The sequence below is a fragment of the Nocardia amikacinitolerans NBRC 108937 genome, assembly GCF_001612615.1.
In the GTDB taxonomy this organism is placed as follows: Bacteria; Actinomycetota; Actinomycetes; order Mycobacteriales; family Mycobacteriaceae; genus Nocardia; species Nocardia amikacinitolerans.
In genome coordinates, this window is record NZ_BDAU01000014.1 from 57,672 (window position 1) to 115,342 (window position 57,671).

Annotated in this window: 47 protein-coding genes (2 of these 47 cut by a window edge); 22 read left to right on the forward strand and 25 right to left on the reverse strand. The window is 68.7% G+C overall.

Translation table 11 applies throughout. The annotated features are described in order from the left end of the window. A protein-coding gene (locus tag NAM01S_RS14150) for an FHA domain-containing protein (RefSeq protein ID WP_084482931.1) crosses the window boundary here: on the reverse strand, positions 1 to 1,057 show its 5' end (the start). The gene continues 1,508 nt to the left of window position 1, outside the view; 1,057 of the gene's 2,565 nt are visible here — the first part of the coding sequence; the start codon lies at positions 1,055 to 1,057; its stop codon lies beyond the left edge, outside the window. 155 nt (positions 1,058 to 1,212) lie between these two features. On the opposite strand from NAM01S_RS14150, the gene NAM01S_RS14155 reads away from it, so the two are divergent. After that, a complete protein-coding gene (locus NAM01S_RS14155; protein WP_067785150.1) occupies positions 1,213 to 2,604 on the forward strand; it encodes a neutral zinc metallopeptidase in 1,392 nt (463 codons plus the stop codon). A 75-nt stretch (positions 2,605 to 2,679) separates the two neighbouring features. On the opposite strand, the gene NAM01S_RS14160 is transcribed toward NAM01S_RS14155, so the two are convergent. Next, positions 2,680 to 3,978 (reverse strand): FHA domain-containing protein, encoded by a 1,299-nt coding sequence (locus NAM01S_RS14160; protein WP_067784981.1) that lies wholly within the window; start codon positions 3,976 to 3,978, stop codon positions 2,680 to 2,682. 142 nt (positions 3,979 to 4,120) lie between these two features. On the opposite strand from NAM01S_RS14160, the gene NAM01S_RS14165 reads away from it, so the two are divergent. The 9 genes from NAM01S_RS14165 to NAM01S_RS14205 all read left to right on the forward strand — a co-directional run bounded on the left by NAM01S_RS14165 (position 4,121) and on the right by NAM01S_RS14205 (position 14,316). Then, positions 4,121 to 5,326 (forward strand): DUF7373 family lipoprotein, encoded by a 1,206-nt coding sequence (locus NAM01S_RS14165; protein WP_067784983.1) that lies wholly within the window; start codon positions 4,121 to 4,123, stop codon positions 5,324 to 5,326. Next, entirely contained in the window at positions 5,323 to 6,573 is a 1,251-nt protein-coding gene (locus NAM01S_RS14170; protein ID WP_067784985.1) for a DUF7373 family lipoprotein, read from the forward strand. The genes NAM01S_RS14165 and NAM01S_RS14170 overlap by 4 nt, the downstream gene beginning before the upstream one ends. Then, complete coding sequence (locus NAM01S_RS14175) at positions 6,573 to 7,763, forward strand: DUF7373 family lipoprotein (RefSeq protein WP_067784987.1); 1,191 nt, start codon at positions 6,573 to 6,575, stop codon at positions 7,761 to 7,763. Before NAM01S_RS14170 ends, NAM01S_RS14175 begins: the two co-directional genes overlap by 1 nt. A 61-nt stretch (positions 7,764 to 7,824) precedes the next feature. Beyond that, complete coding sequence (locus NAM01S_RS14180; protein WP_067784990.1) at positions 7,825 to 9,030, forward strand: DUF7373 family lipoprotein; 1,206 nt, start codon at positions 7,825 to 7,827, stop codon at positions 9,028 to 9,030. Positions 9,031 to 9,035: 5 nt separating this feature from the next. After that, the gene (locus NAM01S_RS14185) at positions 9,036 to 10,226 is read left to right on the forward strand and encodes a DUF7373 family lipoprotein (protein ID WP_157107740.1); all 1,191 of its coding nucleotides are present in this window, start codon (positions 9,036 to 9,038) and stop codon (positions 10,224 to 10,226) included. A 13-nt stretch (positions 10,227 to 10,239) separates the two neighbouring features. Beyond that, on the forward strand, positions 10,240 to 11,478 hold the full coding sequence (locus tag NAM01S_RS14190; RefSeq protein WP_067784996.1) for a DUF7373 family lipoprotein: 1,239 nt from the start codon (positions 10,240 to 10,242) through the stop codon (positions 11,476 to 11,478). A 208-nt stretch (positions 11,479 to 11,686) separates the two neighbouring features. After that, positions 11,687 to 13,240: a serine/threonine-protein kinase gene (locus tag NAM01S_RS14195; RefSeq protein WP_372511646.1), complete on the forward strand. Its 1,554-nt coding sequence runs from the start codon at positions 11,687 to 11,689 to the stop codon at positions 13,238 to 13,240. Positions 13,241 to 13,655: 415 nt separating this feature from the next. Beyond that, positions 13,656 to 13,985 (forward strand): WXG100 family type VII secretion target, encoded by a 330-nt coding sequence (locus NAM01S_RS14200; RefSeq protein ID WP_067785002.1) that lies wholly within the window; start codon positions 13,656 to 13,658, stop codon positions 13,983 to 13,985. 40 nt (positions 13,986 to 14,025) lie between these two features. Then, complete coding sequence (locus tag NAM01S_RS14205) at positions 14,026 to 14,316, forward strand: WXG100 family type VII secretion target (protein ID WP_067785005.1); 291 nt, start codon at positions 14,026 to 14,028, stop codon at positions 14,314 to 14,316. Between the two features lie 84 nt (positions 14,317 to 14,400). Here NAM01S_RS14205 and NAM01S_RS14210 read toward each other — a convergent pair whose 3' ends face one another. Both NAM01S_RS14210 and eccCa (NAM01S_RS14215) read right to left on the reverse strand, forming a co-directional pair. Further along, positions 14,401 to 15,861 carry a type VII secretion-associated protein gene (locus tag NAM01S_RS14210; RefSeq protein ID WP_067785008.1) on the reverse strand — a complete coding sequence of 487 codons (1,461 nt, stop codon included), beginning with the start codon at positions 15,859 to 15,861 and terminating at the stop codon, positions 14,401 to 14,403. After that, entirely contained in the window at positions 15,840 to 19,883 is a 4,044-nt protein-coding gene (gene eccCa, locus NAM01S_RS14215) for a type VII secretion protein EccCa (protein ID WP_067785010.1), read from the reverse strand. Before eccCa (NAM01S_RS14215) ends, NAM01S_RS14210 begins: the two co-directional genes overlap by 22 nt. Positions 19,884 to 20,132: 249 nt before the next feature. On the opposite strand from eccCa (NAM01S_RS14215), the gene eccD reads away from it, so the two are divergent. Both eccD and mycP (NAM01S_RS14225) read left to right on the forward strand, forming a co-directional pair. After that, positions 20,133 to 21,599, forward strand: a complete 1,467-nt coding sequence (gene eccD, locus NAM01S_RS14220; RefSeq protein WP_067785012.1) for a type VII secretion integral membrane protein EccD — start codon at positions 20,133 to 20,135, stop codon at positions 21,597 to 21,599. Then, positions 21,596 to 23,005, forward strand: coding sequence for a type VII secretion-associated serine protease mycosin (mycP, locus tag NAM01S_RS14225; RefSeq protein ID WP_253798677.1), 1,410 nt, complete (start codon positions 21,596 to 21,598; stop codon positions 23,003 to 23,005). Before eccD ends, mycP (NAM01S_RS14225) begins: the two co-directional genes overlap by 4 nt. 35 nt (positions 23,006 to 23,040) lie before the next feature. Here mycP (NAM01S_RS14225) and NAM01S_RS14230 read toward each other — a convergent pair whose 3' ends face one another. Continuing rightward, the gene (locus NAM01S_RS14230) at positions 23,041 to 24,693 is read right to left on the reverse strand and encodes an enoyl-CoA hydratase-related protein (RefSeq protein ID WP_067785156.1); all 1,653 of its coding nucleotides are present in this window, start codon (positions 24,691 to 24,693) and stop codon (positions 23,041 to 23,043) included. 360 nt (positions 24,694 to 25,053) lie between these two features. Between NAM01S_RS14230 and NAM01S_RS14235 the strand changes: the two genes are divergently transcribed. Continuing rightward, a complete protein-coding gene (locus tag NAM01S_RS14235) occupies positions 25,054 to 25,821 on the forward strand; it encodes a potassium channel family protein (protein WP_067785014.1) in 768 nt (255 codons plus the stop codon). 12 nt (positions 25,822 to 25,833) lie between these two features. On the opposite strand, the gene eccB is transcribed toward NAM01S_RS14235, so the two are convergent. Beyond that, positions 25,834 to 27,315 (reverse strand): type VII secretion protein EccB, encoded by a 1,482-nt coding sequence (gene eccB, locus NAM01S_RS14240; RefSeq protein WP_067785017.1) that lies wholly within the window; start codon positions 27,313 to 27,315, stop codon positions 25,834 to 25,836. 113 nt (positions 27,316 to 27,428) lie between these two features. Here eccB and eccE point away from each other — a divergent pair, with 113 nt between their 5' ends. Further along, a complete protein-coding gene (gene eccE, locus NAM01S_RS14245) occupies positions 27,429 to 29,072 on the forward strand; it encodes a type VII secretion protein EccE (RefSeq protein WP_067785020.1) in 1,644 nt (547 codons plus the stop codon). A gap of 7 nt (positions 29,073 to 29,079) precedes the next feature. Here eccE and NAM01S_RS14250 read toward each other — a convergent pair whose 3' ends face one another. Beyond that, positions 29,080 to 29,640: an NADPH-dependent FMN reductase gene (locus NAM01S_RS14250; protein ID WP_067785023.1), complete on the reverse strand. Its 561-nt coding sequence runs from the start codon at positions 29,638 to 29,640 to the stop codon at positions 29,080 to 29,082. Between the two features lie 367 nt (positions 29,641 to 30,007). Between NAM01S_RS14250 and NAM01S_RS14255 the strand changes: the two genes are divergently transcribed. Then, positions 30,008 to 30,850 (forward strand): NAD(P)H-binding protein, encoded by an 843-nt coding sequence (locus NAM01S_RS14255; RefSeq protein WP_067785026.1) that lies wholly within the window; start codon positions 30,008 to 30,010, stop codon positions 30,848 to 30,850. Positions 30,851 to 31,148: 298 nt separating this feature from the next. Here NAM01S_RS14255 and NAM01S_RS14260 read toward each other — a convergent pair whose 3' ends face one another. Then, positions 31,149 to 32,180, reverse strand: a complete 1,032-nt coding sequence (locus NAM01S_RS14260; protein WP_067785029.1) for an NAD-dependent epimerase/dehydratase family protein — start codon at positions 32,178 to 32,180, stop codon at positions 31,149 to 31,151. A gap of 73 nt (positions 32,181 to 32,253) precedes the next feature. Continuing rightward, positions 32,254 to 33,063, reverse strand: a complete 810-nt coding sequence (locus NAM01S_RS14265) for an S-methyl-5'-thioadenosine phosphorylase (RefSeq protein ID WP_067785033.1) — start codon at positions 33,061 to 33,063, stop codon at positions 32,254 to 32,256. 129 nt (positions 33,064 to 33,192) lie between these two features. Here NAM01S_RS14265 and NAM01S_RS14270 point away from each other — a divergent pair, with 129 nt between their 5' ends. Next, entirely contained in the window at positions 33,193 to 34,134 is a 942-nt protein-coding gene (locus NAM01S_RS14270; RefSeq protein WP_067785036.1) for an EamA family transporter, read from the forward strand. Positions 34,135 to 34,206: 72 nt separating this feature from the next. After that, positions 34,207 to 34,542, forward strand: coding sequence for a metal-sensitive transcriptional regulator (locus tag NAM01S_RS14275; protein ID WP_067785038.1), 336 nt, complete (start codon positions 34,207 to 34,209; stop codon positions 34,540 to 34,542). A 4-nt stretch (positions 34,543 to 34,546) separates the two neighbouring features. Here NAM01S_RS14275 and NAM01S_RS14280 read toward each other — a convergent pair whose 3' ends face one another. The 5 genes from NAM01S_RS14280 to NAM01S_RS14300 form a co-directional block, all read right to left on the reverse strand. Further along, positions 34,547 to 35,464 (reverse strand): TAXI family TRAP transporter solute-binding subunit, encoded by a 918-nt coding sequence (locus NAM01S_RS14280; RefSeq protein ID WP_067785046.1) that lies wholly within the window; start codon positions 35,462 to 35,464, stop codon positions 34,547 to 34,549. After that, complete coding sequence (locus NAM01S_RS14285) at positions 35,461 to 36,894, reverse strand: sensor histidine kinase (RefSeq protein ID WP_067785048.1); 1,434 nt, start codon at positions 36,892 to 36,894, stop codon at positions 35,461 to 35,463. The genes NAM01S_RS14280 and NAM01S_RS14285 overlap by 4 nt, the downstream gene beginning before the upstream one ends. A gap of 19 nt (positions 36,895 to 36,913) precedes the next feature. Beyond that, a complete protein-coding gene (locus NAM01S_RS14290; protein ID WP_067785158.1) occupies positions 36,914 to 37,573 on the reverse strand; it encodes a response regulator transcription factor in 660 nt (219 codons plus the stop codon). Between the two features lie 46 nt (positions 37,574 to 37,619). Further along, the gene (locus tag NAM01S_RS14295) at positions 37,620 to 38,993 is read right to left on the reverse strand and encodes an MFS transporter (RefSeq protein ID WP_067785051.1); all 1,374 of its coding nucleotides are present in this window, start codon (positions 38,991 to 38,993) and stop codon (positions 37,620 to 37,622) included. A gap of 132 nt (positions 38,994 to 39,125) precedes the next feature. Next, positions 39,126 to 39,953 (reverse strand): LLM class F420-dependent oxidoreductase, encoded by an 828-nt coding sequence (locus NAM01S_RS14300; protein WP_067785053.1) that lies wholly within the window; start codon positions 39,951 to 39,953, stop codon positions 39,126 to 39,128. 150 nt (positions 39,954 to 40,103) lie between these two features. Here NAM01S_RS14300 and NAM01S_RS14305 point away from each other — a divergent pair, with 150 nt between their 5' ends. Then, on the forward strand, positions 40,104 to 40,547 hold the full coding sequence (locus NAM01S_RS14305; RefSeq protein ID WP_067785056.1) for an Hsp20/alpha crystallin family protein: 444 nt from the start codon (positions 40,104 to 40,106) through the stop codon (positions 40,545 to 40,547). A gap of 48 nt (positions 40,548 to 40,595) precedes the next feature. Here NAM01S_RS14305 and truA read toward each other — a convergent pair whose 3' ends face one another. The 8 genes from truA to infA form a co-directional block, all read right to left on the reverse strand. Continuing rightward, positions 40,596 to 41,501, reverse strand: coding sequence for a tRNA pseudouridine(38-40) synthase TruA (truA, locus tag NAM01S_RS14310; RefSeq protein WP_067785160.1), 906 nt, complete (start codon positions 41,499 to 41,501; stop codon positions 40,596 to 40,598). A gap of 245 nt (positions 41,502 to 41,746) precedes the next feature. Further along, positions 41,747 to 42,271, reverse strand: a complete 525-nt coding sequence (rplQ, locus tag NAM01S_RS14315) for a 50S ribosomal protein L17 (protein ID WP_067785058.1) — start codon at positions 42,269 to 42,271, stop codon at positions 41,747 to 41,749. 49 nt (positions 42,272 to 42,320) lie between these two features. Further along, the gene (locus NAM01S_RS14320; RefSeq protein ID WP_067785162.1) at positions 42,321 to 43,379 is read right to left on the reverse strand and encodes a DNA-directed RNA polymerase subunit alpha; all 1,059 of its coding nucleotides are present in this window, start codon (positions 43,377 to 43,379) and stop codon (positions 42,321 to 42,323) included. Between the two features lie 101 nt (positions 43,380 to 43,480). Next, positions 43,481 to 44,086 (reverse strand): 30S ribosomal protein S4, encoded by a 606-nt coding sequence (gene rpsD, locus NAM01S_RS14325; RefSeq protein ID WP_067785061.1) that lies wholly within the window; start codon positions 44,084 to 44,086, stop codon positions 43,481 to 43,483. Positions 44,087 to 44,108: 22 nt separating this feature from the next. After that, positions 44,109 to 44,522 (reverse strand): 30S ribosomal protein S11, encoded by a 414-nt coding sequence (gene rpsK, locus NAM01S_RS14330; protein ID WP_011207365.1) that lies wholly within the window; start codon positions 44,520 to 44,522, stop codon positions 44,109 to 44,111. Positions 44,523 to 44,531: 9 nt separating this feature from the next. Next, positions 44,532 to 44,903: a 30S ribosomal protein S13 gene (gene rpsM, locus NAM01S_RS14335; RefSeq protein WP_039795645.1), complete on the reverse strand. Its 372-nt coding sequence runs from the start codon at positions 44,901 to 44,903 to the stop codon at positions 44,532 to 44,534. Between the two features lie 205 nt (positions 44,904 to 45,108). After that, a complete protein-coding gene (gene rpmJ / locus NAM01S_RS14340) occupies positions 45,109 to 45,222 on the reverse strand; it encodes a 50S ribosomal protein L36 (RefSeq protein WP_011207363.1) in 114 nt (37 codons plus the stop codon). 252 nt (positions 45,223 to 45,474) lie between these two features. Continuing rightward, on the reverse strand, positions 45,475 to 45,696 hold the full coding sequence (gene infA / locus NAM01S_RS14345) for a translation initiation factor IF-1 (RefSeq protein WP_003418601.1): 222 nt from the start codon (positions 45,694 to 45,696) through the stop codon (positions 45,475 to 45,477). Between the two features lie 284 nt (positions 45,697 to 45,980). Between infA and NAM01S_RS36575 the strand changes: the two genes are divergently transcribed. Further along, complete coding sequence (locus tag NAM01S_RS36575) at positions 45,981 to 46,106, forward strand: hypothetical protein (RefSeq protein WP_255284310.1); 126 nt, start codon at positions 45,981 to 45,983, stop codon at positions 46,104 to 46,106. Positions 46,107 to 48,496: 2,390 nt separating this feature from the next. Beyond that, the gene (locus NAM01S_RS37515; RefSeq protein WP_443678276.1) at positions 48,497 to 50,095 is read left to right on the forward strand and encodes a MinD/ParA family ATP-binding protein; all 1,599 of its coding nucleotides are present in this window, start codon (positions 48,497 to 48,499) and stop codon (positions 50,093 to 50,095) included. Between the two features lie 268 nt (positions 50,096 to 50,363). Here the strand turns inward: NAM01S_RS37515 and NAM01S_RS14355 are convergent, their stop codons facing one another. Further along, positions 50,364 to 50,714: a DUF4254 domain-containing protein gene (locus tag NAM01S_RS14355; protein ID WP_253798707.1), complete on the reverse strand. Its 351-nt coding sequence runs from the start codon at positions 50,712 to 50,714 to the stop codon at positions 50,364 to 50,366. A 324-nt stretch (positions 50,715 to 51,038) separates the two neighbouring features. Here NAM01S_RS14355 and NAM01S_RS14360 point away from each other — a divergent pair, with 324 nt between their 5' ends. Both NAM01S_RS14360 and NAM01S_RS14365 read left to right on the forward strand, forming a co-directional pair. Next, a complete protein-coding gene (locus NAM01S_RS14360; protein ID WP_067785067.1) occupies positions 51,039 to 51,848 on the forward strand; it encodes a GntR family transcriptional regulator in 810 nt (269 codons plus the stop codon). Next, positions 51,845 to 52,474 (forward strand): GNAT family N-acetyltransferase, encoded by a 630-nt coding sequence (locus tag NAM01S_RS14365; protein ID WP_084482933.1) that lies wholly within the window; start codon positions 51,845 to 51,847, stop codon positions 52,472 to 52,474. Before NAM01S_RS14360 ends, NAM01S_RS14365 begins: the two co-directional genes overlap by 4 nt. Positions 52,475 to 52,643: 169 nt before the next feature. On the opposite strand, the gene eccCa (NAM01S_RS14370) is transcribed toward NAM01S_RS14365, so the two are convergent. Together eccCa (NAM01S_RS14370) and mycP (NAM01S_RS14375) are read right to left on the reverse strand one after the other, a co-directional pair. Next, on the reverse strand, positions 52,644 to 56,759 hold the full coding sequence (eccCa, locus tag NAM01S_RS14370) for a type VII secretion protein EccCa (RefSeq protein WP_067785070.1): 4,116 nt from the start codon (positions 56,757 to 56,759) through the stop codon (positions 52,644 to 52,646). 3 nt (positions 56,760 to 56,762) lie between these two features. Further along, positions 56,763 to 57,671, reverse strand: the 3' portion of a protein-coding gene (gene mycP / locus NAM01S_RS14375; protein ID WP_067785073.1) for a type VII secretion-associated serine protease mycosin. The gene runs 516 nt beyond the window's last position; 909 of the gene's 1,425 nt are visible here — the last part of the coding sequence; its start codon lies beyond the right edge, outside the window; it ends in the stop codon at positions 56,763 to 56,765.

The following is a 57,671-nucleotide window of genomic DNA, read 5'->3' on the forward strand; positions in this document are numbered from 1 at the left end:
GTTGAGTGGTGCCGGCGATCAGCTTCGACAGTGTCGACTTGCCCGCGCCCGACGGACCGATGAGCGCGGTCAGCGTGCCGCGGCCCGCCTGCATGTTCACGTCGACGAGCAGTTGCTTGTTGCCCTCGACGGTGAATCCAACGCCGTGCACGTGCAAACCCTGTTCGGCGACCGGCTTCTGCCGGTGCACCAGGGTGCCCTGCTGGACGACGAAGTCGACGTTGCCGATGGTGACGATGTCGCGCTCGCGCAGCACCGTTCGCTGCTGCCGGGTGCCGTTGACGAAGGTGCCGTTCGCCGAGCCGAGATCCTCGATGGTGAGGCCCTCTTGCGCCGCGATCAGGCGAGCGTGCTTGCGGGAGGCCAGCGGATCGTTGACGACGATCTGGTTGTCGGTGGTGCGGCCGATGGCGAGACCGGCGGACGGAATCCGGTCGGCCCTGGCGATCGGCGAGGTCGACGCCCTGGCGCGCAGCGGAGGCAGCGCCGAGGTGTCGGCCTTGGTCGTCATGTTGAAGTTGGGCTGCTGCGGCGTCGGCTGTGACGGCGGATGATGCGCACCGACGGGTTGGTGCGAGGGCGTCGGTTGGTGCGAGGGTGTCGGTTGATGCGGCGGCGCGGGCTGATGCGCTTGCTGCCCGACCGGCGGACGGTTCGGATGCTGATAACTCGGCCGTTGCCGAACCGCCTGCTGCGGCTGCGAAGACGGTGGCGGCGCCGGTGTCCGCGCGGGCCGGACCGGCGCCGCGGCCGGCAGCAGATGCAGCAGCGGACCGCTGATCGCGTCGCCCAGCCTGACCTGCGTCGGGCGGTCGATCGACACCGGCTGACTCAGCCTGCGCGCGTCGACGAAAACGCCATTGGTACTGCCGTTGTCGGTGAGAACCCAGCCGCTCCCCTGCCAGGTCAGCGTCGCGTGTACTCGCGACACCAGCGGGCTGTCGACGAACAGCGTCACTTCGGGCGCACGGCCCATGGTGACTTGCTGATTCGAATCGAAGACCCGTTCAGTTCCATCATGGCGCACGGTGATGGTCTGCGCCCCCGGTAAAGACATGCAGCGGATACTATGCCATCAACCGGACATCGGCGGTGCCCCCGACGCGCCTATTGTCCCGATCCGGCGACCGATGTGAACGATATACCGGCCGACTAGGGGGAGCTTTGCCGAAACTCCAAGCGACCGCTGTCATTACGGCTGTGCTGTGCGCGATGGCCCTGCTCGCGGGCTGTACGCGCGAAGTGGACGGCCGTGCGGTCTCGGTCTACGACGACCCGTTCAAGGTGGCCGGACTGCCAACGACGAGCGGCCCGAGCGGACCGCGTCCCGGCATCCCCGACACCGACCTCACGGCGTCCGGCGGCGACGGCGGCGAGATCGACACCCTTGCGCTCAACGCCATCGACGACATCCAGACCTACTGGGGCGCCGAGTACGGCAAGGAGTTCGACGGCGAGTTCGCGCCCGTCGATCGGCTCATCTCCTGGAGCGCCAAGGCGCCGCGCAGCGACGCCCCCGAGTTCTGCAAGGAGACGACCTACCGTCTGGTGAACGCCGCCTTCTGCCGCTTGGACAACTCCATCGGCTGGGACCGCTCGGTTCTCTTGCCCACCATGGCGGAAACCTTCGGCAAGATGGCCGTCGTGATGGTGCTCGCCCACGAGTACGGGCATGCCGTCCAATCACAGGCCAAGATCGTCGACCCGAAGGATCCGGTGATCGTCAAGGAGCAGCAGGCCGACTGCTTCGCGGGCGCGTTCATCCGTCATGTGGCGGAGGGCAAGTCGAAGCACTTCACCATCAATACTTCCGACGGTCTCAACACGGTGCTCGCCGCGACCGTCGCGATCCGCGATTCCGATCCCGACGATCCGGAGAGCGTGCACGGCTCGGCGTTCGAGCGGGTCACCGCGGTGCAGATCGGCTTCACCGACGGCCCGAAGGCGTGCAAGGGCATCGACATCGACGAGATCAACCAGCGCCGCGGCGGCTTGCCGCAGACGCTGGGCGGCAGCACCGGCGAGTACCCGATCGACAAGGAAAGCCTGATCGAGCTCACCAAGGCGCTCGCCGCGATCCTGCCCATCGAGGACAGTCCGACCTACAACTACAACGGCGCGCGGATCGACTGCCGCGACGGCACCACCACCGCGCCCGTCTCCTACTGTCCCGCCGAGAATCTCATCGCCACCGACATTCCCGAGCTGGCCAAACGCGGCACGGCCGATGTCGACGCGGACGACCCGCTGCCGCTGAAGGTCACCGGCGACTACAACGGCTACGTCGTCTTCATCGCGCGCTACACCCTCGCGGTCCAGCAGAGCCACGGCCAGTCGCTGGTCGGCGCCAAGACCGGGCTGCGCGCCGCGTGCCTGGCCGGCGTGGTCACCGGCAAGCTCGCCGACCCGAATCGCCAACGCACCCAGGGCGATATCTCCCTCGCCGCTGGCGACCTGGACGAGGCGGTGTCGGGCCTGCTCACCGACGGTCTCGCGGCAAGCGACGCGCAGGGCAAGACCGTGCCGAGCGGGTTCGCCAGGGTCGACGCCTTCCGCGCGGGTGTGCTCAACGGCGAGAACACCTGCATGTCGCGGTACTCGTAGGGCGTACCTCCGCGGCCGTGCGCGGGCGGACGGTGGACTGCATCGACAGCACCTTGTCGGCAAACCCGCCGAGCGTCAGCCGCCGAACGGCGGCGGCGCGGCGGGTTCGAAACGCAGCACGCGATTGCCAATCATCACCTCGGTGCCGGGCACCAGGATCATCGGCTGATTGGGATTGAGCCGGACCCAGTCGCGGTAACCGGGCAACCGCGTGCGGGTGCCATTGGTCGAGCCGCGGTCCACCACGGTCACGTCCCAGTTGATCAGGCGAATCTCCGCGTGCGCGCGAGACATTCCGCCGGAGTTGTCCTCCACCTTCAGCGGGATGAGCCCGCGCTGCGCGGCCTCGGAGTGTTCGGGGTCGCGGCCGAGCACCGCGTCGGCGGCCAGCATGTAGGTCATGCCGTCGTCGAGGATCAGCATGCCCAGCGGCGGACGGACCACCTCGATCAGCGCCTGGGTCTGGTCCACCGGCATGCCGCAGACGGTGCAGAACGCCGCGCGCGGATCGCTGGGATGGGCTCGCGCGCACTTGAATCCCATCACCTTCACGGTCAGCGCGGTCGCCTTCGCGGTGGCTTCGAGGCGGCGTTGCAGATCGGGATCGGGTTGTGGGGCCGGGTTGGTGCCGCCGATCTGGGTGTCGGCCTCGTGCGGGTCGGCCACCGAGTCCAGCATGGAGGTAGACGCCTGCGTCGCCGTGGGTTGCGGCTCGGGCCGGGGTTGCCGACGCGGCTCGGGGTCGATGCGCGCCGTCGGCAGCGGCGCGACGGGCGTGCGGTGCTGCGGCTCTCGGTGTTCGGTGGGCTCCGGCCGGGCGACCGCGCGCGAACGAGCGCCGTCCGACCAGACGACCGCGCCTCCGGCCTGGGCGATTCCCTCGACGAGCCAGCCGATTCCGCGCTGCCGCGGCATTTCCGGGATCCGGCCATCGGCGTCATCGATGAACAACGCGACACCGCGCGCCGGAACGGACGCGACCCGGTCGACGGTGAACGCGGCGTCACTGCCCCGGTACCGCTCGTCCCTGCCGTCCCCGGCGAGCACCGCGGTCACCGCGCCGTGCAGGAAGATCGCGACGCCGCCGTTCTCCGCCGCGGAGAGGATGCCGAAATCGATCGGCACACCCGGGCTGATCTGCTCGGCGTGCTTCATGAGCCAACGCGTCGCCTGCCGCGCGACCAGCGCGCCGGGACCGTCCGGCTGTTGTTCGACGGCGGCCCTCACCAGTTCCGCGAGCGATTCGAGCGCGATGACGGCGGGCGAGTCCTCGGTCGGTTCGCCCCGTCCCCGATGCGCGACCACCAGCACCGCGCCCGCGACCCGGGCGACGGCGTGGTTCCCCGCGACGACCTCGACCTGCCGATCCTTCACCGGTATCGGCCTCCACCGGTGCTCTGGTCCAAGGTCGTCGCCATGGCACCCAGCGTATTGCAATCGGTGTCTGATCGGTCGCTCTGCCCGGCGTTCGTCGGTTATCTTCAAGGGCACGTACGGGAGGAACGAGGGGCCTGTCATGGTTCGGACTTCGCGCATCGCGATCTTGGCGGCGTGTGTTGCGGTAGCCGGTGCGTTGACCGGGTGCGGCAGCGTGGCGGGCACCGCGCTACCCGGTGAGCTCGACGTCCGGAATCTGGCGGTCGGCACCTATCCGGTGGACAAGCATGCGTACGACCAGGATTCGAACGGCGACGGCGCGCTGCTGGAGGGCATGCGCATGTCCGAAGCCGTGGTGCCCACCGTGCGGATCGATCCGTCGCTCACCTTCGGCCGCGGTAGCACCGTGCTCACCGACACCGAGGCGGCGCTCGACTTCGTCGCCAACGTCTCAAAGCCGGTGCTGGACAACCGCAAGATGGTGACCGGCTTCGCCGCAAGCGGTTCCGACAAGGCCGATCCGCCCGGCCAGACCCGACCCGCCGCCGACGCCACCGCGATCACCAACGTCGTGTTCCGCTTCCCGGACGAGGCCACCGCCAAGCTCGCGGCCCGCGAACTCGAGGACGCCGACATCGGCGTCTCCGATCAAAACCGCAGGCTCGGCTCCACCAAGTACCCCGACGCCTATCTCCATTGGCGCCCAGGCGTTCCGAGCATCGGCGCCTTCCTCGCCCACCGCGAATTCGTCATCTCGCTGTACGTGCAGCGGCCCCGCGCCGACAGCACCGATCTGGTGAACTGGGCGGACAAGACGTTCGCCGCCCAGGTGCCCGCGCTGGACAGGTTCCAACCGACCCCGGTCGACAAGCTCGACACCCTGAAGGTGGACCCGGAGGGCCTGCTCGCCCGCGTCGCCGTCGCCGACCGCTCCGGGCACTCCCCCGATCCGGTCTCCTTCGCCATCTACAGCGGCAACCACGGCGTCCACTCCTCCGACGACCAAGCCGCCACCCAGCGCCTCATCGAGGAGACCGGCGTCGACAAGATCGCCATCGTGGACGCCAGCTCGGTGACCCGCACCCGCGACAGCGACGCCGCCCAGAAACTCCTCACCGGCCTGATCGACACCGCGGGCGACCAGTTCGACCCCGCCAACGCCCCCAACGACGTCCCCGGCGCGAAATGCTTGCAGCTCAACAGCAAAGGCGACCCCGAGCGGGAGTACAAGTACCGCTGCTACGTGCCGTACAAGCGCTACGTCGGCGTGGTGACCAGCGACAAGGAGCCCGACGTCCGTCAGAAGGTCGCGGCGCAGTACGCGTTGCTGGCCAACAGCTTGTGAGCATCGCGGACCGCAACCGCCGGAAAGAGATTCGAGCGCGGCTGTCCGTCGCCGCTGCGCTCGTCGTTCTCGCCGGTGCGGCCTCCGGCTGCGGCGCCCAGCTCGAGGGACGTGGCGTGCCAGGCATGACTCCGGTCGATCTGGCGAGTCTCACCGTCGGCCCGTTCCCTTCGGCTCCCGTCGACTACGAACCGAAACTGGAGACCAAGGGCGACGTCTTCGCGATCGAGTCGCGGCGGTTGTTCGGCTATCTTGTCGCGCCCTACGAAGTCGACAGCGAGATGGCCGCCCTCGATACGACGCGGATCGTCGCCGCTCCTGGTTCGGCGTTCAGCGACTCGCTCGGCGTGCTGCCCGCCCAATTCGAGCCGATCGCCGAAAGCAACCGGCTGATCGCGGGCGTCGTCACCGTCCGCTCGAATCAGAAACTTCGGGCCATACGCAACATGTCGATCGCGCTGCTGAGATTTCCTTCCGACGACGCGGCCCGCTCCGCCGCAACGGAATTCGACCGCGTCATGGGCGAACTCCTACCGAACCGGCATGCCCTCGCGATTCCGGGTCATCCGGATGCCGTGGCCTCCACCGCGAACGACCAGAAGGGTTACGTGTTCGCCACCCGCGGCCCGATGGTGGTCATGGCGATGACCACGGTCCCCCAGCCCGACCCGAACGCCCTTGTGACACAACTGCGAACGATGCTCGATCTACAGCTCGACCGCTTGACCCGGTTCGAGCCAACACCGGTCGACCAGATCCTCGATCTGCCCGCCAACCCGGACGGGATCATGCGACTCGCGCTACCGCCGCTACCGGTGAGCGGCGACGACACCGCCCGCCGCGTCCAGCCGGCCGGAATCTACGACGCCGCCGGGCAGCTGCATTTCGAGCCGCGCGCCGCCGAGTTGAAGACCGTGCTGGCGAGCGCGGGCGTCGATGTCGTCGCGCGCAGCGACGCGACGGTATACCGCACGCGCGATCTCGACTCCGCGTTCCGCCTCCAGCGTGCCCTCACCGAGCCACGCGAAGACGAGCAATCACGCGACAGTCCACCCGGCATCGCCGACGCCCAGTGCTTGCAGCGCGACACGGACGCCTTCGACCAGTACTACGAGTACATCTGCGTCCTCGTCCACGGACGCTACGTCGCTGTGGTCGGCGGCGACGGCCTGCCCGGCGGACTGTTCGACCCGAGCCTGTATCAGCGTGCGGCCGCCCAATATTCGATCCTGGCGCGGGGTGCCTGATGGTCGCACGTTCCAGCGTCGCACTCGCCTTTCTCACCGTCCTGCTCGCGCTTTCCGCGGGATGCGGGTCAGAGCCCGCCGCGAGCGTCGACACGGCCGCCTTGAATCCGGGCAACTACCCGACGACGCCCCGTGACCTGTCCACGCTGCGCACCGCCGACAGCGGAGCCGTCCGCGAATCCATCCGACTCGGCAGCATCGTCCCGCTGCCCATGGATCTCGACAGTCGACTCGTCCACGGCCGCACCAACTTCGCAGGCCACCACTACACCGCCCGCAACCCACCGTTCCGCGGCAGCGGGATCAGCAACCTGGAGAACTTCGGCGAGCAGGCGCCCGGGCTGATCGCCGGATGGCACACCGGCGGCTCCCGCCGCGCCAATCGCAACTTCGGACTCGACGTGGCCATCGCGCTCCTGCGCTTCACCACACCGGAGCAGGCAACGCACGCCATGCACGTGCTGGCGGACAAGGGAATCGAGAAGTACCCGCCCAAGCAGACCCTCGAAATCCCCGGATACCCCACCGGCCGCACCTACCTCACCGCCCACGATTCGGTGCAGTCGTGGACCGCTCGGGGCGACTACCTGCTGTGGACCTTCGTCTCCGACGGTCTCGCCACGCCGCCCGACCCGGCGCCACTGCTCGCGATCGCCAAGAAACTCTTCGACCGCCAGTTCGAGCAGTTGGACCGCTTCACCCCCACCCCTGTCGAAAAGCTCTCCGACACAACGGTCGACGCCCTGCTCGCCCGCACCCTCGCGGCCGAACGACCCGGCACCCTGGAGGACGTGACCGGCGTCTACACCGTGCCCGCCGCCCTCCATCTCGAAAGCCGCCCCGACCTCACCCGCCGCGCCTTCGAAGACGCGGGCGTAGACCTGATCGCCTACGCGGGCACCCGCGTCTACCGCGCAAGCGATCCCGCCGCAGCGGCCCGGCTCACCGCAGCCCTCGCCGCGCAGGTCCCGCACGACTACGACCCCATCGACAGCCCACCCGGCCTACCCGACGCCCGCTGCTTCCGCGAAGACCCTGGTCCGCCGCAGAGCGCCCGCATCATCCTCGAACACCGCTGCTACTTCTCCCACGACCGCTATGTCGCCGAAGTCACCGCGAACCAACCGCAGGACCTCGCGCAGCGAGCGAGCGCCCAATACCTGCTGCTGGCACATGGTTCGGCGGGTTGACGTAGGATCCGGCGGGAAGTAGAGCGGTGGCATCGGTACCGATGTCCGGATTGGGGGAGGCATGAAAGTCCGTCGTGGTCTGTTAGGGCTGCTCGCTGTGACGGCGTCGGCGGCTATCGGCTGTTCATCGAGTATTGCGGGTTCTCCCCAACCGGGCTTGGCACCGGTGGACGTCGGTTCACTCAACACCGGCTCGTATGCGAACGAACCGACCGCGTACGAGCCGAGGATAGGCAGCGCAGCGGATGTAATGGACATCGAGGCCAGGCGGATGCTCAACTATCTGGTTCTCCCCACCGATATCGACAGCGCGCTGACGGTGATCGGCGATGTCGAACTGTTCTCGTATCCCGAGGCCCCCTTCATCCGCAAAATCCTCCCCGACAAGTATCAACCGGTCACCGTCGACAACAAACTGATTGCCGGGGCGTACGTCTCGCGTATCAATCCCGATCTGCGCAACCGTAAGAAACTCATCGTTTCGATCCTCCGCTTCCCGACCGAGCAGGCCAGCAGGAAGGCCGCGGAGGATTTCGACCGGATCACCAACGAGGATCCGGGCCGTCATCCCATCGCTGTCGATGGGCACCCCGATGCGAAAGCCACCTCGGCGGACGACATCACCGCGGTGTCCTTCCTCGCCAAGGGCCCTTTCGTGATGCTGACGAATGTCGGTGTGCCGCAGCCCGATCAAGCCGCGCTGGCGAGCGTCTTCAAGAAGACCATCGACAAGCAGATCGAACTGCTCGGCCAACTGCGTCCCGCGCCGCTCGACGACATCCTCGACACCCCGCTCGACCCGGAGGGCGTCATGCGGCGTGCGGCACCGAAAGCGACGGACGGCACCGACCCGTTCTTCGTCGAGTACGACTTCGGGCCGCTAGAGCCTTCCGGTGCGCTGCACTACGAACGCAACGCGGTGGAGATGCAGGCGGTCTTCCGAGAAAGCGGCGTCGATCTCGTCGGGAGACGTGGCGGAATCGTCTACCGGGCACGGGATCTGCCCGCCGCGATCCGACTGCAATCGGCACTGGTCCGGCTGGGCAAGAACGATGAAGAACTGAACGCGCCGCCGGGATTGCCCGACGCGCGCTGCGTCAGACTCGACACCACCGACTCGATCAGAGACTACGACCTGTTCTGCGCGGTGGTCCACGGACGCTATGTCGGGATCGTGGTCTCGAAGGCTCGGCTCTCCGGCGCTATCGACCCTGCTCTGTACCAGCGCGCGGCGGCCCAGTACGCGATCCTGGCGAAGAGCGAGTGATACCCATGCGATACCGACACAGTCTGTGCCTCGCCATTGCCGCCGTGGTCACCGCTGCTACGGGCTGCGGGCAAGACGACTCCGGACCAGCAACGCCCGCCATCGATGTCTCGGCACTGGATTCCGGCAACTACGCCTCGGTCCCTCGGGACGCGGAAACAATACGGTCGGATCAGACCGGTGCGGCATTGGAGGCCGTGCGAATCGGCGAGCATGTTCCGCTACCGGTCGAGATCGACGGCCGGTTCGCCTTCCAACGACTCGTGAACACCGACCGGAGGCTGACTCCGGACAACAACTCGACGCCCTATTCGATCGACCGTGAGGAGCTTCCGGCGCTCCTGCAGGGCTATGTCACCGGATGGGCTGCGTCCGCCGAACGTCGCGCCATACCGGCGCCCGGTCGGTCCGTCGAGATGCAAGTGCTCCGATTCACCGACGCCAACCACGCCGACGAGGCGGCGAGGAGATTCGCCGAGCGCCAAGCGGCGAACCTCCCGGGTGAGGCGGTCAGCATCCCGGGGTTCCCCAAAGCCCGAGCCAAATGGTCACCCAGCAAGAAGTATCTCGATGCCTGGCTGACACAAGACGCACTACTGATGTACGTGCACATGGACGATCCGCTGACCGAGCCCCCAGAGGCGGCGCCGCTCGTCGCCTTCGTGCAGAAGGCTTTCACCGACCTGGTCGACGCTCTGAAGGGCTACAGCCCGTCGCCGCTCGACAAGCTCGGCACGCTGCCGCTGGACCCGGAAGGGCTGCTCGGCCGGGCACTCCCGCTCGAGGATGGCCAGAAGCGGAAGTACGACCAATCCGTTGTGATGCCAGCACAGGCTGCGCTGCATTTCGAACGGCATCCTGGAATGACCTTGCCCGCGTTCGCGGACGCGAAAGTCGATCTTGTCGCGTACTCCGGCGGCCGGGTGTATCGCACCGCGAACGCCGATGCAGCCGAGCGACTTCTCGCCGCATTCACGGAACTCGACGCGAGCGGTTATACACCGATGGACGGTCCGCCGAAGCTGCCCACCGCGAAGTGCTTCGACACCAAGGACAAGAAAAGCAACTCACCGCAGTATCCGCCGGTGTGCTTCGTAATCCACGACCGCTACGTGGCGCGGGTGACGGCAACGAACACCCAGCAGCTGCACCAGAAGGCAGCGGCACAATACAAGTTGCTGGCTTATCAGCAGTAGCCGAGAGGCAGAGATGAAGCTCGCAAAGAAATCGTTTTCGACCCGCGCCGGCGCAGCGCTGTCGCTGGCCGTCGCTTTGGCGCTAGGGCTGGGGGCCTGCGGGTCTGTGGTATCCGGAACGGCACAGCAGATTCAGCCGGACGTTTCGAAACTCGATGTCGGCAACTACGCGACTCAACCACGCACCGTCGGAAATGCGAAGAACGACAAGCAGGCTCGCTCACGCGAATCGCAGCGGCTTGGCGATTTCGTTGCCCTGCCTTACGAGGCGGATCCGTCCTATGTCGAGGACGTCTGGTACCTCCGACCGCACATCGTGCTGAATCGCAAGACACTGGGCAACCTGGTTATCAACGACACCTTCGACGACGTCGCCAAGGACCTGGTCGCGGGCTGGGTCAACGCGTGGTCCACCGGCGGACCGAGCGAGGCGCCGCGGCGCACGATGAACGTCGCTGTCTTGATGTTCCCCGACGCGAACACCGCGAAGTCGGTCGGGCCGACGCTGGAACACGACGACTTCACCTACAACCGAGACAACGAGCCGGTCTCGATCACCAAACACCCCAACACGGCCGCACATTGGCGCCCCGGCGTCTCCTCGATCGGCTCGTGGACGGTACACGACCGCTACGTCATCTTCATCAAGGTCGTCGACGACACGTCCGGTCCCGAGCTACCCGCGTTGGTCTCGCAAGTCGAGCGGATGCTCGACGTCCAGATTCCGCTACTGGACAAGTTCCAGCCGACGCCCAGCGCCGAGCTCGCTCGGATCCCGCTCGATCCCAGCGGCCTGCTCGGGCGCACACTGCCGAGCAACCCCACCGCGCCGTTCCGGCCGGAGCCAGACGGTGTCTACACGGGTCGCGGCGCGCTCTCGTTGTTCCAACAGCCAACGCCGGAGACGCTGCCGCTGTTGCAACGCGGCGAAGTAGACCTCGTCAGCTACGGCGACGCGGTGGTGTTCCGAAGCAAGTCCGCGAAGGGCGCCGAAGCGCTGTGGCGCGAGTGGCAACCGTCCAAAGACATGCCCGCCAACCAAAAGCTCATCGGTTCGCCGACCGGCCTCGACGGGAACGTGGAGTGCTTCACCGAGTACTTCGAGAATTCCGGCAACCAGCAGGACCCGAAAGTCTCCGGAAACCTGTGCGTCCTTCAGTTCGGCCGCTACGTCGTGCAGGCACGAAGCTTGCACCCCCAGGACCTTTTCCAACGTATTTCCGCCCAATACGCCCTGCTGACAACGGGATGACGGGGCAGGCGCCGCGCTCGGCCGATACCTCGTTCGCGGAAGCGATCACTCGTGATGCGAGTCGATCGGCCGGGCGGTGCTTGCTAGATTCTTCCGGAAGGCTCGTGGAACCGGGCGTTCGAGATCGTCGAGGGAGGACCGAATGGCCTTGCGGCCCGGTGCAGTTGTGGGCGGATACCGGGTTCTTCAGGTTCTCGGTAGCGGCGGGATGGGAACTGTCTACCTGGCGCAGAACCCGATCCTGCCCCGCCGCGACGCATTGAAGGTACTGAGCGCCGATCTGTCGACCGACGCAGAGTTCCGCGCGCGCTTCGAACGCGAGGCCAATCTCGCCGCTGGACTGGACCATCCGAACATCGTCGCGGTCTACAACCGTGGCGAGGAGAGCGGCCAGCTGTGGATCGCCATGCAGTACGTCGACGGCACCGACGCGGCCGAGGAGGCGAAGAAGGGGCCATCGGTCATGACGCCGCAGCGCGCGCTGCGCATCATTTCCGAAGTCGGCAAAGGTCTCGACTACGCGCACCGGCGCGGACTCCTGCACCGAGACGTCAAGCCTGCCAACTTCCTGCTCTCCGCCGCCGATGAGGGCGACGAGGAGCGCGTGTTGCTGACCGACTTCGGCGTGGCGAAATCCGCCGAGGACGGCCAGGACCTGACTGCGACCGGAAACTTCATGGCGACGGTCGCCTACGCCTCGCCGGAACAGTTGATGGGCGATCGGCTCGACCATCGCTCTGACATCTACAGCCTCGGCTGCGCCTTCTATCGGTTGCTGACAGGTCAGAACCCGTACCCGTCGACCATGCCCGCGGTGGTCATGATGGGGCACATGCACGAGCCGCCGCCGAAATTGAGTGCGGCACGTGCGGGCCTTCCTCCCGCACTCGACGCCGTCATCGAGAAGGTGCTCGCGAAGAGCCCCGACAACCGGTACAACTCGTGCCGAGAGTTCGTGCAGGACGCCGAAGCCGCGCTCTATGGCGCCCAGCTGTTCCGCGCGCCCGGCGCTGCCTATGTAACCGATCCGCGCGCGGAGGTGCGGACACATTTCACCGACCCGCGCGCCGAGGTGCGGACACATTTCACGGACCCGAGGCACGCGCTCACCGCGCCGGGCGACAGCCCGTACCCGCCGCAAGGCGGCTATCCCCCGGCGCAGGAGGCGACGGATCAGCAGTTCGTCTCGACGCTGCGCAACGGTAGCGGCGCGAAGTCCTCTCGCGCGCGCAAGTTTCTGCTGCCCGCCATCGTCGCGGTGGTGATCGCGACCGCCGTAGCCGCGGGCACTTTCTTCCTCACCAGCGGATCCGACTCGAGCGGGGGCGGCGGCACCCCGCTCGCCGAGGTCCGCACCAACAATCCGCAGTTCGACGGAAAGACGATCCTCGCGCTCAACTTCGGAAATTCCACGATGTCCGCGGTGCTGAATCCGAGTACGCAGTCGAAGTTCCTGCAAGATATCGGCTTCCGCTACAGCACGAAATACAAGGCTGTCGGCGACGAGAAATCACCACGCCAGCTTTCGCTGGGTATGTCCTCGGCCGAGATCGATTCCGAAGTGCTCATCGTCCTGCGAACGGACAGCGAGGCAGGCAACGGCGGTTTTCGCGGTCTGCCGAGCAGTATCACGAACAGTTCCGCCAAGATCGTGATCGTCGACGATCCAGCGACCATTCAGGCATTCCAGGTCTGGACCGACCAGTCGACCGGCGTACTCGTGGACAAGCTGGTGCCTACGATCGCGAAAGTGGTGAAGTAGCGCCACGGGTCCGAGTGGGCTCAATGCACCTGCCCCACAGAGCACCACGGTCCGCGCCGACGCGCGCTTGCGGACACTAAACGCTGGTAGCGCGAGGGGAACCCATTCGGTAGGGTGATGCGCAGCCAGCCCACTCGCCGATCAGGTGTAGCGAGCAGGGGGAAGGAGGGGAGCAGAGCGCTGGCAGCGACCGATGCGACGGCACCGCGGTCGAGATGTGGGGGGAGAAAGATCATCAGACCCTCCGTCCTCGGTGTAGCTGGTCGACCACGCGCAGGGGCGTCGAGACGCGATCGAATCCGCCGGAAATCAATCGAAGTCGGTGGAACCGATCGAGCCCAGAGCGCGTCCAATCATATGAACAGGGTCAGCTCACACTCCGGGCGTTGACCACGAGCAGGAGGAGGAAGCCGCTATGGCGGACAACTTGAAGGCTGATAGCGCACTCATCGCACAGAAGGCGAAGGAGTTCCAGGAGCAGCACAACAACCTGATGCTCGCCATCCGGCAGCTGAAGGCTGACGAGGACGCCGTCACCAACGGCGCGAACTGGCAGGGCCAGGCGCGCGACGCGTTCAACGCTTTCATGGAGCGCTACTACTTCCAGGCCGACAAGATGAACGACAAGCTGATGGAGACGTCGGAAAAGCTTGTCAAGATGAGCGGACAGTTCCAGGACCAGGACACCGACTTCGCCTCGAAGGTGCAGCAGCAGGTGTCGAGCCTCGACCTGCCGGCGCTCTGATCCCGTTCTTTCCCCAATCGCCGACAAAGGAGCCTGAAACATGAGCAAGCCCATCTCCGCCAATTTCTCGGGCGTCGAGTCCGGTGCCCAGCAGATCATCAAGCGCGCCGAAGGCATTCGCGACGAGCTGGAGGCCTTCCACAAGAAGGTCGAGCAGTACGTGGCCGATCACGGCGCCGGTGCCGCGAACGAAGCCTTCAGCGAGCTGCAGCGGAACTGGCAGAACCACGTTCTGCAGCTGCAGCAGACCCTGAACGGCGCCGCACAGCTGGTCAGCACCGGTAACTCCGAGCTGCAGGGCACCGACTCCGCGCTCGCGAACCTCTTCTGAGTTCGACTCGATCGGTTCGAAGCATTTGGGCCCCCAGCAATCTTGCTGGGGGCCCGAATCAGTTTGTGCCGAGCGGTTTTCCGCTCACGGAATCACATGCACCGTCGACGCGAAATTCTCGCACGTCGGCTCGAAACCGCTCCACGTGTTCCCCACGTACTGGCACCCGATGCTGACCTGGATTCCGTGTTCCACCAGCACATGCCATTGCACCGTGGACCCTTCCGGGCGTTCCACGTAGGAGAGTCCGGAGCGGCCGCCGAAGACGACGTCGCGGCGGAGGTCGCCGATGGACGGCTTCGTCTTCATCTGGGCTTCGAGGTTGGCGGCGATCTGTTCGTAGCCTGCGTTGGGGGCGACGGGGGTTTGGACGAGGGTCATGCGGTAGCGGGCGCCGTCTTGGGGGGACAGGTCGACGCGGCCGCCGTTCTGGCCGGAGGGCGGGGCGAGTCGCCAGCCGTCCGGCACCTTGAAGCGGATGCGGCCCACGGTTTCCTGCGATCCCGGGGAGTCCGTCGGGGGCAGCGAGGGGATGGGTGGGACGGACAGTGTGATCGGTGCGGTGCTGGACGGCGCCGCGGCGGGGGCTTCGTCCGAGCCGCCGGACGCGACGATGCCACCCACGACGACCGCGGTCACCACCGCGATCACGGCGACGCCCGCGAGGACGTACTTGGCGATCGGGCGGTCCGGGGCCTGAGCGGCGGCGCGTTCGCGCAGCGGCTGGAGCCATTCGTTGGTGGGCAGGGCCGGGGCCGCTTCGGGGCGGTACTCCGGTTCCTGGTGTGCGCCGCGGACGAGTTCGCCGCCGGAGATGGGGCGTAGTTCGGCGTCGGGGCCGCAGGATTGTTGGACGGCCGAGGCGATGAGGTCGAGCTTGGCCGGATCGGAAACACCGACGGCCTGAACGACATCCGCCGGGCGGCCGTCGAGGAGACGGGTGATCAGGCCGGTCAGGGTGTCGAAAGCGCGCTGATCGGCACCGAGGTCGGCGAGCGCGAGGTTCGGTTCGTGCTCGCAAGCTTCGAGCTGGACGCCGAGGTGGCTGCGGGTCACCGCGGTGGCGGTGGTGGTGATGGCGCCGAATTCGAGGACGACGGTGCGGCGGCTGCGCGCGGTGCCGTCGTCGACGGTGACGGCGCGCGAGGCGATCTCCTCGAACACGACGTCGTGCGCGAACCGGCGCGCGGCCGCGTCCAGCACCGCGCGGCGGCGGCCGCCCCAATCCGTAGGGCAGACGAGGGTGATGCGCTCGCACGGAACGCCGACGCCGAGGTTCTCCAGCGCCGTGCCGAAGACCGCGGTCAAGGCTTCCGGCACAGTGGGAACCCGCGGCAGCAGCGCGATCCGCTCGGCGGGCACGAACTGCACGGCGGAGCTGACCTGGGTCGGCGGGTTCAACGACTCGCCGACGACCAGGTTTCCGTTGCTGCCCAAGACGACCGAGGGCGGCGCGTCCCAGTGCGTGGCCGGGCCACGCGCCCAGATGCGGGTGTCCGTCAGGACCAGGTCGACCGTCGACATCACTCGGCCGCCGGCATCCATGCCAGCTGGATGAGCTCCTGGGCGTTACGGGTGATGTACGTGCCGCGGCCCGGGGGCAGCGGACTCGGCCGCACGGTACCCATCAGGACGCCCTCGTCCTTCGGGCAGCTCATGATCAGACCCGCCGAGCCGAGGTCCTTCATCCGCGCCATGGTGGCCTCGTACATGGCCCGGCTGGCGCCACCCGCGCGACGGGCGACGATCAGGTGGAAGCCGAGATCGCGGGCGTGCGGCAGGTGTTCGACGAGGGCCGAGACGGGGTTGCCCATGGAGGTGGCGACCAAGTCGTAGTCGTCGACGATGACGTACAGCTCCGGCCCGTTCCACCAGGACCGTTCGCGCAGCTGCTGCGGGGTGACGTCCGGGCCGGGCGTGCGCTGGGCGACGTAGGCGGCCAGGTCGTTCATGTTCTGCGTGAACTGCGGTGCGGTGGAACCGTATCCGGCGAGGTAGCCGTCTGGCACCAGGCCGAGCATGGTGCGCCGGTAGTCGCCGAGGATGAAACGGGCCTCGTTCGGCGAGTTGGCGGCGGCGATGCCCTCGATGATCGAGCGCAACAGCGTCGTCTTACCCGACTCGCTGTCGCCGATGATGATGAAGTGCGGGCTCTCGTTGAAGTCGAGGTAGACCGGCGCGAGCTCGGATTCGTTGATACCGAGCGGAATACGCACGTTCTTGACGCCCGAGTTGAGCTGCGACGGCCAGTTCCCAGCGAGCTGCAACAGCTGTTCGCGCGGCAGCACTTCGGGCAGCATGCGCGCGGCGGGCGCGTGCCGACCGGGGGTCAGGCGCGCGATGGTCGCCACGGCGTCCGCGACGGCCTGGCCGAGCATGGTCGGGTCGGAGCTGCCGTCGATGCGCGGCAGACCGGTCAGCATGTGCAGGCAGTCCGGCGTCATACCGCGACCGGGGCGGCCCATCGGGACCTGCGCCGCGAACTTGCGGCCGAGGTCGGAGTCCATCGGGTCACCGAGCCGCAGCTCGATGCGCGTGCCGATCTGGTCCTTGAGTGCCGGGCGCGCCTCGGCCCAGCGGGCCAGCGCGATGACGACGTGCACACCGTACGAAAGACCCTGCACCGCAAGGTTCATGATCGGTTGCTCGAGCGGATCGAAATCCTGGCGGATCGAGCCGAAGCCGTCGATCACCAGGAAGACGTCGCCGAACGGGTCTTCGTGCGCGCCGGCGGCGGCAGGGCTGCTTGACGGATCCATCGAACGCAGTCGGCGGAACTCCGCCATCGACTCGATACCGAGCTGACGGAACCGGGCCTCGCGCTGACGGACGATGGTGGTCATTTCGGCGATGGTGCGCCGAACCTTGTCCTCGTCCAAACGGCTCGCCACCGAACCGACGTGCGGCAAACCCTCCAGGCTGGCCAACGTACCGCCACCGAAGTCGAGGCAGTAGAACTGCACCTGCTCGGCGGTGTGCGTCATCGACATCGCCATGATCATCGTGCGCAGCGCGGTGGACTTGCCGGACTGCGGACCGCCGACCACCGCGACGTTGCCTCGCGAACCGGAGAGGTCCACGACCAAGGGATCGCGGCGCTGGTCGTACGGGCGGTCGACGATGCCGATCGGCGCGCGCAGCGTCGCGACGGCCGAGTACTCGCCGGTGAGAATCGAGCGCGGGATGAGCTGGTCCAGCGTCGGCGCCTCGTCCAGCGGCGGCAACCAGATCTCGTGCGCAGGGCGGCCGTGCCCGCGGATGCGGGAGACGAGCATGTTGAGGTTCGAGATCTGCTCGCCCTCTTCGGTCCGGTGCTCCTCCGGCTCGTGGCTGGCCTGGGTGGGCAGCGGGACCCGGTCGATGGCGCGGAAGTCCACGTGGTGGGCGGTGAAAGGCCGTGCCTTCACGTCGATCTCGCCGCCCGCGACACCGGCCTGGGTGACCTCGCGCTGCGAGCCGCCGCCGACGTACGGGCCGGAGACGTAGGAAGCCTGGAAGCGCTGGATCTCGCCGGAGTCGGACTTGAGGTAACCGCCACCGGGTGTGTTGGGCAGGTTGTAGGCGTCGGGCACGCCGAGCACCTGACGGGACTCGTTGGCGGAGAACGTCTTCAGACCGATCCGGTAGGACAGGTGGCTCTCCAGGCCCTTCAGCTTGCCCTCTTCGAGGCGCTGCGAGGCGAGCAGCAGGTGCACGTGCAGCGAGCGGCCGAGTCGGCCGATCATCACGAACAGTTCGGCGAAATCCGGGTGCTGGGTGAGCAGTTCGGAGAACTCGTCGAGCACCACGAACAACGCGGGCAGCGGGTCGAGATCGGCGCCCGCCGCGCGCGCCTTCTCGTATTCGGAGACGTTGGCGAAGTTGCCCGCCTGGCGAAGCACTTCCTGGCGGCGGTTCATCTCACCGGCCAGCGCGTCCTTCATACGGTCGACGAGGTCGGCCTCTTCCTCGAGGTTGGTGATGACGGCCGCGACGTGCGGCACGCCCTCCAGACCGAGGAAGGTCGCACCACCCTTGAAGTCGACGAGCACCAGGTTCAGCTGGTCCGGCGAGTGGGTGGCCAACAGGCTGAGCACCAGGGTGCGCAGGAACTCCGACTTACCGGAACCGGTGGCGCCGATGCACAGACCGTGCGGGCCCATGCCGTTCTCGGCGGCCTCCTTGATGTCCAGCTCGATCGGCAGACCCGCGGCGTCGACGCCGAACGGAACGCGAAGGCGCTCACGGCCGTAGCGCGGGCGCCAGGCGCTCTCGGGGTTGAACGAACCGATGTCGCCGAGGCTCATCAGCTGCGCCCAGGTCGAGATGACCTCGGTGTCCTCGGTCTCCACGTCGCTGCTGCGCTGGGTGGCCGCGCGGTAGGGCGCGAGCCTGCGCGCGGCCTGCTGGGCCTGGTGCGCGCTGATCCGGTCGATGAGCGCGAACCGCTCCTGATTGCCGGTGGCGCCGCGGCCGACGCACTCGCCGTTCTCGACGACCATCTTGATGCCGCGCGAAACCGCGAGGCGCGGTGCGTATCCGCACAGGTCGATGATGGTGACGCCCTCGTAGCCGGATTCGCGCAACTGATCGTCCTCGGCCTCCAGCAGTCCGCCGTCGACCACGATGACGAGTTGCACCAGACCGGCGTTCGCGGGCTGGTTACGCGAGTAGCGAACGCGGTTGGCAAGCAGCGGGTGCAGGCTCGCGGTGGCCTCCCGGATCGAGCCGTAGAACATGCGCTGGGTGCCGATGCCGTCCTGGGCGTCGGGATGCTGGGTGTGCGGGAGCCACTTGGTCCACTCCCACTCGCGGGCGGTGTCCGGGCCGCACACCACAGCGACGAGCACCTGGTCCGGGCCCTGGAACATGCACAGCTGCAACAACATCGCCCGCACCATGTCGCGGGCCTCGTTCCGGTCGCCGTCCAGCGCGATGGTCGCGAACCCCTTCACCGCGATGGCGGTCGGCAGATCCGGCACCGTCGAGTGCGCGCGCACGAAGCGGCGCAGCGACACCGCCGCGATCGGTTCCAGTTCCTCGACCGGGCCGGTCTCCGGCGCGACAAGCCGGGTGGCGAGGCGCTGCCCGCCGATGCCGATGCGCGCGTGGCAGAAGTCCTTGTCCCCCGCGCGGCGCTCCCACATGCGGCTGGTGCCCGCGAGCATCCAGATCAGTCCGGGCTCCGGGTGGCTCCATTCCACCGACGCGCGTTGCTGTTTGGCGGTCTCGTCGACGTCCTTGCGCACCTGGTCGAGGTAGCGCAGGTAGTCCTTGCGGTCCTCGTTCGCCTCGGCCGCCTTCTGTCCCTTGCCGCCGCCCTGGCCCGCGAACATGCCGACCATCGAGAACAGCATCATGATCGGGAACATCATGCTCATCGGGTTCGACGCGATGCCGCCGCCCTGCGTGAACAGCAGCGCCATCATGCCGACCATGCCGATGATCATCACGACAGGCATCAGCTTCATCAGCAGATTGCCCGGTGTGACCCTGGGGATCTCGGGCGGCGGCTGCAAGGTGACCTCGCCGCCCGGCGTACGCGGCATCTCCCGGCGAGCACGGCGCTGGAACCGGACGGTGCTCATGCCTGCGCCTCGCTGGCGCTCGGCTCCGGCATGCGCACAGCGCGCTGGCACATGAATCGCTCACTGCGTTCGCTCAACGAGAATTCCCCCTCTTCACATGCTGCGACTTCGGGCTCAGTGTAGAGGCCACCGCCGACATGTCGTACAGTTCGACCTGCATTCTGCTGCCCCGACGCCAGGGTCGCAAGCTCGCCCCCCAGCGCGACGGGTCAGCGGAAAATCGAGGTAGAACACCAGGTTGGGGGAAGTTTGACGCACGCGCGACTTGACCACATCGACGAAGACTCCTCGCGCGGTATCGTCCGTGCGCCGGACCTGGCTCGGGTGACGATCCTGGCGAAGCACACCCAGGTGGACATGGCGATCCCGGTCGACGTGCCGGTCGCGCTGGTGATCCCGAGCGTCGTCGACATGGTCGCTCAGCACAGCCGCACCAACGATTTCGACAACGAAGGCGAGCGCTTCGAGCCCGCCGAGTGGGTGCTGGCCAGAATCGGTCACCCGCCGTTCTCCAACTCGCTCAGCCTCGGCGAGCACGGCGTGCGCGACGGCGAACTCCTCATGTTGGAGAGCGCCTCGCACACCGCTCCGACACCGCTTTTCGACGACATCATGTACAACGTCGCGATCGCGGACACCGACCACTACCGCAGCTGGACGCCGAAGACCGCGCGGCTCACCGGCTCCGTCCTCGCCGCGCTCACGATGATCGTCGGTTGCCTCGGCCTGTTGCTCGCGCCGGAGGAGCTACCGGAGTGGGTCAGCGGTTCGATCGCGCTGGCGGTGGCGATCCTGCTCGTCGTCGCTGGCATGGTGCTGAGCCGGATGTACGGCGACACCGCGACCGCGCTCGTTCTCGGCGGCTGCGCGCTGCCCGCCGCGCTCACGGCCGGAATGCTCTACGTACCTGATCATTACGGCTGGGCGCACATCCTGCTCGGATCGGTGTTGGTGGGGGCCACCGCGATTCTCGCGTGGCGCGTCACCGGCGTCGGTCTCGCGCTGTTCATCGGCGCGGCCGCGCTCGCGGTGTACGCGGTGCCCGCCGCGCTGGTCGGGCTGCTCACCGATCAGCCGCTGAAGGCGATCGGCGCGGTGGCCGCGGCGCTTGGTCTGGCGGGTCTTTCGCTGTCGCCGCGTATTTCGATGCTGCTGGCCAAACTGCCGCTGCCGCCGGTGCCTTCGCCGGGCACCCCGATCGACCCGACCGAGGACGACCCAGACGATCATCGCGCGCTGCCGACCATGGAGGCGCTGCGGGTGAAGTCGGAGCGGGCCCGCATGTACCTCGCCGGTCTGGTCTCGGCGACCACGCTGGTCACCGTCGCGGGCGCGCTCGCCGCCACCGATCCCGAGTCCGGCGACCCGTACTGGCAGGGCATCGCGCTCGCGCTGGTCTGCGCGGCGGTGCTGATGTTCCGCAGCCGCACCTACGCGGGCGCCGAGCAGGCGATCGTGCTGATCGCCGGTGGCGCGTCGATCGTGCTGATCATGTTGGTGGGGGCCGGTTTCGCGATGGACATGCCGCTCGCCGTCTTCGGCACGGCGATGCTGATCCTGGTCGCCGCGCTGATCCTGGGCATCATCGTCCCGAACCAGTCGGCGACGCCGCCGATGCGCCGCGGCGTTGAGCTGCTGGAGTACGCGTTCGTCGCGGCGGTGCTTCCGCTGGTGTTCTGGGTGGCCTCGCTCTACTCCCTCGTCCGCGGGCTGTGAACGCGCACTTGCGCGTCGCCGCCGTCGCGGTGACGCTCGGGCTTTCGGCATCGTTCGGCGTCGGCTCCGGACACGGTGTGGCGCAGGCAGATCGGCCGCCCGCGGTGAATCCTGCGCTGCGGCCTGCGGGCGATCCCGCCGCGCCGCCCGAGAAGACCGAACGCCCGCCCAACTCGAACTGCGCCGACATCGTGACCGGCGGCGACGGGCCGACCATCCCCGCGGCGCAGCGCGCGCTCGATCTGGAGCGCGCATGGCAGTTCTCCAAGGGTGCGGGCCAGGTCGTCGCGGTCATCGACACCGGAGTCGCGCGGCATCCGCGGTTGCCTGGCCTGGAGGCGGGCGGCGATTTCGTCGCGGCGGGCGGTGACGGCACCGAAGACTGCGACGGCCACGGCACTTTCGTCGCCGGACTGATCGCGGCCTCGCAGGTCGAGGGACAGGGCTTCGCCGGCGTCGCGCCCGAGGCGCGCATCATCACCATCCGCCAGACCAGCAAGATGTATCAGCGCGAAGGCGCTTCGCGGAACAAGGGCCCCGACGACCTGCCCGACGGCTACGGCACCCTCGCCACCATGGCGTCGGCGATCGTGCGCGCGGTGGACATGGGCGCGACGGTCATCAACATCTCCGAGGTCTGGTGCGGCTCGTCCAACGACGTCGACGGCGCGATCGGCGCGGCGTTGCAGTACGCGCTGGACAGCAACGTCGTCGTGGTCGCCGCGGCGGGCAACAACGACACCGAGCAGTGCAAACCGGTGAACAAGGTGATCGACCCGCTCGACCCGACGTCCGATCCGTGGAGCAACGTCACGGTCAACGTCAGCCCGGCGCGCTGGGACGACTACGCCCTCTCGGTCGGCTCGATCGACCAGAACGGCGCGCCGTCCAAGTTCACCGTGCCCGGTCCCTGGCTGAGCGTGGCGGCGACCGGCGAGAACATGGTCTCGCTCAACCCGCGCGGCGACGGCACCGCGATCGGCGCGGTCGATCAGCGCGGGCAGCAGAACCCGATCAGCGGCACCAGCTTCGCCACGCCCCTGGTCTCCGGCGTCGTCGCGCTGGTGCGCGCCCGGTTCCCGGAAATGAGTGCGCGCGAGGTCATCCGGCGCATCCAGGCCACCGCGCACGCGCCCGCCGAGGGCTGGAACCAGTACGTCGGCTACGGCGCGGTCGACCCGATCGCCGCGCTGACCAACGCGGTGCCCGACAAGCTGCCGCCGAAGCGACCGACACCGCCGCGCAGCGAGCAGCTCGCCGTGCCCGCACCGCCGCCGCCACCGGACAACACCGCGCGCAACGTCGCGTTGATCGGCACCGGCATCATCGCGACCGCGTTGATCCTCGGTTACCTCGCGTCTTTCCCGATCCGCCGCCGCTTCGGCGTCACCTCGGACGACATGTGACCGCCGACCGCCTCGGGCGCGAATGCCCGAGGCGGTCAGTGCGACACGGGCCGGGCGGTGCGAATTCGCTTGGCCAGGAAGGCCCGTCGTCGCGTGGCGAAGTCCGCGCCGTAGAGATCGGCGCGCATGCGGGCGAGTTCCCCGCGCTCGTGGGCATCGATCAGCGCGCGGTCGCCGTCGTCGAGGCGGGTCCGTTTCGCCGTCATGGTTCGCGTCCACGCCGTCGGTTCGGCGTAGGAGCGGGCGAGGTCGTCGAGCCAGTCGTCGAAACCTCGTCCGATGGGGCCGATTTCGTCCAGCAATCCCAGGCTCAGCGCCGTGGCGGTGTCGATCGGTTCGCCGTCGTCCAGCAGTCGCTCGGCGACGGCGGGCCCGACGCGCCGAGGGAGGGTGAGGGTGTGGAACTCCGAGCCGCTCAGGCCGAGCGACTTGTAATGCGCGTTCACCGTGGCACTTTCGCGCGCTACGACGACATCGGCCGCGAGGGCGAGCATCATGCCGCCCGCGCCGACGTTGCCGGTGACGGCCGCGATGGTGAGTTGGTCCGCGCACAGCAGTAGCGCACGGCAGACGGAATTCATCGCGCGGATGTTCGCCCAGCCCTCCGCGGCGGGGTCGGCGGCGAATTCGATGGCGCCGAGGTGGATTCCGGTCGAGAAGAACGGGCCCGCGCCGCCACGAAGTACCAGGATCTTGGTGTCTTGGGCGGCGGCGAACTCGATCGCGGCGGCCAATCGATGGCACTGCTCGGTGGTGAGCGCGCCGTTGTACGGGTCGATGGTGATGACGCCGACGGCACGGTCGGCGCGGTAGTGGATGTCACCGGGGCGCGCCGGGTCCGTCGTGACCGGAATGGTCGCGGGCCGGATTCCGGTCCTGGCGAGCACGCCGAGCGCGGGCCCTTTGCATGTCGACTCCGCCTCGCCCGCGGCGCGCAGATGTCCGACCCAGAGAGTGCCCGAGCCGCAGGCGATTTCGATCGCGTGGTGGCGGCGGCCGACCAGCGTCCCCGGCTCGGCGTCCATCGGACCGCGCCGCCCGGGCTTGGCGTCGTAGAGGTAGACGGAGCGGTCCGCGAGGACGGTCCGCACGCCGGGTGCGCCGTCCGCGGCGCGCACGCGGTGCGCGATCGCCTCGGCGTCGTCGGACCAGTCGAACGCGCGGTCGGCCTGACGCATGGCCGAACGGCTTCGCGCGTGCGGAATCGCGCGGGGCACCTCCTGCTGATCGAACGGAACGAAATCGGTGTCGAGCGCGCGGCTCACGGCCGCGAGGACGCACTCGATCGCGGCGTCGGCGACCACGGTGCCGTAGAGGGTGCTCTTGCGGCGGTGCGCGTCGAACGGGAAGGTGCGCCAAGCCCACACCGGGCCTGCGTCCAGATCCTCGACGGCGGAGAGCACGGTGACGCCCCAGTACGGCTCGCGGTCGGTGATGGCCCAGTCCAGCGACGACGGCCCCCGGTCGCCGATCGGTCCCGGATGGACGATCACCACCGGGACGGCGCCCGCGCAGATCCGGCGCGGGATGCGGCGGGTCAGGTAGGTGCAGACGATCATGTCGACGCCGGAGGCCACGGCGCGATCCATATCGGATTCGGTCTCCACGACCGCGGTGCGCACGAGATACCCGCGCCGTCGCAGTGCGAGGGCAGCGCGCACGGTCAGTCCGTTCTCGGCGCTGCACATCAACAGAATCTGTCGGCGCATCCTGGTCGGGCCCTTCGGCTGGCGAGAGCGGTTCGGGCGCACCCGGCACCTTCGCTCCGGCCGTGGCCGGATCACTCGGGCAGCGCCAGTGCGGCGGCAACGCTGCGCCTGTGCCCGTACCCGCCCTGATCTGCGACAACGTGGCTCTGGGCGATGGGCGGTGACCGGGCGCAAGCACCATCAGGCGACCAAGTGTAGTTCCCGGCCGCCGCGGTCCGGGCGGAGTTCGGCTCGACGCGTCGGCCGTAGCCGTGCCGCCCGAGCCGCGTCGACCTGTAGCCTCAGCCGCAATCGACGGGCGAGCACCGCCCAGCACCGCAGAGCAACAGGTAGTACCCGATGACCGACCAGACGATCGTGACCCGCAGGCAGGCGTGGGAGCGCGCGACCAACGTGCCGATGATGGCGTTGGCGGTGACCTTCCTCGGCGTGTACGCGTGGCATGTGCTCGACACCGGCGCTTCGCCGCGGCTGGATTCCTGGCTGACCGGCGTCGACATCCTGATCTGGACGCTGTTCGCCGCGGACTTCGCGGTGCGGCTGTGGCTGTCGACCGACCGGTGGCGATTCGTGCGGCGGCATCCGCTGGAGCTGCTGATCGTGGTGCTGCCGCCCTTTCGTCCGCTGCGGCTGTTGCGGGCGGCGCTACTGCTGCTGGACACGTTGAACCGCACCACCGTCACGCGGGCTCGGCTCTCGGTGTTCGTCGGCGCCAGCTCGGCGTTGATCCTGCTGCTGTGCAGCCTGGCCTTCTTCGACGCCGAGTACGGCGCGCCGGACAGCAAGACCACCGACTTCGGTGACGCGCTGTGGTGGTCGGCGGTCTCGGTCACGACCGTCGGCTACGGCGACGTCTATCCGGTGACCACCGAGGGTCGCTTGATCTCCTTGGTCCTGATGACCTTCGGCATCGGACTGATCAGCTTCGCGATCGGCACCACGACGAGCTGGGTGATCGATCAGCTGAAGGCGGTGGAGGTCAGCGCCGAGCGCACCGATCGGGAGATCTCCGTCCTGCTCGACGAAGTCCGCGCGCTCCGAAGCGAAGTCGCCTCGCTGCGCGAAAGCACCGAGCCGCGCGAGGACACCGCAGTCGAGCGGCGCTGACCTGTCTCTCGACTACTTCTGCTGATTGCCGACGGGCTTCGAAGCCGGTGACGGATCGGGCGCGACACCGTCGTGCGCGACCATCGCCTCCTCGCGCCCGAGCGTTGGCCCGTTCGCGAGCAGACCGACGATCGGCCACGGCGCGGGCTCGGGCTTCACCCCGGCCTCGGCGTCCAAGCCGAGCGCCTTCTGCGCGTCGGCGTTCTTGACGCCGTAGCGCACGCCCGTGTCGGCGACGTAGAAGAGGGAATCCTTACGCCTGCTGTCGGGTTCGATGCCGGTGGTCTGCACGAACGCGCCGGTGCCCGGCGGGACGTACGCCGAGTCCGCGTTCGGCCCCGACCCGTCGGCCTGGGCGAGCGGCACCGCCTTGGCCTTGTCCGGCATCGGCAGCGTGACGCCGGTGACCACCGAGAGCTCGGCCTGCATACCGCCGTCCTTGGCGGCCGGGTTCGGCTTCCATGACAAGCAGCTGACGGGCTGCTCCTTGGTATCGACGATCGTGGGCACGGTCGTCGGATAGGTGTCGACCGCCAGCGCGGTGGCGATGTTCGCGCTCGTCTTGTCGGTCGGGTCGATCCAGGAAGCACCGGGGGTCGAGCGGTACGTGGCGCGGATGATCTCCGCGGTCACCGCCGAGATCGCCTGCAGACCTTCGTGCAGCACCACGTAGTTCTGGTCGGGATCCGAGGACACCTGCACCACGTCGCCGACCCGTCGGTCGCCGACCTGATAGCTCACCCGCGCGCCGGGATCGTTGATCTTCGGCGGAACGATCGCCGGCACTTCGGGAATGGCGTTGAGCAGACCCTCGCTGACCGGCCGCGGTGTCGCGCCGGTGATGCCGAGCGCGTCGGTCACCTTGCGGTCGCTCATATCCACGCGGGCGCGAGTCTTGTTGTAGACCAGGTACGCCTGCTCCTTCACCTTCACAAGCAGCGCCCGGTCCGCGGGCGTGACCGAGGCCTTGTCACCCAGCTCCAGGTCGCCAGCGAGCACCGTGGTGGTGAATTCCTTGGAGCCGTCGACCTTCATCACGTCGCAGACGGTCCAGGCCCGGCCCTTGCCGTCTTTGTCGTAGCGCAAAGCCGCTGGCGCGCCGGGGATTCCGATCAGCTGGCCGCGCGGCTTCTTGCCGAGTTCGGACTCCTTGACGATGACGGCCTTGCCCGATTCACCGGACGCCAGGCGCGCCGAGGCCAGGTTCAGCGCCGGATGCACGACGCCGTCGATCACCACGTAGACGCCGCCGGACTCCTTGCCGATCAGCAGCACGTTCTGGCCGATCTTGTCCTGCGGGCGCAGCAGCGCGAGGATGCCGCAACCGGCGAGCACGACGCAGGCGAGGACCAGACCGGCGGCGAAGGCGCGGGATTGGGAGCGCATCGGATCGTGCAGCATTCGCACGTCCCGGCGCACGAGCGCGTGCTCCATCCGGCGGACCAGGAAGCGGTAACCGCTCACCTGCCAGCGCGTGGTGGGTTTTGAAGGCATGGTTCCTCCCCCGAACAGTGCTCACGTTCGCGGAACACAGTACAGTTCCCTGGGACTCTTGTTCAGCTCGGCCGGTAGGAAACGGTCGATACCGGGTATTTTGGGGGACGCTGATGGCCGAAGCCACAGGGGCGGGACCACGTCCGCTGCTTGGTCGCATCTCGCTGCCGAATCTGTTGATCGCACAGATGATCGGCATGATCGCCGGAGTGATCGCGTTGGTGGCCGGTCTCGGCTGGTGGCCGTCGCTCGGCGTCGCCGTCGCGGTCGGTCTGCTTCCGCTGATCCCGATCGCCAAACGCACCGTGCTGGACTGGATCGCGACCTGGTGGCGCTACATCACCAAGCGCGACTACGAGATCGGCGACACCGTCGACTTCCGCGGCCCCGACGACCGCTCGCTCGGTCTGTACTGGGACGGCACCCGGGTGGTGACGGTCGTCGAGGTGCTGCCGCCCAAGGGCGGACTGACCCGCATCTCCAGCAGCACCGTGCACGCCTCGCACCTGCTGCCGCTTCCCGAACTCGCCGCCTGCCTCAACCAGCACGACATCCTGCTCAGCGGCATCGACATCATCAGCCACGGACACCGCAGCCGCGCAGGCACACCGGCGGGCAAGATCTACGAGTCGCTGCTCGGCCCGCTGCCCGCGACCGCGCACCGCGCCGTGTGGCTGGCGATCAGCTTCGACGCCATCGCCTGCCCGGAGGCGGCGGCTCGCCGCGGCGGCGGCAGCGAGGGCGCCTCGCGCGCGGTAACCATTGCGACGCAACGCATCATGCGCGCGCTGGAGGACGCCGACTGCAGCGCCCGCATCCTGACCGCGCCCGAGATCCGCAAGGCGGTCCTGCAGATCACCGCGGGCTTCGATCCGCGCACCCTGACCCATCGCTGGCGCTACGCCGAGATCGGCAACGCCGTGAACATCGGCAGCGCGGTCGACCCGAAGCAGCTCGGCTCGGATCTGCTCGCGCAGCTGTGGGTCGCGCCCTCGCGCGGCACCACCGTCACCGTGCGGCTGCGTCCTGGCAGCTCCGCCGAATCGGTGAGCATCGGCGCGGCCTGGCGACTGACCGCGCGTGAACTGCCCGAGCGCGGCAAGCTCACGGGCATGGTGTCGATGAACGGACGCCACCGCGACAGCCTGCTCGCGCACCTGCCCCTCGCCGTGCCCGGCCTCGACGACACCGTGCCGATGACCGAGTACCCGATCGATGTGATCGGCGCGCTGCACCTGCCGTCGTCCGGCTGCGGTCAGCTCATCGGTTCGGACGAGAACAATCAGGGTGTGGCCGTTCGCATCATCGGCACCGGCATCTCGACGGTCTACCTGGCGGGCGAGCTCTACCTGGCGCAGCAGTTGGTGTTCCGCGCGCTGGCCGTCGGCGAGCGCATCCTGATCCGCACCGACCGTGCGCACGCCTGGGAGAACCTGGTGCAGACCATCGGCAACCCGGAGCGCCTCACCATCGCCGTCGAAACCCACCAGTCCGACGCGGGTTTCACCGCGACCGTGGTGGACGGGGTGCTCGCGCCCGCGCCGCACGCGGGCGTCACGACGATCTACGTCACCGGTGACCCGATGGGCTGGCCCGCGACCAGGCCGGACCTCTCCATCCACCAGCCCGGCGCGATCGGCAACCACGTGGTACTTCGCACCGGGACCGCTCAGGTGGATCTGACCCTGGTGTCGATTCCCCGCGAGGCCACCTACATCGGACATCCGCGCGGACGACGGCCCGTCGCCGCGCAGTGATCGAGCGTCAGCCGGGGTAGGGATCGGACGCCCGCGCATCCCGCAAATGCCGTGCCCACCAGTGCAATTGGCGCAGCATCCGTTCGCTCGCGTCGATGGGCGCGCCGTCGATTGGCGTGCCCGTGGTGTCGAAACCGCGCTTGGCCTGGTGGATGCTGACGGTTTCGCGGATCGAGACCATGTGGATCTCGGCGACCACCTGCCTGAGCTGTTCCACCGCGCGCAGGCCGCCAGAGAGTCCGCCGTACGAGACGAAACCGATGGGCTTGGCGCGCCACTCGCGCTTGGCGGTGTCGAACGCGGTCTTGAGCGAGGCCGGGTAGCCGTGGTTGTACTCGGAGGTGATCGCGACGAACGCGTCCGCGGCCGCCAGCCGGTCCCGGTAGGCGTCGGCCTCCGGCGTATCGGTGAGATCCGTCGGCAGCGGTGTGTCGATGAGATCGATTACGCCCGTGTCGAATTCGGGTCTGTCCCGGACGACGCGCAGGAACCAGTCGGCGACCACCGGAGCGAACCGCTCCGGGCGCACGCTTGCCACGATGATCTCGAGCCGTACCGGGGTGTCCACCGGGCGAGCGTAATGGACGCCGCCGGATGCGATCAGCAGACAGTCCGCGCGTGGCTGAAGGTGAGGCCACACGAAGGCGCTGCCCGTCGACCAAACCGCGCGTAGCCGAAGCGGATACGCCCGAGCGATGCTGCTGCACTGCGCACTGCCGAGGGAGCGGCACGCCCGAAGGCCCCCGACAGACCACGCATGGCCGAACGGAGGCCCCGAGCGCGCCGCCCCCGACGGACGACGTGCGGCCCGAATGCGTCGGTACGCATTGCCGGTGGTGCCGGTGCACTGCTCCGACGACACGTACATTGAATGAGCGAAGCTCGAAAGACGTTGCGGGACCGACGTTTCGCAGCGGTCAGCCGAAGGAGACGGTATGTACGTGGTGACCGGAGCGACCGGGAACATCGGCGCGGAACTCGTGCGCGCGCTCGCCGAGGACGGGCAGCGGGTGCGCGCGGTGGTGCGTGATCCGGCGCGGGCGTCGCTGCCGGACGGCGTCGAGGCGGTCACCGGCGACCTGAACCGACCCGAGACCCTGGCCGAGGCGCTGGACGGCGCGCAGGGCATGTATCTGATGCCGGGCTATGAGAACCTCGAGGAGCTGCTCGCGCTGGCGGGCAAGGCCGGGCTGGCGCGGGTGGTGCTGCTCTCCGGCGGGTCGGCGGCGCTGGCGGATATGGGCAACGCGGTCTCCCGGTACATGACGCTCTCCGAACAGGCCGTGCGCGAATCCGGTCTGCCGTGGACCTTCCTGCGTCCGCGCTCGTTCATGTCCAACGCGCTGCGCTGGCTGCCGCAGCTTGCCGCGGGTGACGTGGTGCGCGCCCAGTTCTCGGGGGTACGGGTCGCGGCCGTCGACCCCGCCGATATCGCCGCGGTGGCGGCGCGGGCGCTGACCGGCGGCGATCTCGACGGCCGGATTCTCGATCTCACCGGTCCGGCGGCGCTGCTGCCCGCCGAGCAGGTCGCGGTGCTCGCCGAGGTCCTCGACCGGCCGCTCGTGTGCCACGAACTCACCGACGACGAGACCCGTGCCGAACTCGCGGCCACCATGCCCCGCGCCTACGCCGAGGCGTTCACCAGCTTCTTCATCGACGGCACGCTTGACGAATCCGAGGTCCACCCGACCGTGCGCGAGGTGACCGGCCGCGCGCCGCGTACCTTCCGCCAATGGGCCGAGGCGCACGCCGACGCTTTCCGTACCGAGTCGGCCTGACCATCCACACGCCGAGCTGGGCTCGCTGCGAAGTGGCAACCCCCCAGCGATTGGGGCGTCGGACTCGGCAGCGACCTCAGCCGCGCTCCCTCGGAACCGGCTGGCCCCACCTCACGAGCGTGCTACCTCATCGGCGGCACTGACTGCGGCCCTTGCGAATTGGTCGATCACGAGTCGGGGGTGCCGCTTACGAGTATCTCCGCCAGCCCTCGATCACATTCGGTGAATCAGCAACGCAAGCGTCGGCTCCCGCAGCCGCGCGTGTTGCGCCCCACGCGAATTGGGTCGGCCGCAAACCTCAGCCCGCGGCGGCAACCTCGGCCGCACTCCTCGCGAACTCGGCGAGCCCGTCGCGCGGAACCACCCGCGCGGTGAAATCCAGTGCGCGCCGGGCACGTTCGGGATCGGCGACGAAATGGCGCACGTCGCCGATCCGGTACTGGCCGGTCACGATCGGCGACGGCCCGCCGCGAGCCTTGGCCATGATCGACGCAACCTCCCACAGCGTGATCGGATGGCCGGAGGCGATGTTGAGCGGAACGAAGCCGGGCAGTTGACGCTCCACCGCGGCGCGTGTCGCGGCGGCGGCATCGCGGACGTGCACGAAATCCCGCACCTGACCGCCGTCCTCGAACACCCGCGGCGCCTGGCCCGCGAGCAGTTCCTCGCGGAACCGGGTCGCCATACCCGAACGGGCGCCGTCGCCGTACACGTTGTGATAGCGCAGCGCGGTCACCGACGCCCCGGTGGTCAACCCCCAGGCGAGCGCGTACTGCTCCTGAGCCGCCTTGCTCGCGGCGTAGAAGCCGCGCGGCCGCAGCGGCGCGTCCTCGGCGACCGGCTCCCAGGTGAGCACCTCGCCGGTGCGCGGTGCGCGGTGGTCGAACATGCCGCGGTCGAGATCGGCGCGCGAGCGCAGGCCGGGGAAGAACTGCCCGCCGCGCACGCTGCGGTAGCGGCCTTCGCCGTACACGGTGATGGATGAGGCGAGCACCAGGCGACGAACTCCGGCCTGACTCATCGCCGCGAGCAGGACCGCGGTGCCGTGGTCGTTGTGCGCGGCGAACGCGGCGATGCCGGATTCCGATTCGGTGCTCGGCGCGGTGACGGCCGCGAGATGACAGACCACCTCGACGCCGTGCAGCAGCGGCGCGAGCGCGTCGACGTCCCTGACGTCCACCCTGGCGACGCCCTCGGGCGGCTCGGCGTCGGGCCCGTGCACGTCGGCGAGCATCAGGTCGAGCGCGATCACCTCGTGCCCGGCGGCCGTGAGCGCGCCACGCACATGTGATCCGAGGAATCCGGCGGCCCCGGTGAGCAGTACCTTCATCGCAGCCACACCCCGCCGCCCACGGCCGATACCGGACCGATGGCGGCACGAACGTCGCACCGTCGCATGCGGTTTACGGTAGTTCGAAAGGCAGCGCCACGCCGGTATGGACACGGCACCGATCGCAGGTGTCGGTTCCGTCGACCGCCGCGATCGAGGCGCGGATGAGCTCCTTGAACGGGGCCAGGTTGCGCTTGAACTCGGCGAAGACGTCGACGGCGTGCACACCGTCGCCCTCCTCCAGGCCCGCGTCCAGGTCGGTGACCAAAGCGACTGCGGCGTAGCACATCTCCAGCTCGCGGGCGAGCACGGCCTCCGGGTGACCGGTCATGTTCACCAGGTCCCAGCCCTGCCCCGCGAACCAGCGGCTCTCGGCGCGGGTGGAGAAGCGCGGGCCCTGCACGACAACCATGGTGCCGCCCGCCTTCAGCGGCAGCGCCTCGACCTCGGACTTCACCACGGCGCCGCGCAGTTCCTCGCAGTACGGATCGGCGAACGAGACGTGCACGCCGCCGCCGTCGAAGTAGGTCTGCGGACGACCGGAGGTACGGTCCACCAGCTGGTCCGGCACCGCGACGGTGCCAGGCCCCCAGTCGGCGCGCAGGCTGCCCACCGCGCACGGCGCCAGGATCCGCCGCACGCCGAGCGAGCGCAGCGCCCACATGTTGGCCTGGTAGGGCAGGGTGTGCGGCGCGTATTCGTGCTGTTTGCCGTGCCGGGGCACGAACGCCACCGGCCGTCCCTCGACCTCGCCCACCGCGATCGGCGCGCTCGGCTTGCCGTACGGGGTGTCGACCTCGACCTGGGTGGCGTCGTTGTCGAAGAAATCGTAGAAACCACTGCCGCCGATGACGGCGAGGGCGGGCCGGGGAAGCGAACTCATGGGCCCGATTCTCCCGTCCACCCCGGCTTCCCACGCAACCGGTACCGGCCTTGCCGCCGATGCGTGACGCAGGCCACCGAGCCGGGTCGGCAATGATAGGACGATTCATGGATCGAGCGGGAGGTAAGTGTGTCGCGCACCGGCGTGTGGCTGACCGTGGCGAGCGGTCTGGCATTCGCCAGTTCCGGACCGCTCGCGAAATCCGTGCTCGCCGCCGACTGGTCGCCAGGCGCGGTGCTCGCCGTGCGGCTGACCGGCGCCGCGGCGATCATGCTCGTGCTGGCCGGAATCGCCGAACCCGACGGGCTGCGAAGCAGCGTGCGTCACCTACGGACCATCGGCGCGTACGGCGTGATCGCGGTGGCGGGCGTGCAGGCGACGTTCTTCCTTTCGCTGGAATACCTGCAGGTCGGGGTCTCGCTGATGATCCAGTTCCTGGCTCCGATCGTGGTCATCGGCTGGGGCTGGGCGGTGCGCGGGCGACGGCCGTCGAACGCCACCCTGCTCGGCGCGGTCGTCGCGCTCGTCGGCGCCGCGCTGGTGATCGACGTCTTCGGCGCGGGCGGGCTGAGCCTGCCCGGCTTGTGCTGGGCGGCGCTGTCGATGCTGTGCAACGCGGCGTTCTTCCTGCTCTCCGCGCGCACGTCGGACAGCCTGCGCCCGGTGGTGTTGCTCGGCGCCGGACTCACCGTGGCCGCGCTGACCAGCTGGACTCTCGGCGCGCTCACCGTGCTGCCGATCCACTTCGGCGGCGCCACCGCGAACATGGCCGAGCGCCACCTGCCCGTCTGGCTGGCTCTCGCCCTGCTGATCCTGCTCAGCACGGTCGTGGCCTACCTCTGCAGCGTGGCGGGCGCGGCGCGGATCGGGGCGACGCTGATGTCGCTGATTCTGCTCAGCGAGGTGCTGTTCGCCGTCGCGCTCTCCTGGCTGCTGCTCGGCGAGGCGGTCGCGCCGATCCAGGCGCTCGGCGCGCTGCTCGTAATAGGCGGAATCGCGCTGGCCAGGTACGGTGCCGATCAGCGAGCGGCGCGGCGCGAAGAACCCGCGCCAAGCCGCGCGCGGACCTGACAACACGCCGGAACGGATGTACCCTAGGGGGGTATAAAATCGGACTTTCCGGCAGGCAGCAAGGAGACAGCGGTGACCACCCCGGACGCGAGCACCACCAAGGACCAGCCGGGCCACGACCACTCGGCACACGGCTACATCACCGCCAAGGACGACTACCTCAAGCGCCTGCGCCGCATCGAGGGTCAGGCGCGCGGGTTGCAGCGGATGGTCGAAGAGGAGAAATACTGCATCGACATCCTCACCCAGGTGTCCGCGATGACGAAGGCGCTGCAGGCCGTCGCGATGGGTCTGTTGGAGGACCACATCAGCCACTGCGTGGTGGACGCCGCGGTGGCGGGCGGCCCCGAGGCCGACGCCAAGATCAAGGAGGCCACCGACGCGATCGCGCGTCTGGTGCGCTCCTGATCGTTCACCCGTGGCGTCGCCGGTAGGCCGCGGCCGCGCCGGGGTGCAGCGGAATGGGGCCGGTGCCGATCAACGAACGCGCGTCCAGGAACTGGGTGCCCGCGGCCTCGGCCGGGACAAGCGCGTCCGGGTGCCCGGCAAGCAGATCGACGATCGCGGCGGCGGCCTCGTCCGGCAGCGTTGGCGCGGCGAGTAGCAGGTTCGCCACGCCGATGGTGGTGATCGCGGAGCCGCCCGGGTAGGCGTCGCGCGGAATCTCGACGCGGTCGTAGATGTGCCCGTAGCGCTGGCGCAGCGGCGCGGCAAGTTCACCGAGATCCACCAGGCGCATCCGCAGCGGCACCTCCAGCGCCGCGGTCGGGACCCCGCCGGCCCACAGCAGCGCGTCGACGGCGCCGGCGCGCAGGGCCGCCGCGGCATCGCGCAGCGGGCGGTGTTCCACGATGACGTCGGTCGCCGGATCCAGTCCGGCCGCGAGCAGTATCCGCTCCCCCGTCAGCGCCGCGCCGGAACCGTCGGCGCCGAGATTCACACGCTTGCCGCGCAATTCGATCACCCGATGAACGGTGCTGTCGGCCCGCACGGCCAGCTGTAGATAGTTCTCGTAGACCCGGCCGAGCGCGAGCACGCCGCCCGGCGCGTCCCTGCTCGAATCCGCGAGCGCCAGACCGGCCTGCGCGTCTCCCCTGGCCAGCATGGCGAGGTTGTCCTGGGAGCCCGAGGTGGCGACCGGCTCGATCCGTACCGTTCCCGTCCGAGCGGCCGCGGCGGCCAGTAGACGCGCGAACGCGTGATAGAAGCCGCCGACCTCGCCGGAGGCCAATCGAACCACCGGTTCGTCCCCGCTCCCGCAGCCCGCGACACCCGCGACGCCGAGCGCTGCGAGCGCCAGAAACGCGCGCCGGTCGAGCCGCGCCGTCACGACGCCACCACCGCGGGCAGACGGACCGCGACCGCGAGCCCGTGCGGCGACACCTCGGTGACCGACAGCGAACCGCCGCGCGCCTGGGCGAGGGCGGCGGCGATCGGCAGACCGAGACCGGAGCCCCCCGGCTCCGCGGCGGAACCGCGGAAGAACCGCGTGGTGAGCTTGTGGATCTCGTCGGCGGGCACGCCGCGGCCGTCGTCGCGGACCGTCACCGTGACCCAGTCCGGCTCGATCCCCACCGACACGACGACGTGCGCCTCACTGCCCGCGTAGCGATTCGAATTGCTCAGCGGCACATCGAGAATCTGCGCGAGCACATCCGCCGAGACGGCGACCTCGGCGGGCAACCCCGGCTGCTCCGCCACCAGCGACTGCCCGGACGCGGCGAACGCGGAATGCCAGGCGTCGATCCGGTCGGCCACGACTTGCCCTGCGTCGCAACGGTGTTCCTCGGTGCCCGCCGCGGTGGCGAACCCGTCCGGCGTCTCCGCGACGGCCAGCGTGAGCAGTCCGTCGAGCAGCGTGGTGAGCCGATCCACTTCCGCGCTCGCGCCGCGGAAGGTGTCGGCCGCGCTCTCCGGTATCGCGTACTCGAGCGAGTCCAGTCGAATGGTGAGCGCGGCCAACGGATTGCGCATCGCGTGCGCGGTGTCGGCGACCAGTTGCCGCTGCGCCTCCGTGGAATCGGCGACCGCGAGCGCCATGGCGTCGAAAGACTCGGCGACGGCACGCATTTCGGGTGGTCCACCGTAGCGCCGCGCGATCGACGGCGGCGGCGCGTCGTCGGAAGTCTGCGGCGCGGGCCGCGGCTTCGGCAGCGTCGCGGTCAATTCGGCGACGGCGCGAGACAGGGCCGCGAGCGGCCGCAACACCCAGCGGCTCAGCGTCAGCGCGAGCATCGTGAACAGCACCATGGCCACGGCGCCGCCGAGACCGATGATCAGCCAGGCGCGGGTGATGTCGCCGCGCGCCTGCGCGGTGGACGCCTCGATCACGACGGCCCCGTTGACCTGCACGCCGGTCCCGACCGGCCGCGCGACGAGCATCATCGCATCGCTCCACGGCATCAGCCGGTCGATCGGGTGCGGTCGCTGATTGCGCCGCGCGTCGGCGACCGCCGCGACCACGGCCGGGTCGATGATGTCGACACCCGCGTTGACCGCGGTCGCACCGCGCGCGTCGACCACGAGCACGTTCTCGCCGTACAACTCGTGGTACCGCGCGACCTCCTCGGCCAGCGCGGCGTCGTTACCTTCCACGGCGACGGCGTCGGCGAGGGTGGCGAACCGATCCGCGTCACCGGAACGACCGAGCACCAGCTCCTGGGTCCGGCTGGTGGCGTAGGTCAACGACAGCGGTACCGCGAACGCGAGGACCGCGATCGCCGCGAACACCGTCAGTGCGGCAAGCAGTCTGCGCCGCATGGCCTTCCGTCCTTCACGCTCACTGTCCCCACCGGTACCCATAGCCGCGGATCGTGGTGATCAGCCCCGGCCGGTTCAGCTTGGCGCGCAGACCGGTCATGTGCACGTCGAGCGAACGCGACACCGCGACGAACGCGTCGCCCCAGATCCGATCCATCAGCTGCTGGCGGCTCACCGCCGCGCCCGGCCGTTCCACCAGCGCCTCGACCAGCTCGAATTCCTTCTGCGTCAACGCGACCGGCGCACCGCCGACCTCGACGATCCGGGCCGCGAGATCGACTCGCACATCACCGGTGACGACCTCGGTGCGCTCGGACTGCGACACCGCGGCCGCCCGACGCAGCACCGTCTCCAGCCGCGCCATCAGCTCCGCGATCCGCGGCGGCTTCACCAGATAATCGTCGGCGCCGCCGCGCAATCCGCGCACGATGGAGCGTTCGTCGCTGCGGGCGGTCAGGATCAGCACGGGCACCGTGCTCACCTCGCGCAGCTGCCGCAGCACCTGCAGACCGTCGCCGTCGGGCAGTCCGAGATCGAGGATGACAGCCTCGTAGCGGCGGTGATCGAGCAGCAACTCGCTGCCGCGCCGCTTGCGCTCGGCGGAATAACCGCGGGCATTGAGCGCCTCGACGAGCGCGTCGCCCACGCCGTCGTCATCTTCGACCACCGCAAGCCGCACGCGCCGATCCTGCCACATGGGCGGGATCGGCGCGGAAGCGAGCCGCTCAGCCACGCACGGCGGCCATCGGACGGTCGTCATCGGCATCGGCGCCCGCCGCGGCGACGCGCGCCTTGTCGTCGGCGTCGATGGTGGACTCCTTCGAGGTCTCCCGCATGAACCAGTAGGTGATCAGCGAGATCGCGATGCACCCGGCCACGTAGTAGAAGTACACCGACTCCGCGCCCGCCTTCTTCAGCGCGAGGGCGATCATCTCCGCGGTGCCGCCGAAGATCGCGACGGTCAGCGCGTAGGGCAGGCCGACGCCGAGCGCGCGGATCTTGGTCGGGAACAGTTCGGCCTTCACGATGGCGTTGATCGAGGTGTAGCCGGTGATGACCACCAGGGCCAGCATCATCAGGCCGAACGCGGCGAACGGGTTGGACGTATGCGCGAGCAGGGTCATGATCGGCACGGTCAGCAGCGCGCCGCTCACACCGAAGAAGATCAGCAGCTTGCGGCGTCCGATCTTGTCGGACAACCCGCCCGCCAGCGGCTGCAGCACCACGAACACCAGCAGCGCGACGAAGTTGATCCAGGCCACCGTGCCCTTGGAGATGCCGGAGGTGTTGATCATGAACTTCTGCATGTAGGTGGTGTAGGTGTAGAACGCCACCGTGCCGCCGAGGGTCAGGCCGACCACGAGCAGGCATTCCCGCGGGTATTGCAGCAGCACCTTCAGCGAACCGCGCGAGGACCCAGTCGCCTCCTTCGCACCCGAGGCCTCCGCCTCGAACGACGCGGACTCGTCCATTCCGCGCCGCAGCACCATCACGACGAGCGCACCGCACGCACCGATCGCGAACGGGATGCGCCAACCCCAGGAATGCATCTGGGCGGAGGTGAGCACCTGCAGCAGCACGATCTGCACGCCGAGCGCGGTGAGCTGACCGGCAACCAGCGTCACGTACTGGAAGCTCGAGTAGAACCCGCGGCGACCGGCCGACGCGACCTCGGAAAGGTAGGTCGCGCTGGTGGCGTACTCACCGCCGACCGACAGGCCCTGCAGCAGTCGCGCGAGCAGCAGCAGCACCGGCGCTGCGATGCCGATGGTCTGGTAACCCGGTGTGAGCGCGATGAGCAGCGAACCGGCCGCCATCACCGTCACCGACAGGGTCAGCGCGGCGCGCCTGCCGAACCGGTCCGCGTAGCGGCCGAGCGCCCAGCCGCCGAGCGGGCGCATCAGGAACCCGACCGCGAACACCGCCGCGGTGGACAGCAGCTGCGCGGTCGAATCCCCTTCGGGGAAGAACGTTTTCGCGAAGTAGACGCTGAACGCCGCGTAGACGTACCAGTCGTACCACTCCACCAGATTGCCGATCGATCCGCGCAGCACGTTCGCGACAACGCGGCGCTCACTCGTGGGCTGTGTCGTAGTCACCGAATCTCCTCCTTCGACGCATCTTCGCGTCAGCTGGAAGAGAGTGTGTCGGCAGTCACAAGCGGTTCGGAAGCGTGCGGCGGGTTTTCTAACCGTTCCTTAGGACGATGCCCGCCGCACGCTTCGCGCAGGTCAGGCGCGCAGCAGGGGTGCCAGCGACCGCAGCGAGGCGAGGTAGTCGGGGCCGAGCGCCTGCAGTGCGACGTGGTCGGCGCCCGCGTCGAGATGGGCCAAGAGCTGCTCGGCCACCCGCTCCGCCGAGCCGTGCACCGCGAGCTGATCGATCAGACGGTCGCTGCCCGGGGTGGCGACATCGTCCTCGTCGAAGCCGAGCCTGCGCAGGTTGGCTACGTAGTTGCCCAACCCGAGATACATCGGCACGATCGTGCGACCGACCTCGCGCGCCCGCTCGGGATCCTCCTCGACGACGAGCTTCTGCTCGACGGCGAGCAGCGTGCCCTCGCCGAGAATCGCCCTGGCACGGCGTGAATGCTCGGGGGTGACCAGATACGGAAGGGCGCCCGCGGTCCTGTCCCGTGCGAGCTCCAGCACCCGCGGACCCAACGCGGCAAGCGCCAGCCGCTCCTTCGGCACGCCGGCCGCGTCGAGTTCGTCGAGGTACTCGACGAGCGCGTCGTAGGGCTTCTGGTACGTGCCGTTGAACTCCGGGTGCCCGGCGCCGACGCCGAGCAGGAAGCGGCCGGGGAAGTTCTCCTCGATGCGGTGGTACGACTCCGCGACCGTCTTCGCCGGAGCCGTCCAGATGTTCACGATGCTGGTGGCCACCGTGAGGGTTTCCGTCGCGGCGAGCAGCGATTCCACCACGGGCAGTTCCGCGGGCGGGGACCCGCCGAGCCACACCGTGCCGTAGCCGAGCTGCTCCAGCTCGCTCGCGTCGTCCGGAGTCACCCCCTGGTAGCCGCGCCATACACCGAAACGTCCGAGAGCGTCGATTGTCATGTGGGGAAGGAACAGTCGTTGTTGCCGTTCCTATTCCGTCGGCGAAAAGTATTAGCACTCTCCTTCCGAGAGTGCTAACTTTGATGGTGCACAGCTTCCGGCGCCCGCCGCCGTGGTGGCGCCGACGTCAGCGAAACGGAGGTGATTGCTGTGCTGCGGTTCGATCCATTCCATGACATCGACACCGTTGCTCGCCAGTTGCTCGGCGAGAACGTCGGGTCGACACGCGCGCCGCGCTTCATGCCGATGGATCTGTTCAGAGCGGGCGACCACTACGTGCTCAACGCCGATCTGCCCGGTGTGGATCCCGGCTCGGTCGATGTGAGCGTGGACAACGGCACCCTGACCCTGCGCGCCCAGCGCAGCGTGCCGAGCGAGGAAGGCGTCCAGTGGATCGCCTCCGAGCGCTTCGCGGGCACCTACATGCGCCAGCTCTCCCTCGGCGACAACGTCGACACCGACAAGATCAGCGCGACCTACAACAACGGTGTCCTGTCGGTGACCATCCCGATCGCCGAACGGGCCAAGCCGCGCCGCATCGAGATCGCGGGCCACTCCGAGCAGAAGACCATCGAAGCGGGCAGCGGCAACTGAACCATTCCGGTACCGCGGTTCGCTGAGGCCTGCCGCGGTGCCGGTCCCCTATCCCTCTCCTCCGCAGCAGCCTCGGTTCGGCACGGTGCGCATCTCCCTGGTCTCGGCATTGCGCGCGGCCAAGTCCGCGTCGGCCGGGTAGTCCACCGCGACCAGGCTCAGGCCGTGGGCGGGGGCGACGGTCACCGCGCTGGAGCGCTCGGTCTCGTTCAGGAGGCCGGCGACCCACTCCGGCGTCCGCCTGCCCTCGCCGACGGCGAGCACCGCGCCGACCAGGCTGCGCACCATGGACCAGCAGAACGCGTCCGCGCTGACATACGCGGTGAGCAGATCCCCCTCGCGCTCCCAATCGAAGCGCTGCAATTCGCGAACCGTGGTCGCACCGTCCCTGCGGCGGCAGAACGCCGCGAAATCGTGCAGCCCCAACAGGTTTCCAGAAGCCGCGCGCATGGCCGCCAGATCCGCACCTGGGCGGCACGGCACAACGCTGCGGGCGGTCAGCGGCTCGGCGCCGTACGGCGCGGTGGTGAGCCGGTACACGTAGTGGCGGCGAATCGCCGAAAAGCGCGCGTCGAATTCCGGCGGCGCGAGCCGAGCGGCTTTGATGCGCACGTCCTTCGGGAGGAAGCGGGCCATGCGGTGCACGAGCTTGTCGCCGTCGAACTCGGCGGTGGTGTCGAAGTGCGCGACCTGCCCCTCCGCGTGCACTCCGGCGTCCGTGCGGCCTGCGACGGTCAGCTGGATCGGCTCGCGGAACACCTTGCTCAGCGACTCCTCCAGCACGCCTTGCACGGTGCGCAGGCCGGGCTGGCGGGCCCAGCCGATGAAATCCGTTCCGTCGTAGGAGATGTCGAGGCGCACCCGCACCGCGGCCCGGGACTCGGTCGCCGCTGGGGGGGACACTGGAGACGCCGCCGGGGCGGCGGAGTCGGTCTGCGCGTTAGCCGATTCCATCGAATCCTCCACTGTCACAACAACTTCTCGTCGAGCCGACTCGTGGTGGCCTTCACCGCGCCTGACACGGTGCAGGTCACCTCGAGTCGGGTCGACTCGCGAACCAGCCCGCGGAGTCACGACGGGCGGCAGGCCGGTTCGGCCGATCGACGCGAATGAGCCCGCCACCCACAGGGCGGCGGGCTCATTCGAGAAACCCGACCAGGTCAGGCGTCCGGCTCATCCCCGCATGCGCGGGAACCGAGTCAGGCTTCCTTCTTGTCCTCGTCCGCCTTCTCCTCGGCAGCCGGCGCCTCAGCGGTCTCGGCGACAGTCTCGTCGACGGTCTCCTCGACAGCCTCGGGAGCGGCGGCCTCTTCGGTCTTCTTCGAAGCGGCCACGCGACGGGCACGATCGGCCTCGTTGGTCACGGTCTTCTCCCGGACCAGCTCGATGATCGCCATCGGCGCGTTGTCACCCTTACGCGGCAGCGTCTTGGTGATGCGGGTGTAGCCACCTTCGCGACCCTCGAACGACGGCCCGATCTCCGCGAAGAGCGAGTGCACGACGTCCTTGTTGCGGATCACCTTCAGCACCTCGCGACGGTCGGCGAGGGTGCCGCCCTTCGCCTTGGTGATGAGCTTCTCCGCGTAGGGGCGCACGGCCTTGGCCTTGGCCTCGGTGGTGGTGATCCGGCCGTGCTCGAAGAGCGCCGTGGCCAGATTGGCGAAGATCGCCTTCTGGTGCGACGCCGACCCGCCGAAGCGGGCACCCTTCTTGGGCTTAGGCATTGTTGATTCTCCTTGTATGCGGCCGGGCCGGGGCGCCTACCCCAGCGGCCTAGAGCTGTTCGGTCTCGGCGTAGTCCTGCTCGCCGCCATCGGTGTCACTGAACGTGCCGCTGTCGCTCCACGTGCCGGTGCTCGCGTCGTAACCCACCACGGAGGACGGGTCGAACGACGCCGGGCTGTCCTTCAGCGAGAGGCCGAGCGCGTGCAGCTTGACCTTCACCTCGTCGATGGACTTCTGGCCGAAGTTGCGGATGTCCAGCAGATCCGACTCGGTGCGGGCGACCAGCTCGCCCACCGTGTGCACACCCTCGCGCTTGAGGCAGTTGTAGGACCGGACGGTGAGGTCCAGGTCCTCGATCGGCAGACCGAACGAGGCGATGTGATCCGCCTCGGCCGGCGAGGGGCCGATCTCGATGCCTTCTGCTTCGACATTCAGCTCGCGAGCCAGGCCGAACAGCTCGACCAGGGTCTTGCCCGCCGAGGCGAGCGCGTCCCGCGCGCTGATGGAGTTCTTGGTCTCCACGTCCAGGATGAGCCGGTCGAAGTCGGTGCGCTGCTCGACACGGGTGGCCTCGACCTTGTAGGTCACCTTGAGCACCGGAGAGTAGATCGAATCCACCGGGATCCGGCCGATTTCCGCACCGGACGCCTTGTTCTGCACAGCGGGGACGTAACCGCGACCGCGCTCGACGACGAGCTCGATCTCGAGCTTGCCCTTGTCGTTCAGGGTGGCGATGTGCATGTCCGGGTTGTGCACGACGACGCCGGCGGGCGGCACGATGTCACCGGCGGTGACGGTGCCGGGGCCCTGCTTGCGCACGTACATCGTCACCGGCTCGTCCTCCTCCGAGGACACGACCAGACCCTTGAGGTTCAGGATGATGTCGGTGACATCTTCCTTCACGCCGGGGACGGTGGTGAACTCGTGCAGAACGCCGTCGATGCGGATGCTCGTGACCGCGGCCCCCGGAATCGAGGACAGCAGGGTACGCCGCAGCGAGTTGCCGAGGGTGTAACCGAAGCCCGGCTCGAGTGGTTCGATGGTGAACTTCGAGCGGTTCTCGGCGACGACCTCTTCGGTCAGGGTCGGACGCTGGGAAATCAGCATGAGGATCATCCTCCTTTTAGGGCGCCCGCTATTTGACGCCTCGTTTTAAGGGGTTGTGCGGCGGGGGCCGGAGCCTCCGCCGCACCAGCGGCATTCGCTGATTACTTCGAGTAGTACTCGACGATCAGCTGTTCCTGCAGCGGCACATCGATCTGGGCGCGCTCCGGCTCCTGGTGGACCAGGATCCGCAGACGGCCCGGGATCACCTGCAGCCAGCCCGGAACCGGGCGATCGCCGAGGGTCTCCCGCGCGACCTGGAAAGGCAGGGTCGGCAGCGACTTTTCCTTGACATCGATGATGTCGTACTGGCTCACCTTGTAGCTGGGCACGTCGACCTTGACGCCGTTGACCAGGAAGTGGCCGTGGCTGACGAGCTGACGAGCCTGGCGACGGGTGCGCGCCAGACCGGCGCGGTACACGACGTTGTCGAGACGGGTCTCGAGCAGACGAAGCAGGTTGTCACCGGTCTTGCCCTTGAGGCGGTTGGCCTCTTCGTAGTACCGGCGGAACTGCTTCTCCATGACGCCGTAGGAGAAGCGAGCCTTCTGCTTCTCCTGCAGCTGGAGCAGGTATTCGCTCTCCTTGATCCGCGCGCGGCCGTGCTGGCCGGGCGGGTAAGGGCGACGCTCGAACGCCTGATCGCCGCCGACGAGGTCGACGCGCAGACGACGCGACTTGCGGGTGATGGGTCCGGTGTAACGGGCCATTTCGCTCTACCTTCCTTTCCCGCTAGACGCGACGCCGCTTGGGCGGACGGCAGCCGTTGTGCGGCTGCGGGGTGACATCGGAGATCGTGCCCACCTCGAGGCCTGCGGCCTGCAGCGAGCGGATCGCGGTCTCACGGCCCGAACCGGGGCCCTTGACGAACACGTCGACCTTCTTGACGCCGTGCTCCTGCGCCTTGCGGGCAGCGTTCTCGGCGGCCAGCTGCGCGGCGAACGGGGTCGACTTGCGCGAACCCTTGAAGCCGACGTGACCCGACGACGCCCAGGAGATGACGTTGCCGTTCGGGTCGGTGATGGACACGATCGTGTTGTTGAACGTGCTCTTGATGTGCGCGTTGCCGTGCGGGACGTTCTTCTTGTCCCTGCGGCGCGACTTCTGGGTCTTCTTGGGGCCGGAGGCCCTGCTCTTAGGAGGCATCCGTATCCCTTACTTCTTCTTGCCTGCGACGGTGCGCTTCGGGCCCTTGCGGGTGCGCGCGTTGGTCTTGGTCCGCTGGCCACGCACGGGCAGGCCACGACGGTGACGCAGGCCCTGGTAGCAGCCGATCTCGATCTTGCGGCGGATGTCGGCCTGCACCTCACGGCGCAGGTCACCCTCGACCTTGAACTCCGAGGCCTCGATGTAGTCGCGGAGCTTGGTCAGGTCGTCGTCGCTGAGGTCCTTCGAACGCAGGTCAGGGCTGACGCCGGTGGCCTCGAGGATCTCCTTGGAGCGGGTACGGCCGATGCCGAAAATGTAGGTCAGCGCGATCTCCATGCGCTTTTCGCGCGGGAGGTCGACGCCCATGAGACGTGCCATGTGGCAGTTTCCTTAATCGTTGCGGAGGTCTGCTCCCTGTCCGTTCCCCCGTCTTGTTTGGGGCACCGGCCTCCGTACCGGTGGTTGGCTCGCACGCCCCGTTCCCTCTCGCGAGGGCCCGAATTTCCACAGCGTGCGGCTGGAGCTGGGAGTTCTTCGCTGTGCCAATCCGAACTGCGTTCGGTGCTTGGCGGTGAAACCTCGATCAGCCCTGGCGCTGCTTGTGGCGCAGGTTGTCGCAGATCACCATGACCCGGCCGTGGCGGCGGATCACCTTGCACTTCTCGCAGATCTTCTTGACGCTCGGCTGAACCTTCACGTCCGTCCAATCTCGTTGCGGTTCACACGGGTGTGAACACAGTTTTTCCCCAGCCTGGCGACTGGGGAAGTCTTCGTTGTGCCGTCCTCGCGGACGGTGGTTCCATCGGTTGGTCCGCGCCTTGCGCAACCCACCCGTTGGGGGTCCGGGGGCGAAGCCCGCCGGGCGGGGTGTGGGGGTTGCACCCCCACAGAACACCAAGTGGATCGACTCAGGCGAGCGCATTTCGCGAGCATGGCTCGCCCACTCGATTCACTTGTAGCGGTAAACGATTCGCCCGCGGGACAGGTCGTAGGGCGAGAGCTCGACGACCACCCGGTCCTCGGGAAGGATGCGAATGTAGTGCTGCCGCATCTTTCCGCTGATGTGCGCGAGAACCTTGTGCCCGTTCTCGAGCTCGATCCGGAACATCGCATTGGGCAGCGGCTCGACAACTCGACCCTCGACCTCGATGGCCCCGTCCTTCTTCGCCATGTCCTCCGCGATCCCGGTTCGTTGGTCGGCATTGCCGATCGAACCTGGTGTGATTGCCTGGTCTCTGCTTGTATGTACCGGTCGGCGTAAAACCGCACCGGCGGCATGCAAACAGGCGGCGCATAGGTGCACCGCCGCTCCAGCTTACCGGGAGGCATCCGATCCGGCAAAAACACCTCGCCGTGCAGTCCCCGGCGTGGCCGCTCCCTGCCCCGCGTCGAGCGACGCCGGTCACGTAAACTGACCGAGTCCAGGAAACGGTCGAGCAGACTTAGGGGGATGCCGTGAGCCAGCGTACCGGGCGTGCCGCAGGCGCCGCGCCCCTCGGCCACGGCGGGGCCGAGCGCGAGCGCAGCGGGCGAGCCATCTCGGGCACGATGGAGCCGAGCGACAGTGAGGCGATGCGGTGAGTCGCAACAACGACGGCCTGCCGATGCTGCCGCCGTGGCTGTCCGACAGCGAGGTCAACGGCGGCTACGAGGCACCGGTACAGAATCTTCCGCACGACGACACCATCGACGACGCACTCGACCGCAAACGCACCCGCCGCAAATCGCAGGCGCCGGAGGGCAGGCACGACACGAGCCAGGGCGCCGGCCGCAAGGACAAGAAGCGCAGGTGGCTCGGCCGCGACAAGGACGAGCCGGTCGAGGAACAGCCCGCCCAGCCGCAGCCCCGCGCGGACTCGTGGGGTGTGCCGCAGTCCGGTGACGCCTGGTCGTCCGCTCCCGAGGCCGAGAGTCGCCCCGGACAGCAGCAGAGCACGCACGGCCAAGGTGACCGCAACGGTTCCTGGGGGCCCACCGGTCAGCAGCCGATGGAAGGGCGCGGGCAGGGTCCGCAGGGCGGCGGCTACGTGCCCCAGCAGCCGATCGGTGATTCCGGCCGCCAGCCGATGGGCGGGCCCGGTGAAGCGCATCCGGATCAATTCGGCGGACCGGGTCGGACCCCGCCGCAGTTCGGGGGCCAGCCGGGCCACGAGTCGGTCGGCGATGCCGGGCGGTGGAGTGGCGGCACGGGGCAGACGCCTCCAGGGGGATTCGGTGGGCCCGGTCAGGTGTCCCCGCAGTTCGGCGGACCCGGTCGCGACCCACAACCGCACGGCGGCCCCGAGCAGACGTATCGGCCGCCGACCGGCGGGCCTGAATTCCAGCAGCCGGTCGGGCCGGGACAGTCGCCGATCGGCGGCCGCGATCAGCTGCCGCCGCAGCAACACGGTGGGCCCGGGCAGATCCACGGCGCGTCCGCGTACGCGCCGGGTTCGACGGGCGTGCCGGGTTCGACGGGCGTGCCAGGACAGCAACAACCGACCGGCCACGGGCAGCAGCCGCCGATGGACGGATCGGGCCCGGCCGCGCAACGTCCGGACGCCGGGCCCGAGTCCGCCCCGCGGAGCCACTCCGGTCTGCCCACCCGTCAGCCGAGCCAGCCGTCCGCGGCGTTCCAGCCCCTCGGTCAGCGCACGCCCGCGCCGACCACACCGCCGCCCGCACCCGAACCACCGCCGTCGAACGAGGCGACAACGCGCTACCAGCGCCAACTGCCCGACCTGCCGCCACCGCCGAGCGAGGTCCGGCCGACCCCGGCCACCGAGGAAAGCTCCGTTCCGCGAGCCCGAGACGACTTCGCTCCGCAAACGGCCGCGGACCAGTTCTCGCCCCAGGGCCACGGCTCCGCTCACGTAGGCGAGGGCCAGGGCGTCACTCCGACTGCCGAACGTCGCACTGCCGCGGAGGCGGGCCAGAGCCACGGCACCGCTCCGTCGGCCGCGGATCACGCTGCGCCGCAAGGGCACAGCTTCAGCCCGTCGATTGCGGATCCCACTCCCGCTCGAGCGGGCGACGGAGCCGTCTCCACTCCGCCGGTCGAGAGTCGTACCCCAGCGCAAGCGGGCGAGGGCCACGGCCCCGCTCCGATGACCGCGGATCACACTGCGCAAGCAGGCCAGGACCACGGCTCGACTCCGTCGGCCCCGAGCCGCACTCCCGCGCAGGCCAGCGAGCACCACGGCTTCACTCCGACGACCCCGGATCACACCGCCGCGCAGACGGGCCAGGGGCACGGCTCCACCCCGACCACCGCAGGCCACACTCCCGCGCAAGCAGGCCAGGGCCACAGCTCCACCCCGACCACCACAGGCCACACTCCCGCGCAAGCAGGCCAGGGCCACAGCTCCACCCCGACCACCACAGGCCACACTCCCACGCAGGCGAGCGAGGGGCACGGCTCCACCCCGACGACCGCGACGCACACTGCCGAAGAAACCACCTCGACCGCGTCGGACGCGGATCGGGCGGCGGCCGGATTCGACAGTGCCCCACCGTGGCTCGCGGGCCCGAGCGCGGGTTCGGCGGCTGCGACGACGGGCTCGGCGTCGACCGCGCGGCCCGTGGAGGAAGGCCGTTCGCCGCATACGCAGGAGGGGTCGACGCCATCGAGCGATGCCCCGCCGTCTTGGCTCGGCGGCCCCGAACAGCGTCAGCCGAGCACGCGCCCCGAGCTGCCGCCGCCCCCGACGGCGTCGGCCGAACAGCCTGGAGTCCAAGCCACTTCGTCGGCCGAACAGCCCGGGGTTCAGACTTCGTCGGCCGCACGGCAGACACCGGCGCCCTCGTCCGAAACCGGTCGACCGACCGAGCACTCCCCTGCCACGCACGCTGAGGTCCCCGGCGGCACGTCAGCCACGATCGATCCCGCGACCGGTGTCGAGCGTCCCGCGCCTCGACCGACCGGCGACGAAACGGCTTTCGACGCGACGAGAGGTCCGTCCACCCGCCAGGCCGATCGGACCGAGGGCGAAATTCCGCAGGGCCCCGCCGATTCCACGTATGGTCCGGCAACCGTTGGACGAGGCCAGGGTGGCGAGTTCACGCGCAACCCCGCCACGGGCACGGCCGAGGACGCCGAGTCCGCGGGCGGCAGGCATCGACTGCCCGCCGAACCCGATACGGGTGAGCGGCAGTGGGGCGCACCGGGTCCGGCGCAGGGCGGACATCGGGCTCCGGTCAGCGATCAACCGGCCCCCGGCCAGGTGCGCCGCGATCCCGGCGTGTTCGCGCAGCAGAGCGGCCAGGCGCCGGGCGGCGAAATGCCTTGGGCCCAGTCCGGATACGGTCCGCAGGCGCCGAATCCGCAGGACGGTCCCGCGCCGCACGGCTATGCCGACCAGCGCCAGGGCGGATTCGCACCGGCTCCCGGTCCCGACGCCTACCACATTCCCGGCGATCGGCGGCCAGGCGAGCCGGGATATCCGCCATCACCCGGTCCGGCAACGGTCGATCCCGCAAACAACGCGCCAGGCTTCGTCCCTCCGCCAGCCGAACAGCAACCACCCGCCCCTCCGGCGTGGAACCAGGCCGCGCAACCTCCCGCGCCCCAGCAGGGTCCCGCTGCCGAGAGCTGGGGGCAGCCGCACCGGCCGGCCGCCGGGAGCTGGGGCCACCAGCCACACGGCGGTCCGCACCAGCACGGCCAGCCGTCGCTGGACGATGTGCCGTTGCGCCGCGCCAAGAAAGCACCGGGCAGCGGGTGGCGGAAAGCCGTGCACCACATGTCCGGTGGCGCGATCAACCCCGGCATGTCCGCCGAGGAACTGCGACTCCAGGAACTGGTGGCGCGGATCAGGCAGCCGGTCCGCGGCGATTACCGCATCGCGGTGCTCTCGCTGAAGGGCGGCGTCGGCAAGACGACGACCACCATGGGCCTCGGGTCCATCTTCGCCTCCATCCGCGGCGACCGGGTGATCGCCGTCGACGCCAACCCCGACTTCGGCACGCTCTCCCAGCGGGTTCCGTTGCAGACCAGGTCGACGGTGCGCGACCTGCTGCTCGATCCGTCGATCGAGCGCTATTCGGACGTGCGCAGGCACACCTCGCAGGCCACCAGCCGATTGGAAGTGCTTGCCAGCGAACGAGATCCGGCGGCGTCGGAGGCGTTCAACGACGAGGAGTACCGGGCGGTCGCCCGAATCCTGCAGCGCTACTACAACATCATCCTCACCGACTGCGGCACCGGACTGATGCACTCGGCGATGGCGGGCGTGCTCGACCTGGCGCACTCACTGGTGCTGATCTCCTCGGCGGCGATCGACGGCGCGCGCAGCGCCGCGGCGACGCTGGACTGGCTCTCCTTGCACGGTCACGATCACCTGGTGCGCAACGCCGTCGTGGTGATCAACCTGCCGCGCGAGGGTTCGCCGAACGTGGGCGTGCAGCAGCTGCGCGAGTACTTCCTGTCGCGTTGCCGCGCGGTGCACATCATCCCGTACGACTCGCACCTCTCGGAGGGCGCCGAGATCGACCTGCACCGGCTCAGCAAGCAGGCCAAGCGCGCCTACGTGGAACTGGCCGCGACCGTCGCCGACGAGTTCGGCGTCGACCATCGCCGCTTCCACACCTGAGCACCGAGCGCACCTAAGACCTGAGCTCACCTAAGACCTGAGCTCACCTAAGACCTGGGTCCACCGAACACCGGGGTCACCACTCCGGGTCACCGAAGACCGGGGTCACTGAAACCCTGGTACACCGATGACCTGCGTTCGACGAAGACCCAGGTCGGACGAAGACCTGGGCTCGACGACTACCGCAGCGCGACAACCGTTGCGCACCGAGAAGGTTCGCCGGTCGGGTGCCGAGGAGGGGGTACGACACCCGACCGAACGAACCACCTCACCACTCGGGCAAGCGCCTCCGACCCGCGAGCACGTCGCGGATCAGGTCGTCGTAGGCGTCCGCCAATTCGGCGAGGTGGTGCCAGGCGCAGTGCAGTAGCTCGTCGTGCGCGTCGAGAGTCATGAGCGCGTGGTGTGCACGCACCGAGGACTCCGCGAGCCGATCGATCACCGCGCCTACGGTTTCCGTGTGCAAAGTGGCGCCGAGCCGATGCTGGGGCACGCTGCGCGTCACCCAGTCATCGATGGCAAGCACCAATTCGCTTCGGCGCCGTTCGTTTTCGAGAATATGCGTCGGATCGGTGCTGACCGAGCCGCCGCGGCCGACCAGCCGCCGCTCGTGCAGCACTGCCAAATCACGAGCGAACCAGAGCAATGGGCCACCTACGACCCGATGCCCTCGACACGCCCGAACAAGTAGATCCGAAGTGGGCAGTAGCCCGGTAGTCACGGACTGCACTGCCGTATCGACACACCGGGGTGCGTCGGGAACTGCCATCACAACCGTTGATGAATCCGAACCTGCCACGTTGCCTCGCCGTTCATCGCCGCACAACACCGGATCAGGACGTTCATTACAATAAACCTCTGAAGGCACCTGTCAAGCGTTACCCGCCCGTAGGAATCCACGAAGAGTACACTTCGTTACCTGCACGACCAACCGAGGAGCAAGATGGCGGACGGTCCGACGTATCACCGGATCGCAGACCTCCTCCGCGAGGAGATCCGCTCAGGCAAATGGAATCCGGGCGATCGACTTCCGAGTCACACCGAGCTGGCCGAGCAGATGCAGGTCTCGATCACCACGGCTCGCAATGCCGTTCAGGTTCTCGTCGCCGAAAATCTCGTCTATACAGCTACTTCCCGCGGGACGATCGTTCGAAACCAGGAAGTGCTCGAGTCGGTGATGACCGACCACATCCGTCCGGACCGCCCCAAGACACCGCACGACATCTTCGAGGAGATCGCCCGCCGCGCGGACCGGGTGCCCTCCAAGGAGTTCAGCGCGCGGATGGAGCCCGCGACGGCGCAGGTCGCGCTGTGGCTCGGCGTTCCGGAGGACTCGTGGGTGCTCGCGCGCACCGTCGTGCAGTACCTGGACAACGAGCCGTGGTCGTGGGAGGTCAGCTTCTACCCCCGAGACCTGGCCGAGGCCACCGGAATCGACTCGCCGCACGACATCCCCGAGGGCACCACCCGGAGGATGGCCGACCGCGGGCATCCCGAGACCGCCCACCGCGACACGCTCGTCGCGCGGCCCGCCAGCGCGGAGGAGGCGATCGTGCTCGGCGTCGCGACCGGAACGATCCTGCTCGATCATCTGCGCATCGGCGCGGATCGCACCCGGGTGACCAGGGCGACGCGGCAACGTTCCATCGCCACGCGCAACCGTTTGGCCTACGAACTCGGCGACGCCGAGGGAACCGCCGTCATCCGGCAAACTTTGGGCGATTCGTACAGGCCAGGTATCTCTTTGCTATGACTACCGTTTTCCGCCAGGCCGACCTCGGTGATCTCGGCATGATCTGCCGCCTGCGCGTCCAGCGCACCGCCTGGCTCACCGCCCGCGGTTCCGACCAGTGGACGATCGCCGGTCGCGGACTGCCCATCGAGATCTTCGCCCGCGGGGTCGGCCGTTCGCTGGACGCGGGCGAGACCTGGATCGCCGAGGTCGACGGCGAACCGGCGGCAACCATCACCGTCAACGACCGCGCCGACCCCGGCCTGTGGTCGCAGTGGGAGCTCGCCGACGCGGTCGTCGTCCACTTCATGATCGTCGACCTGCGCTTCGCCGGGCAACGTCTCGGCCACCGCCTGCTCGCGCATGCCGGGCAGCTGGCCAGGGAACGCGACCGCGACTGGGTCCGCCTCGACGCCTGGACGACCAACGCGGACCTGCACGACTACTACCGCAGAGCGGGCTTTCATCTGGCGCGCATCGCGGGACCGATCGCACGCGGCCCCTCCCGGGCGCTGTTCGAACGACGCACCGACAGCTGGGATTTCGAGCAGACGCTCGCCGTCTCGGCGACAGGGCTGCCGTCGGCGGCGCCCATCCTTGACCCGCCGACGGACACTATCCTCGCCGCCGAGCCGCAGCCGAACTAACATCGGCAGCGCCGGAGAGAGTCCGTCCGAGCACTGCCCGGCTCCGGGCACCGGCTGGTGCACGGCCACGTCGGCTCGCCGTCCGCGGCGGAAACCGCACGTGGCCGCGGCCGAACCAGCGCCGACAGAGCCGGACGAAATCCGTCCGCAGCGAAGGGGAGGTACGCCTCTACAGCGGCGGCAGGTACGCCACCTGGATCATCTCGTTGCCGCTGCGGGTGACCAGCGTGCCACGGCCGGGCGGCAGCTTGGCGGCGCGGATGTCGCCGATGATCTTGCCCTCGTCCTTGGGCGCGCTCATCAGCAGCGCGTCCACACCCATTTCCTTGAGCGTTCCGAGCACCTTGTCGAACATGGCCCGGCTTGCGCCGCCCGCACGGCGGCTGAGCACGACGTGCAGACCGAGGTCGCGTGCCTGCGGCAGGAACTCGATCAGCGGCTCGAGCGGGTTGCGCCCACCGGAGACCACCATCTCGTAATCGTCGACGACGACATAGATCTCGGGCCCGGTCCACCAGCTGCGTTCGCGCAACTGCTGTGGCGTGATGTCGTTGCCGGGGATTCGCTTCTGGAGGTAGTTCGCGACTTCCTTGATCATCCCGAAGGAGGTTTGCGCGGAGGTCGAGTATCCGGCCAGCTGCGCCCCTTCCAGCACGCCGAGCATGGTGCGCCGGTAGTCGATCAGGATGACGCGGGCTTCCTCGGCGGTGGAGTTCTCGGTGACGCCCGCGACGATATTGCGCAGCAACGTCGTCTTGCCGCACTCCACATCGCAGAAGCTGTAGAAGTGCGGCTGCACCGCGAAATCCATGGCGATCGGTTGCAGGTCGGTCTCGCCGACGCCGATGACGGCCAGCGTCTTGCTCTGCTGGATGCCCTGCCGCGCCGCCTCCGCGACAACGGCCTCGCGCGAGACCTCCATCGGCAGCATCCGGACCTCGGGCGCGTTCCGGCCGGGGTAGAGCTCGTTGAGCTGCTGCTTGGCGATGGTGATTCCCTCGGACAACGTCCGTGGATCGGAGTCGGAGTCCAAGCGCGGCAACGCGACGAGCATGTGCAACTTCTGCGCGGTGAGACCACGGCCAGGACGCCCGGTGGGCACGAGCACCGCGGTACGCCGGTCCATCTCGGAGTCGGACGGGTCACCGAGGCGGAGCTCGATGCGGGTACCGATGAGGTCCTTGATCTGCGAGCGAATCTCCGGCCACCGGGTGGCGGAGACGATCAGGTGGACGCCATACGAAAGACCCTGTGCCGCGATGGCATTGAGCTGTGGTTCCAGCGTGTCGTAATCGGCGCGGATGGTCGGCCAGCCGTCGATGACGAGAAAGACGTCACCGTGCGGATCCTGCGCGAGCGGGTCGGCTTGCCGCTCGGCGGGCGACTTCTCCGCCAGCAGCGCTTTGCGCCTGCGGAATTCGACGATGGAGTCGATACCCAGCTCGCGGAACAGTTCCTCACGGCGGCGCAGGATGCCGGTCACCTCCGCGATGGTGCGGCGGATCCGATCGACTTCCATGCGACCCGCGACGGAACCGACATGCGGTATCCCCGCCAGACCGGACAGCGTGCCGCCACCGAAGTCGAGACAGTAGAACTGCACCTGCTCGGGTGTGTGCGTGGCGGCCGCGGCCATGATGATGGTGCGCAGGGTGGTCGACTTACCCGACTGCGGACCACCGACGACCGCGACATTGCCCTGCGCCGCGGACAGATCCACGATCAACACGTCACGGCGCTGCTCGTACGGCTTGTCGATGACACCGAGCGGCAACCACAGCTGACCGTGCCGGTTGACCGGCGAGCGCCAGTCCGGGTCGGGCAGCAACATGTCGACCGAGGGCGACTCGTCCAGCGGCGGCAGCCACACCTCGTGTGCCGGGCGGCCGTGGCCGCGCAGGCGATCGACGACGGTGCTCAGCAGCGTCGCGGGAACGGCCTCGGCAACCGGCACCGGACCCTGCTCCTCGTCCTCGTCGTCCACGAGTTGCCCCGGCGGCGGCGGCAATTCGGGCAGCCCGAGCCGTCCGGGCGGCGGCGGCAGCTCGGGCCTGCCACTCGGCGCGGCTGTCCGCTCGGGCTCGACGATCTCCGGCATCGCCACCGGCGCCGCGGTGAACACCGCGGGCGACTGGCCGCCGACGGTCTTGCCGTCGACCTTCCTGGTTCCGCGCGGCGAAACATACGGCCCTGACACGTAACTGGCGTTGAAGCGCAGCGGATCGTCGGCGTCGCTCTTGAGGTAGCCGGAGCCCGGCACGCTGGGCAGATGGTAGGCGTCGGTGATGCCGAGCACCGCCCTGGACTCGTTGGCGGAGAAGGTACGCAGGCCGATCCGGTAGGACAGATGCGAGTCCAGACCGCGCAGCTTGTTCTCCTCCAAGCGCTGCGAGGCCAGCAGCAGGTGCACGCGCAGCGAGCGGCCGAGGCGGCCGATCATCACGAACAGGTCGGCGAAATCCGGTTTCTGCGAGAGCAGTTCGGAGAACTCGTCGACCACCACGAACAGCGCGGGCAGCGGATCCAGGTCGGCGCCCGCGGCGCGAGCCTTCTCGTATTCGGTGACATTGGCGAAGTTGCCCGCCGCGCGCAGCAGCTCCTGGCGCCGGGTCATCTCGCCGGAGAGGGCGTCCTTCATACGGTCGACGAGCGCGAGTTCCTCCTCGAGGTTGGTGATGACCGCAGAGACGTGCGGCAGCGAGTCGAGGCCGAGGAAGGTGGCGCCGCCCTTGAAGTCGACGAGGACCAGGTTCAGCAGATCGGGCGAGTGCGTGGTCACCATGGAAAGCACCAGCGTGCGCAGGAACTCCGACTTACCCGAACCCGTTGCGCCGATGCACAATCCGTGCGGCCCCATGCCGTTCTCGGCGGACTCCTTGATGTCGATCTCGACCGGCGTACCGTCCGGGGTGACACCGATCGGCACCCGCAGGCGTTCCCGGTCGCTGCGCGGACGCCACACCACCGCGGGATCGATCTGGGCGGCGTCGGGAATCTTCAGCAGCGCCATCAGGCCGGGATCGGCACGGGTTTCGTCACCCAGGCTCACCATCTGGGCGGCGGTCGCGATGCGGTAGCGCGCCAGATCACGGGCGAGCGCGGTCGCCTCGGCGCGGGTCACCTGGTCGGCGGTGGCGAATTTCTCCACGCCCGCAGCGGATTTCGCGGCCACCATGCCGTCGTCGGTGACGACCAGTTGCAGGCCGCGGCGCACCGCGAGACCGCTCTGCGGTGCGGTCAGGTCGAGCACGGTGACCGAGTCGAGGCCCGCGTCGCTGACGACGCGTTCGGAACCGCTGACGTAGCCGTCGTCGATGATCACCAGCAGGTGGATCCGGCCCGCGGTCGGCTGCGCGTTGCGCATGAAGCGACTGCGCTCGACCAGCTCGGCGGTCATGGAGGTCTCCAGTTCGGCCAGCGAGCGGTACATCATCCTGGCCGAGCCCATGCCGTCGCGGTCCACCGGATGTTGCAGGTGCGGTAGCCATTTCGCCCAGGACCAAGCAGGGCCGTCCGGGTCGGCACAGATGATGGCGACCGCGGTGTGGTCGGGGCCGTGGAAGGTGGTGAACTCCATCAACATCGAGCGCACCAGCGTGAGCGCGGCCTCGCGGTCGCCTTCGATATTGATGGCGGGAAACGCCCGCAGCGAGATGGCGGTGGGCAGGCCGTGCACCACCGAGTGGGTGCGCACGAATCGGCGCAGGGCGACGGTGGACACCGGTTCCAGGTCTTCCAGCGGACCGGTCTCGGGCCTGGCCAGCTTGGTGGCGAGGCGGTGGCTGCCAACGCCGACCCGCACGTGCCCGAAATCCGGGTCGTTGGGACGGCGTTCCCACATTCGGCGGCTGCCGACCACCGATTGCAGGTCGCTGGGCTCGGGGTGACTCCACCGCAGCGCCGCCAGCTGCTGGATGCCGGTCATGCGCACATCCTTGCGGACCTGATCGAGGTAGCGGAAGTAGTCCTTGCGTTCCTCGTTGAGCTCGGCGGCCTTCTTCGGCCCGCCGCCGCCGCGCATGCCCGCCATCATGCCGAACATCGACATGAGCATCATGATCGGGAACATCATCATGAACGGGTTGGCCAGCAGGTTGCGGCCGAGCATGACCATCATCGCGATCATGCCGACCACGGCGACCACCATCACCACCGGCATCAGCTTCATCAGCAGATTGCCGACGACGGGACGATCGAGTTCCGGCGGCGCGGACAACGCGACCTCACCACCCGGCGGACGCGGCGGCGCGATCCGCGGGCGGCGCACGAAACCTTCGGTTGCCATGTCCTACAACCCCTCTCGGGTTTGTTGCTCCGCGCTCGGATCCACACTCACCTGCTCACCCCGCCGGAACGGGATCGAGGCGGCATAGCCGAGCCCGAGCAGCGCGAGCAGCGTGATCGAGCCGATCGTGGCGACCAGGCGCGGGGCCGGGTCGACGTACGGCGGCGGGGACGGCCCGGCGATCTTGCGCGGTATATCGGAGCCGACGGTGACCGGCTTCTGCGGCAGTTGCGCGGTGAGGGCGGCCAGCGGATCGATCAGGCCGTGCCCGACCTTGTCGTTGCGTCCGTTGTCCGGTGCCTGCGCGGTCAGCTTGATCCGATCGATGACCTCGGCTGCGGTCAGTTCCGGGAAGCGCGACCGGACGAGCGCGGCCAGTCCGGAGACGTAGGCGCTGGAGAAGCTGGTGCCGTCGATGGTGGAGTAGCCCTCGTCGGTCTGAGTGGCATTGACCAGGCCCGCGCCACCCGGCTTGCTGTCCAGCGAGACGATCTCGCGCCCCGGCGCTGCGACGCCGACCCACGGGCCGTGCAGCGAGAACGGTGACACCGCGCCCGTGGGATCCACCGAGGCGACCGACAGCACATAGGGCGTGAACCAGGCCGGGGTGACCACGGTGCCCACCGCCGACCAGCCCGAGCGCTCGTTCTGCTTCTCACAGGCGGTGCCCTGCATGGTGTTTCCCGCCGCGGTGACCACCACAACATTGCGGTCGTAGGCGTATTTCACGGCGGCGCCCAAAGCGCCGTCGGCGGCGGCGGCACCCGCGGCCATGCACGCCACCTCGGAGACGTTGATCACCGTGGCGCCCATGTCGACCGCGCGGACGATACCGGCGGCCAGGGTGGTGACCGTGCCGTAGCCTTCGCGCGTGATGACGCCGGGCTCCTCACGGCGATTGCGGTCCTTGGC

What these genes read in the sequence shown, in the direction of transcription:
- NAM01S_RS14285 (WP_067785048.1), bottom strand. Translation starts at nt 36,894, where the DNA reads ATGCGGCGCAGACTGCTTGCCGCACTGACGGTGTTCGCGGCGATCGCG.
- NAM01S_RS14260 (WP_067785029.1), bottom strand. Translation starts at nt 32,180, where the DNA reads ATGAAGGTACTGCTCACCGGGGCCGCCGGATTCCTCGGATCACATGTG.
- rplQ (WP_067785058.1), bottom strand. Translation starts at nt 42,271, where the DNA reads ATGCCTAAGCCCAAGAAGGGTGCCCGCTTCGGCGGGTCGGCGTCGCAC.
- NAM01S_RS14165 (WP_067784983.1), top strand. Translation starts at nt 4,121, where the DNA reads ATGGTTCGGACTTCGCGCATCGCGATCTTGGCGGCGTGTGTTGCGGTA.
- eccE (WP_067785020.1), top strand. Translation starts at nt 27,429, where the DNA reads ATGGCCGAAGCCACAGGGGCGGGACCACGTCCGCTGCTTGGTCGCATC.
- NAM01S_RS14205 (WP_067785005.1), top strand. Translation starts at nt 14,026, where the DNA reads ATGAGCAAGCCCATCTCCGCCAATTTCTCGGGCGTCGAGTCCGGTGCC.
- NAM01S_RS14265 (WP_067785033.1), bottom strand. Translation starts at nt 33,063, where the DNA reads ATGAGTTCGCTTCCCCGGCCCGCCCTCGCCGTCATCGGCGGCAGTGGT.
- NAM01S_RS14320 (WP_067785162.1), bottom strand. Translation starts at nt 43,379, where the DNA reads ATGCTGATTTCCCAGCGTCCGACCCTGACCGAAGAGGTCGTCGCCGAG.
- NAM01S_RS14185 (WP_157107740.1), top strand. Translation starts at nt 9,036, where the DNA reads ATGCGATACCGACACAGTCTGTGCCTCGCCATTGCCGCCGTGGTCACC.
- NAM01S_RS14190 (WP_067784996.1), top strand. Translation starts at nt 10,240, where the DNA reads ATGAAGCTCGCAAAGAAATCGTTTTCGACCCGCGCCGGCGCAGCGCTG.
- NAM01S_RS14255 (WP_067785026.1), top strand. Translation starts at nt 30,008, where the DNA reads ATGTACGTGGTGACCGGAGCGACCGGGAACATCGGCGCGGAACTCGTG.
- rpsK (WP_011207365.1), bottom strand. Translation starts at nt 44,522, where the DNA reads ATGCCTCCTAAGAGCAGGGCCTCCGGCCCCAAGAAGACCCAGAAGTCG.
- infA (WP_003418601.1), bottom strand. Translation starts at nt 45,696, where the DNA reads ATGGCGAAGAAGGACGGGGCCATCGAGGTCGAGGGTCGAGTTGTCGAG.
- NAM01S_RS14195 (WP_372511646.1), top strand. Translation starts at nt 11,687, where the DNA reads ATGGGAACTGTCTACCTGGCGCAGAACCCGATCCTGCCCCGCCGCGAC.
- rpsD (WP_067785061.1), bottom strand. Translation starts at nt 44,086, where the DNA reads ATGGCCCGTTACACCGGACCCATCACCCGCAAGTCGCGTCGTCTGCGC.
- NAM01S_RS14155 (WP_067785150.1), top strand. Translation starts at nt 1,213, where the DNA reads ATGGCCCTGCTCGCGGGCTGTACGCGCGAAGTGGACGGCCGTGCGGTC.
- rpsM (WP_039795645.1), bottom strand. Translation starts at nt 44,903, where the DNA reads ATGGCACGTCTCATGGGCGTCGACCTCCCGCGCGAAAAGCGCATGGAG.
- eccCa (WP_067785070.1), bottom strand. Translation starts at nt 56,759, where the DNA reads ATGGCAACCGAAGGTTTCGTGCGCCGCCCGCGGATCGCGCCGCCGCGT.
- NAM01S_RS14365 (WP_084482933.1), top strand. Translation starts at nt 51,845, where the DNA reads ATGACTACCGTTTTCCGCCAGGCCGACCTCGGTGATCTCGGCATGATC.
- NAM01S_RS14230 (WP_067785156.1), bottom strand. Translation starts at nt 24,693, where the DNA reads ATGTGCAGCGCCGAGAACGGACTGACCGTGCGCGCTGCCCTCGCACTG.
- eccCa (WP_067785010.1), bottom strand. Translation starts at nt 19,883, where the DNA reads ATGAGCACCGTCCGGTTCCAGCGCCGTGCTCGCCGGGAGATGCCGCGT.
- NAM01S_RS14200 (WP_067785002.1), top strand. Translation starts at nt 13,656, where the DNA reads ATGGCGGACAACTTGAAGGCTGATAGCGCACTCATCGCACAGAAGGCG.
- eccB (WP_067785017.1), bottom strand. Translation starts at nt 27,315, where the DNA reads ATGCCTTCAAAACCCACCACGCGCTGGCAGGTGAGCGGTTACCGCTTC.
- NAM01S_RS14180 (WP_067784990.1), top strand. Translation starts at nt 7,825, where the DNA reads ATGAAAGTCCGTCGTGGTCTGTTAGGGCTGCTCGCTGTGACGGCGTCG.
- NAM01S_RS14360 (WP_067785067.1), top strand. Translation starts at nt 51,039, where the DNA reads ATGGCGGACGGTCCGACGTATCACCGGATCGCAGACCTCCTCCGCGAG.
- NAM01S_RS14210 (WP_067785008.1), bottom strand. Translation starts at nt 15,861, where the DNA reads ATGGATGCCGGCGGCCGAGTGATGTCGACGGTCGACCTGGTCCTGACG.
- NAM01S_RS14175 (WP_067784987.1), top strand. Translation starts at nt 6,573, where the DNA reads ATGGTCGCACGTTCCAGCGTCGCACTCGCCTTTCTCACCGTCCTGCTC.
- truA (WP_067785160.1), bottom strand. Translation starts at nt 41,501, where the DNA reads ATGGAATCGGCTAACGCGCAGACCGACTCCGCCGCCCCGGCGGCGTCT.
- NAM01S_RS14300 (WP_067785053.1), bottom strand. Translation starts at nt 39,953, where the DNA reads ATGACAATCGACGCTCTCGGACGTTTCGGTGTATGGCGCGGCTACCAG.
- NAM01S_RS14235 (WP_067785014.1), top strand. Translation starts at nt 25,054, where the DNA reads ATGACCGACCAGACGATCGTGACCCGCAGGCAGGCGTGGGAGCGCGCG.